The sequence below is a fragment of the uncultured Bacteroides sp. genome (assembly GCF_958445495.1).
GTDB lineage: Bacteria > Bacteroidota > Bacteroidia > Bacteroidales > Bacteroidaceae > Bacteroides.
In genome coordinates this window covers 1-57,671 of sequence record NZ_CAUCSQ010000005.1, presented here as the reverse complement: position 1 = coordinate 57,671, position 57,671 = coordinate 1, and the positions used below count along the sequence as shown (strand labels likewise).

The following is a 57,671-nucleotide window of genomic DNA, read 5'->3' as shown; positions in this document are numbered from 1 at the left end:
GCGCCTTACGCCGTTCTTCGTTCAGGATGCCGAGCTTGAACAATATCCGCGAGGTCTTGAACCGTAACCGGTTGTAGCGGTTTGAGGTCGTAAGGTTGAAAAGGTATTGTTTCATGCCGCCGACGCTGCGGTCGATGGACATATCGTTGTCGTTTAGGATGATGAGCAGGTTGTTGGGGGTGGCGGAAGAGTTGTTCAGCCCTTCGAAGGCGAGCCCGCCGCTCATTGAACCGTCGCCGATGACTGCTATCACGTGCCGGCCGGACTCTCCTTTCCGCGCGGCTGCCACAGCCATGCCCAGAGCGGCGGAAATCGAGTTGGAAGCGTGGCCGCTGGTGAATGTGTCGTATTCGCTTTCTTCCGGCGACGGGAAAGGACGGATTCCTCCCAGTTTCCGGTTGGTGGAAAATGCGTCGCGCCGTCCCGTAAGGATTTTGTGTCCGTATGCCTGGTGTCCCACGTCCCAAACGATGCGGTCATAAGGCGTATTGTAGACATAATGTAAAGCCACGGTCAATTCCACTGTCCCCAAACTCGCGGCAAAATGTCCCGGATTGCAGCAAAGCTCCTTGATAATGTCTTGCCTTAATTCATCGCATACTTCCGGCAGTTGCTCTACGTTCAGTTTTCGCAAATCTTCGGGATAATCGATAGCGTTTAGCAAGTTATATGTCGGTTCATTATTCATGATTCTAGGAAATTTAGCGCAAAAATACGAAAAGAATGCGTATCCGGCTTACTTTTTCTTATAATTTCTTATTTCCGTGGAGGCGGATGGAATGGAATACACATCTTTGTTGTACTTTTGCCTAGTGAAAAAGGGAGGAATAAACCTGTGAAAAAAGGAATCGGTAAAGAGAGGAGTTATATGGAGTTCCGGACGAGGGTTGAATTGCCCGCGGATTTGCCGCCCGTTACCCATGCGGAGCGGATACTGCTGATGGGGTCTTGTTTTGCCGGAAATATGGGAATGCTGCTGGCTGAGAGCAAGTTCAGGGTTGACGTGAATCCTTTCGGTATTCTTTATAATCCTTTTTCCGTCTCGGCGGCTTTGCTTGAGATATGGAAGGGGAAGGTGTACCGGGAAAACGATTTGTTCGCTTACGGGGGGTATTGGCACAGCCCGATGCACCACGGCTCGTTTTCCGCTCCTGAGGCGGAGGAAGCCGTCCGGAATATAAACCGGCGTTTGCAGCGTGCCGGCGAGGAGGTGCACCGGTTGGACTGGCTGATGCTGACTTTCGGAACCGCTTATGTCTATGAGCAGAAAGAGACGGGGAGGGTGGTGGCTAATTGCCACAAGCTGCCGGAGAACAATTTCAACCGCCGCCTGCTGACGGTGGATGAGATTACGGATGAGTATGCTTCGTTGCTGGCGGACATGACGGCGCGTAACCCGAATCTGAAAGTCTTGTTTACGGTGAGCCCTATCCGGCATATCCGCGACGGGATGCATGCCAACCAGTTGAGCAAGGCGACTCTGTTGCTGGCAATCGACCGGTTGAGGCGGTTGTTTCCGGAGCGGGTTTTCTATTTCCCTTCTTACGAGATTCTGCTTGACGAATTGCGTGATTACCGTTTTTATGCGGACGACATGCTGCATCCGTCCCTCCCGGCGGTCCGTTATCTGTGGGAGTGTTTTTCGGAAACTTTCTTTACTCCTGAAACCAAAGGGATTATAGCGGAAACGGAAGATATCCGAAAGGGATTGGAGCATAAGCCTTTCCATCCCGAATCAGAAGCATATCAACGCTTTTTAGGACAAATTGTGTTAAAAATAGAACGACTTATCGGAAAATACCCGTACTTAGATTTCCAAAAAGAAACAGAACTATGTCATATACGATTGAATCCATAGCCGAATGTATCGGCGCCCGCCGTGTGGGAGAATGTGAAGCTACAATCCACTGGCTGCTGACAGACAGCCGCTCGTTGAGTTTTCCGGAAGAGACTCTTTTCTTCGCTCTGGCTACCAGACGGAACAGCGGCGCCCGTTATATTCCCGATTTGTATGACCGGGGAGTGCGTAACTTTGTGGTGAGCGAAGAAGACTTTAACAAGATGGACGCCGGTAAATCCGCCGGGTATGACGATGTCTGTCCGGTTCCGGGAGGCGGATTGCCGGACGTCAATTTCCTCATTGTTCCCAATCCCTTGAAAGCGTTGCAGAAGCTGGCGGAAATCCATCGGGAGAAGTTCCGGATTCCGGTCATCGGCATCACGGGCAGCAACGGGAAGACCATCGTGAAGGAGTGGCTGCACCAACTCTTGAGTCCCGACCGCCGTATCGTCCGTTCGCCCCGCAGCTATAATTCCCAGATTGGCGTACCCCTGTCCGTGTGGCAACTGGATGAGGAGGCGGAATTGGGCATCTTCGAGGCCGGCATTTCCGAAATGGGCGAGATGGGGGCTTTGAAACGGATGATTCAGCCTTCTATCGGTATCCTGACCAATATCGGCGGCGCTCATCAGGAGAACTTCTTCTCGTTGCAGGAAAAGTGCATGGAGAAGCTGACTCTTTTTAAAGATTGCGATGTGGTGATTTATAACGGTGACAATGAGCTTATCAGCAATTGTGTGGCGAAATCCATGCTGACGGCGAGGGAGATTGCCTGGAGCCGTACCGATATTGAACGTCCGCTGTACATAAGCCGGGTGACGAAGAAGGAGGACCATACGGTTATTTCTTATCGTTATCTGGACATGGACAATACTTTCTGCATCCCGTTTATCGACGATGCGTCTGTCGAGAATGCGCTGAACTGCCTGGCGGCGTGCCTCTATTTGATGACTCCCGCCGACCAGATAACGGAACGGATGGCGCGTCTCGAACCGATTGCCATGCGTCTGGAGGTGAAAGAGGGAAAGAACGGCTGCGTGCTGATTAACGACAGTTATAATTCGGATTTGGCGTCGTTGGACATTGCACTCGATTTTCTGGTGCGCCGTTCGGAAAAGAAGGGGTTGAAGCGGACGCTGATTCTGTCGGATATTCTGGAGACGGGGCAGAGCACTGCTACATTGTATCGCCGGGTGGCACAACTTGTACAAAGCCGTGGAATCGACAGGCTGATTGGAGTGGGGGCCGAGATTTCTTCTTGCTCGGCGCGTTTTGACGATTCGCTGGAACGCCATTTCTTTCCTACCACGGAGGCGCTTTTGTCGTCGGGGTTATTGAAATCTCTCCATTCGGAGGTAATCCTGATAAAGGGGGCGCGGGTGTTTAACTTCGACCGGGTGTCCGAAAGATTGGAGTTGAAGGTGCATGAAACGATTCTGGAGGTGAATCTCAGAGCGATGGTGGAGAATCTGAACCGTTACCGTGCCTTGCTTCGCCGTCCGGAGACGAAAATCGTCTGCATGGTGAAGGCGTCCGCTTATGGGGCGGGTTCGTACGAGATTGCCAAGACGCTGCAGGAACATCATGTGGATTATCTGGCGGTAGCGGTTGCCGACGAGGGTTCCGAACTGCGCAAGGCGGGCATTACTTCTTCCATAATTATCGTAGACCCGGAGCTTACGGCTTTCAAGACGATGTTTGACTATAAGCTGGAGCCGGAAGTCTATAATTTCCACCTGCTCGACGCTTTGATTAAAGCGGCGGAGAAGGAAGGAATCACTCATTTCCCGATTCATGTGAAACTGGATACGGGGATGCACCGTCTGGGCTTTAGCGTGGATGAAGTGCCTGCACTGGTTCATCGCCTGAAAAATCAGAATGCGGTAATCGCGCGTTCGGTATTCTCTCATTTCGCGGGAAGCGACTCGCCCCGGTTCGATGCTTTCACCCGCCGGCAGATTGAGTTGTTTGAAAAGGGTTCCCAGGAGTTGCAGGCGGCTTTCTCCCATAAGATATTGCGCCATATCTGCAACACGGCGGGCATCGAGCGTTTTCCCGGAGCTCAGTTCGACATGGTGCGTCTGGGAATCGGGCTTTACGGCGTGAACCCGATAGACAACTCGATTATTCATAATGTGAGTACTCTGAAAACGACGATTCTCCAGATTCGCGACGTGCCCGGAGAAGATACGGTGGGGTATAGCCGGATGGGGCGCCTGACACGTCCTTCGCGCATCGCCGCCATTCCCATCGGATATGCGGACGGGCTGAACCGCCATCTGGGACGGGGGAACGCCTATTGTCTGGTGAACGGGAAAAAAGCTCCTTATGTAGGTAACATCTGTATGGATGTCTGTATGATTGATGTGACGGACATCGACTGCCGCGAGGGCGACCAGGCTGTCATTTTCGGTGACGACCTACCGATTACGGTGCTTTCCGACAAGCTGGACACCATTCCTTATGAGGTGTTGACTAGTGTTTCCGCACGGGTGAAACGGGTGTATTATCAGGATTAGTTTCTAAAAAAACGGGACTAGCTTGCGGAATCTGTGGCGAAAATGTTATCTTTGCCGCAAACTAATAGAAAAACTCTGAAATCGATTGACTTATGACGAACTTATTATTATTGAGTTTCTTGCCTAGCGGCTCTGAATGGATTATTATTGCTTTGGTTATCCTGCTTCTTTTCGGCGGAAAGAAAATTCCCGAACTGATGCGCGGCCTGGGCAAGGGAGTGAAAAGCTTCAAGGATGGAGTGAACGAAGCGAAAGAAGAAATGAACAAAGTCAAAGAGGACATAGACAAACCGGCAGATTCAGCTAAGTAAAGGAAGTACGGATGGCGGAAATGACCTTTTGGGATCATTTGGACGAATTGCGTAAGGTACTTTTTCGGGTGATTGGGGTGTGGTTTGTACTGGCGATAGGCTATTTCATCGCTATGCCCTATCTTTTCGATCATGTGATACTGGCGCCGTGCCACAATGATTTTATATTCTACGATTTATTACGGTACATCGGGCGGAGGTTGGAGCTGACCGATGACTTTTTTACGCAGGAATTTTACGTAAAGCTGGTTAATATAAATCTGGCTGCCCCTTTCTTTATCCATATGTCAACGGCATTCATGCTGTCGGTGGTGACGGCCATACCCTATCTGTTCTTTGAGGTATGGCGTTTCATCAACCCCGCCCTTTATCCGAATGAGCGCAAGGGGGTGAAAAAGGCGTTGACGGTGGGTACTTTCATGTTCTTTATCGGGGTCTTGCTGGGCTATTTCATGGTTTATCCGCTGACGCTCCGTTTCTTGTCTACCTATCAGTTGAGCTCGGAGGTGGAGAATGTTCTTTCCCTCAATTCGTACATCGACAATTTTATGATGTTGATTCTCTGCATGGGTCTGGCTTTTGAACTTCCGCTGGTGACATGGCTGCTTTCTTTGCTGGGGATAGTCAATAAGTCTTTCTTGCGGAAATACCGCCGCCATGCGTTTGTCGTCATTGTGATAGCCGCCGCCGTTATCACGCCGACCGGTGACCCGTTTACCCTGAGCGTGGTCGCTATTCCGCTCTACCTGCTGTATGAGATGAGCATCCTGATGATAAAGGACAAGAAGAAGGAGGAATTGCCGGAAGAGACGGAAGTCTCATCGGATAATTGAGGAGCCCGCAGGCAGGAGGTTTGAGATTTATCATGTACCTTTGCCGTATGGAAAACGAAGGAAGAGAATCGTATGAAATCCTTTTGGCTGCCTGCCGGACAGACGACCGGAATCTGGCAGCCGGATACAAACAGATGAGGGATTTGCTGGAGAGGCTTTGCCGCCTTCACTTGCACAATGAGAGCTTGCAAATGACCGATCTTTCCGCCCGGATTAGTTTTGTGGCGGCCAAGATAGGGCTTTCTGTCAGCGAGCAGAACCGGCTGCACACATTCCGGCTGACTTCAAACGCTATCCTGAACCGTCAGGAGGAGCCGACCCGCGAACATCTCTTGCGGGATGCAAAAACACTGGCTTTTTTGGTCCGAAGGCTTTTCGGGGAGGATGTTCCGCAGGAGTTATACCGTTTGCTTCCGCGTGCGGACGCTACTTATCTGGCCGCTCCTCCCGCCCGCGAGCGTGTGCGGCGGATGCGGGTGTGTTTCCAATATGCGGACGAACAATATTTGTATGTGACGCCTTCGGACGAGGTGTCGGACAAGCCGTATCTTGTCCGTTACCATGTCCCGCAAGTCAATGACGAGTTTGACGGGACGTGCCGGCTGCTTTGGCGGTATGCCCAGGTCAATTTGCTGGATGTCGCGATAGACGGGGACGGGATACTGACTCCTTCTTTTATCGTTCTCGAACCGGACTACCTTGTCGATATCAGTTCTCTTGCGGAGTGTTTCCGCGATTACGGGCATCATCCGGGCAATTATTTCCTCTCCCGGCTCCAGCCCATAGAGAACGCACGTCCCCTGTTGTTGGGAAATATTGCCAACCTTTTCCTGGATGAGTGGATTCACGCCCGGAATGGGGATATTGACTACCGTGCCTGCATGCAGAAGGCTTTCAGGCGTTATCCTATTGAACTGGCCGCTTGTCCGGATTTGCGCGACCGGGAGAAAGAACGGCAGTTTTTTGATGATTGCAAGCTTCATTTTGAACATATCCGCGAGACGGTCAACGATACTTTCCGTGCGCCCGGCTACGGGTTGGACAAGACGGACGCCGTGTTGGAGCCTTCCTACGTTTGTGAGGCGTTGGGGTTGCAGGGACGTCTTGACTATATGCAGCGTGACATGACGTCTTTTATAGAGATGAAGTCGGGCAAGGCGGATGAGTATGCCATTCGCGGCAAGGTGGAGCCGAAGGAGAACAATAAGGTACAGATGTTGCTTTATCAGGCTGTGTTGCAATATTCGATGGGGATGGACCACCGGAAGGTGAAGGCTTATTTGCTTTATACCCGTTATCCGCTTCTTTATCCTTCCCGTCCTTCCTGGGCGATGGTGAGGCGGGCAATCGACCTGCGCAACCGGATTGTCGCCGAAGAATACGGCGTCCAGTTGCGGAATAGCCTGGAATATACGGAGCAGAAGCTGGGACAGATTCATTCCGCTGTTTTGAATGAACGGGGATTGAAAGGGCGTTTCTGGGAAGTTTACCTGCGTCCTTCCATTGATGGTTTCCAGTCGAAGTTGAAAGAACTTTCCGCTTTGGAGAAGAAATATTTTTATGCGTTGTATAATTTTATAACAAAGGAGTTATATACGTCCAAGTCCGGGGACATAGATTACGAGGGACGCACGGGAGCCGCTTCTTTATGGCTTTCCACTTTGGCGGAGAAATGCGAGGCGGGAGAGATTATCTACGGTTTGAGGATTAAGGACAACCGTGCCGCCGACGAGTACAGAGCATGCCTTACTCTGGCATTGCCCGCAAAAGAGAAACGGGACGGGGCGGTTCATCTTCCCAACTTCCGCCAAGGGGATGCGGTTGTCCTTTATGAACGAAATGCGGACACGGACAATGTGACTAACAAGATGGTGTTCAAGGGAAGCATCGAATATCTGACGGACGGTGAGGTGGGCGTCCGACTGCGCGCCACCCAGCAGAATCCGTCTGTCTTGCCTTCCGATAGCCTTTATGCGATAGAGCATGATATGATGGACACGACTTTCCGTTTCATGTATCAGGGGTTGTATGCTTTTCTGTGCGCCACGCAGGAACGGCGCCACCTGTTGCTTTGCCGGCGTCCTCCGGAATTTGACGAATCGATGGATGCTGCCATTGCCCGGACGACGGACGATTTTGCCCGTGTGGCATTGAAGGCGAAGGCGGCGAAGGATTATTTTCTGTTGGTAGGTCCTCCGGGGACCGGCAAGACATCCTGTGCTTTGAAGAAGATGGTGGAGACTTTCCATGCGGAGGAGGGAGTTCAGATACTTTTGCTTTCGTACACCAACCGGGCGGTGGACGAGATTTGCAAGGCGCTGGTTTCAATTCGCCCTTCCGTCGGTTTCATCCGGATAGGGAATGAGCTGTCGTGTGACGAAGCTTACCGGAGCCATCTGATAGAGAATGAGCTGGCTGCCTGTACCCGCCGTACGGAGGTGTACGAGCGTATCCGCAACTGCCGTATCATTGTGGGAACGGTAGCCGCCATTTCAGGCAAGCCGGAGCTGTTCCGCATGAAACATTTTGATGTGGCTATCATTGACGAGGCTACTCAGATATTGGAACCGCAATTGTTAGGTATTCTTTGCGCCCGTGGGGAAGACGGCGGGAATGCGGTTGGCAGGTTTATCCTTATCGGCGACCATAAGCAGCTTCCGGCTGTCGTTCTGCAGAGTGCGGAGCAGTCGGCCGTCCGTGACGAGGCGTTGTCAGCTATCGGTTTGACTAATCTGAGGGATTCTTTGTTCGAACGTCTTTACCGGAGTTGTACCGCCGCTTCTTCCGCTTTTCCGTGTTCCGCCCGTCGTTCGTACGATATGCTTTGTCGTCAGGGGCGCATGCATCCGGAAGTGGCATTGTTCGCCAACCGCGCCTTTTATGGGGGGCGTCTGGTTCCGGTCGGGTTGCCTCACCAGTTGGAAGGGGCCGGTGATGTCTGTCGTCTGGCTTTTTATCCTTCCAGCCCGGAGACGGCGGGAACGTCGGCAAAGGTCAACCATTCGGAGGCCCGCATCGCCGCCCGTATCGCCGCCGGGGTTTACGAGAACCGGCGGGCGGATTTTGACGATGCCCGTACTTTGGGAATCATCACTCCCTACCGAAGCCAGATAGCATTGATAAAGAGAGAGATAGAAGCGTTGGGTATCCCTGCGCTTAACCGGATTCTCATTGATACCGTAGAACGTTTCCAAGGCAGTGAGCGTGATGTGATTATCTATTCTTTTTGTGTGAATTATCCTTACCAACTGAAATTTCTGTCGAATCTGACGGAAGAGGAAGGGGTTCTGATTGACCGCAAACTGAATGTGGCATTGACCCGTGCGAGGAAGCAGATGTTTATAACGGGTGTGCCGGAGCTTTTGAAACGTAACCCGCTTTATGAAAGTTTGTTAAATTTAATAGAAAACCGATAGAATCTTGCATCATTTTTGCAGATGTTAGTTTTTATTCTCTCTTTATGCGATTCATTAACACCTGTATATTGAACAAACGCCTATATTTGCAACACGTTTTTTTCATAGAGATTTAGATTTAAGGTTAGAAGAATTGTGGAAGTCGTGAGACTTCCCTTTTTTTCATCTTAACGTTTACTATTCTCCATTGTTCATGCTATCATTTTTCTATCTAATGTTAAATAATAGGAGAATGATGTAGGATAAGTAATCTAAAAAAGCCTTCTTCGTGAGAAGAGGCTTTTTTGTTATTGAATAATTGGTTAAAAAAGGCTGCCTCAGGATGTGAAGTGCACCCTAAAAGTTAAACAGGAATTTTTAGGGTGCACTTCAAAATGGGGCGGCCTTGTTTGTTTTTAAAGGATGAATCTGCTAATTTCCCCGTCTTGTCTTTTCAAGCGTCACTGTATCCGGGGTAAAAGCGAGGGGATTTATGAATTGTCCTTACTAGAAAAAAGGGAAAAATAAAAAGTGAATGCTCGTGAAAGGATGGGTTTGCTCTTCAACAAGTTTCGGATATGTGGAGTTTTCCGGACTTTTTTACTCATTGAGTTTCAAAAAGGCGGAAATTTGTTGAATATCCGCAAAAAAGGCAACTGAACCGTTGCGGGTTAGTTGCCTTATATTTCTTATTTTATGAATATCCCGGTTTGTTTCCGGAGAGTTGTCAGTCCAGTACAATCGGTTTGTATTTCGGAACCAGCGCTTTCATGATAATCCATCCTATCAGGTAGGCCAGTGCGCAGATGCAGAACATGATAAAGTATCCGGCGGGTTTACCTTCGAATCCCATGAATGTCGTGTGGTTTTCGTCGGCATATACAAACAGAAGCCCGGCTCCGAATTGCATGAGCATTGAACCGACGCCGCCTGCCATGCCGCCGATGCCTGTGATACTTGCAATGGCGCTTTTAGGAAACATGTCACCTACGGTAGAGAAAATGTTTGCCGACCATGACTGGTGGGCTGCACCGCCGATACCGATTAGGATAACGGGAAACCAGGGTGAGAATGTGCCCAGCGGTTGTGCCAGCAATACCAGCAACGGGAAGAAAGCGAAAATCAACATCGCTTTCATGCGGGCGGCATACGGATTCATTCCGGTCTTGTTGATAAAGATTGTGGGGAGCTTGCCTCCGTATATGGATAACATGGTGACGGCGTAGAGAGTGAAAATCAAAGCCATTCCCAAGCCGTCGGAAGTTTTGATGTTGAATTGTGTATTCAGATAGGAAGGAGTCCAGAACAGGAAGAACCACCACACGCCGTCTGTCATGAACTTGCCGGCTGCAAAAGCCCATGTCTGCTTGTAAGTGAAACACTGGAGGAAGGTCATTTTCTTTTCTTCTTTCCCCTCGTCAGTCGCAGGGGCAGCGCCTTCTTCATATTTGTCTTGTTCGATATAGTCCAGCTCGGCTTTATTGACGTGCTTGCTCTTTTCGGGTGCAGTGTACATGAACACCCACATTCCCATCCATACGAATCCCAATGCACCGATTACGATGAATGCCATTTCCCATCCCCAGGCTTTGGCAATCAACGGAATGGAAACGGGAGCGATTAACGCGCCGATGGAAGCGCCGGCATTGAAGATAGAAGTGGCGTAGGCACGGTCTTTTTTAGGGAAATATTCGGCTGTCACCTTGATGGCTGCCGGGAAGTTGCCGGCTTCGCCAAGGGCGAGGATACAGCGTGCGGCAAGGAAACAGTACATGCTGACGGTGGCTAGTATGACTACTATGTCGCCGGTAGCGGCCATCAGTTCGGCTGCACTGTGCAGTCCTACGTATTGTTCGGTTATGATTCCGCAGAGCGCATGCATACAGGCGCCTGCCGACCATACGCCGATGGCCCAGAGATATCCTTTTTTAGTGCCCATCCAGTCGATGAAACGACCGGCGAAGAGCATGCATATCGCATATACGATGGAAAATACGGAAGTAATCGTGCCGTAATGTACTTCGTTCCAGTGGAATTCCGGTTTGATAAATTCATCCCAGGTTAACGATAGTACCTGGCGGTCGAGGTAATTGACTGTAGTTGCGAAAAATAACATCGCACAGATAGTCCATCTGTAGTTTGTCATTTTCTCGCCTGTTTTTTGAAATGCGTTCATGATAATGGATTTAATTAGATTTTGATTCGCTGACAAAGGTCGGCATTTCGACTGGATTTTTTTTGTAAAAATTGGTCGAAATTATGTATTATTCGTTACATTTTGTCGGTTATCCGCCACCCGGCGGCGGGAATATATAAAATCCGGAAAACTTCACCCCTTGCTCCGGCCGGGAGAAGGGTGAAGTTTTTCGGATTTTGTTATGTCTGCAGGAATACGCAACGGTTAGCGCATTTCCGTATATTTGAATTTATCCATGTCTCCATAGTCGAGGTTTTCACCTGCCATTCCCCAGATAAACATGTAGTTGCTTGTTCCGGCAGCAGCGTGGATAGACCATTCGGGAGCCATGATGGCTTGTTCGTTCTGCATCCATACGAGGCGTTCTTCCTGCGGTTCGCCCATAAGGTGGCAGATGGAGTTTCCTTCCGGTACGTTGAAGTAGAAGTAAGCTTCGATACGGCGGCTGTGAGTGTGAGGCGGCATGGTGTTCCATACGCTGCCCGGTTTCAGTTCCGTCAATCCCATTTGTAACTGGCAAGGACCTTCTTCAAGCACGTTGTTCACAATTAACTGATTGATAACGCGGTCATTGCTTTCTTCCATTTTTCCTGCCGGGAAAGAGTTGGCTTTCAAAGAGCCTTTACGCCCGTCGATAGTAATCAGTTGGGTCTTGTATTCTTTGTGGGCAGTAGCCGAGTTGATATAGAATTTGGCGGGTTTGCCTGCATCCTTGCTCTTGAAAGTCACCTTCTGGTTACCTTTGCCTACATACAGGGCGTCTTTGAAGTTCAGCGTATATTCTTTGCCGTCTACTGTCACGATTCCTTCGCCACCTACGTTGATAACGCCCAGCTCACGGCGTTCGAGGAAGTATTTTGCTTTCAGCGGGTCGATTGTTTCCAACACCAGCTCTTTGTTTACAGGCACAGCACCGCCGAAAATAAAACGGTCGTACATGGAGTAAGTAACGTTGATTTCGTCGGGAACCATTACTTTTTCCATCAGGAAGCTACTGCGCAAGCGGTTCGTGTCATACGTTTTCACGTCTTGCGGATTGCAAGCCACCTGCATCTTGTAATTTACCTGGGCGGAAGCGGATACTGCCGCAACCCCCAACATCATTGCAATTGCTAACTTTTTCATCATTTTTCCTTATTTGGTTATATTATGAGTTCTTATTTTGTTTCTGTATTTTTCACGTCGTTCCTGCTCATGCGGATGCGGTTGTAGATTGCCATTCCGAGGGCGAGTGCTACAAGGATGGCGGGACCGATGATTTTCAGGCTATAAGTCAGGTGGAAAATACCCCAGCAGAAGAGGCTGGAAGCGAAGTCGAGGGCTCCTCCTTCAAAACCGGCGGGGATATTTACCGTCGGGTCGCCCGTAGCGGCATAAACGTCTTTGGCTGCCAGCGTGAAGAATCCTGCCAGCTCCGTTACGAAGTACAGGCCGACAATCAAAGCTACCAGGCCGATGATGAATGATTTCACTACATTGCCTTTCGTAATCGGCAGAATCATGGGGAACAGGTAGAACATGCCCGCCAGGGATGCCAACGGCAAAAAGCGGTTGCCCGGAAGGATGACTGCCAGGAAGATGGTGACAGGAATCAGGAGCAGGGATACTACCAGGGTTGTCGGGTGCCCGATAACCAGTGCGGGGCTCATGCCGATGCTCAATCCGGTGCTGTTCTTGTATTTCTTGGCTATCAGTTCGCGGGTAGCGTCGGAAATCGGTTTCAGGCCTTCGATGAAAAGGCTTGTGATACGGGGAATCAGTTCCATTACCGCTCCCATTTTAATGCCCAGTCCGAGGATGCCCGGAATGCTGTCTACCACTTCTTTCCAGCTTGAGCAACCCAAAGCGCCGATACCGCAACCGATGACGATACCCAGGAATAACGGTTCGCCCAGAAGGCCGAATTTCTGTTTCATTCCTTCCGAATCGATATTCAACTTATCGAATCCGGGGATTTTATCGAGCAGTTTGTTGATAATGATGGCGAACGGGACAAAACTTTGGCAGAATGGCTGCGGGATAGAGATTCCGTCCATCTTGTCATAAAACTTTTGGAAAGCGGGCGCAGTCATGTCTGCCATGACAAGTGTGATGATGTAGCAGATGATGGCCGCGAAAAAGCCCCAGAGGATGCTGTCGGAAGCAAAATAGACGATGGCGCCGATAAAGGCGAAATGCCAGTAGTTCCAAAGGTCTATGTTGACGGTGCGGGTCGTCTTGGTAATCAGCATCAGCAGGTTTACTCCCAGGCAGACGGGAATAATGAAAGCACCTACTGAAGTGTTGTAGGCTACTGCTGCCGCAGAAGGCCAACCCATATCGAAAATACCCAGTTCCAATCCGTAGATTTCAACCATTTTGCTCAATGCCGGTCCCAGGCTGCTGGTAAGCAATGCGGTGACAACCGACAAACCTACGAAACCGACACCCACCAATAAACCGCTTTTTAACGCTTTGGGGAGTTTGATACCTATACATACTCCTAAGATTGTGAAAATAACCGGCATCATCACTGCCGCTCCCAGACCGATAATGTACTTAAAGACTTCTTCCATTCTGTTCTATTTAATGATAAATTATTGTGTTTCCTGTGAGGGTATTAGTTTTAAACCGTGCCAAAAGTAAAACCTTTTTTGCTTTCTTCCAAAACGAAACTCTTAATTTATCAGATATTGCATCAAAAATGGACATTTTTGACGTTTGCGTGCACAAAATTAGTCGTTTCCGTGCACGAAAAACAAAAAATGCACCTAGTTGATTAAATATTCCCATCCGTTTCGGAAGAAAACCGCTACTTTCGTAACGTGAAAAAATACGATGTCGAACCCTTAAAAATAATAAACCATGAGACAAAACTTTCCTTCTGAATTCTTTATGTCGCTGATCGGAATGGCGATGGCTGTTTCGGTGTCGGCGCAACAGGTGAGGCGGGATTTGCCCTGGTCTGTGCGGATGACTCAATCGGAAATGATTCGTTGTCCCGAATCCTGGCAGCTCGATTTCCAGCCTAAGTTGAAGTGGGACTATTGCCACGGCCTGGAGCTGGGAGCCATGCTTGACGTTTACGATGCCTACGGAGATCGGAAAATCCGGGATTATGCCGTTGCTTATGCGGATACGATGGTGCATGAGGACGGAAGCATCATCGCCTATAAGCTGGCGGATTACAGTCTTGACCGCATCAATTCGGGCAAGATTCTTTTCCGGATTTACGAGCAGACGAAAAATCCGAAATACAGAAAAGCCCTTGATTTATTGTATAGCCAGTTCAAAGGCCAGCCGCGCAATGAAGACGGCGGTTTCTGGCACAAAAAGATTTATCCTCATCAGATGTGGTTGGACGGTATTTACATGGGGAGTCCTTTTTATGCGGAGTATGCCTTCCGCAACAACCGTCCGCAAGATTATGCGGACGTAATCAACCAGTTCGTTACTTGCGCGCGCCATACTTACGACCCCCGGAACGGGTTGTACCGCCACGCATGCGATATGAGTCGTACGCAGCGCTGGGCGGACCCGGTGACCGGGCAGTCCCGGCATTGCTGGGGACGGGCGATGGGATGGTATGCGATGGCGTTGGTGGATGTACTCGAATTTATTCCGCTGCATGAGGCGGGGAGGGATTCCCTGCTTGCCATTCTGGACAATGTGGCTGTACAGGTGAAAAAACTCCAGGACCCGAAGACCGGCGGATGGTACCAGGTGATGGACAGGAGCGGTGATAAAGGCAATTATGTAGAATCGTCCTGTTCGGCCATGTTTATTTATACTTTGTTCAAGGCAGTACGTATGGGATACATTGATAAGTCTTATCTGGAGGTCGCATTGAAGGGGTATGAAGGTTTCCTGGATAATTTTATCGAGGTGGATGAAAACGGATTGGTGACCGTCACCAAGGCTTGTGCGGTGGCAGGACTGGGTGGCAAGGTCTACCGTTCCGGCGATTACGATTATTATATTAACGAGGCTGTCCGCGATAATGACCCTAAAGCGGTGGGGCCGTTTATAATGGCTAGTCTGGAATACGAACGTTTACAAAAATGATGCTTGTTATGAAAAAGTTGTTTTTTAAAGGTATGTTGTTGTCTTTACTCCTGGGTGTGGGAGGGGCTGCGGCTTATTCACAGCAACAACAGCGTAAGGATACGTTGGTGGTGGCGCGCGACGGGACGGGTGAATACCGCACTATACAGGAGGCGGTGGAGGCAGTCCGCGCTTTTATGGATTATACGGTGACTATTTATATAAAGAAAGGCACTTATAAGGAGAAACTGGTGATTCCCGCCTGGATAAAGAATGTGCATCTGGTAGGAGAAGGAGCGGAAAACACGGTGATTACTTATGACGACCATGCCAATATTGATAAGATGGGTACTTTCCGTACGCATACGGTGAAAGTGGAGGGTAATGATATTACTTTCAAGGACCTTACGGTTGAAAACAATGCTGCTCCTTTGGGACAGGCGGTAGCCCTTCACACCGAAGGAGACAGATTGATGTTCGTCAACTGCCGTTTTCTGGGCAATCAGGATACTGTTTATACGGGTGCTGAAGGGGCTCGGCTGTTGTTTACCCGTTGTTATATAGAGGGTACGACGGATTTTATATTCGGCCCTTCTACGGCGCTTTTCGAGTATTGCGAGTTGCACAGCAAACGTGATTCGTACATCACCGCCGCTTCTACTCCGCAAAATGTCGAGTTCGGTTATGTTTTTAAGAATTGCAGGCTGACTGCCGCTCCGGGAGTGAAAAAGGTGTATCTGGGACGTCCGTGGCGTCCGTATGCTGCAACGGTTTTTATTAATTGCGAATTTGGCAATCATATCCGTCCCGAAGGATGGCATAACTGGAAGAATCCGGAAAATGAGAAGACAGCCCGGTATGCGGAATTCGGGAATACCGGTGAAGGGGCGGATGTGAAAGGGCGTGTGGCATGGGCGAGGCAACTCACTCGGAAAGAAGCATTGGAATATGTGCCGCAAAATATTTTTCAGGAAAGCAGCAATTGGTATCCTTATAAATAAGGGGTGTTGTTAGGGTGTATTGTGGTAATTTAGACAGACTATGTATGAAAACACAAAGGTATAAGATGTTGTGGCTGTTGGCGGTGGCTTTTGTCCTTTTGCCTGCATTCCGTGCAGACAAGCCGGTTGTCACGATTTTCATGATTGGCGATTCGACGATGGCTGACAAAAAGTTGGATGGAGGGAATCCCGAACGTGGTTGGGGAATGGTGCTTCCCGGTTTCTTCTCCGAAGAGGTGCGGATAGAGAATCATGCGGCGAACGGGCGTAGTTCCAAGAGTTTTATAGATGAGGGGCGTTGGGAGAAAGTAATATCCAGGGTGAAAAAAGGGGATTATGTTTTTATCCAGTTCGGGCATAATGATGAAAAAGCGGATTCAGCACGTCATACCGAGCCCGGCAGTACATTTGACGGCAATCTCCGCCGTTATGTGAATGAGACCCGTGCCAAAGGGGGAATTCCGGTTTTATTCAATTCCATTGTCCGTCGTAATTTTGTCCGGCCGGGAGATGTTGCTATCGCTAAGGATATCCGCAGGACGCCGGGAGAGAAAGAACTGCCGCGGGAGGGGACAGTTTTGTTTGATACTCATGGGGCTTATCTGGACTCTCCGCGTAATGTGGCGAAGGAGTTGGGAGTTGCATTTGTTGATATGAACCGGATTACTCATGACTTGGTGCAAGGTTTGGGACCGGAAGAATCCAAAAAACTGTTTATGTTTGTTGAGCCGGGTAAAGTGCCGGCTTTTCCGAAGGGGCGTGAGGACAATACTCATCTGAATGTTTATGGGGCGCGTACAATTGCCCGGCTGGCGGTGGATGCCATTGCCGAAGAAGTTCCCGGATTGGCGGAATATGTCCGCCATTATGATTATGTTGTAGCGAAAGACGGGAGCGGTGATTTCTTTACGGTGCAGGAGGCGATTGATGCGGTTCCCGATTTCCGTAAGAATGTGCGTACTGTCATTCTGGTCCGCAAGGGAATTTATAAGGAAAAGGTTGTGATTCCGGAGTCTAAGATTAATGTTTCCCTGATTGGAGAGGAGGGAGCCGTACTGACGAATGATGATTTCGCCGACAAGAAGAATGTGTTTGGCGAGAATATGGGGACTTCCGGTTCGTCCAGTTGTTACATCTATGCTCCCGATTTTTATGCAGAAAACATCACCTTTGAGAATTCATCAGGTCCCGTAGGACAGGCAGTGGCGTGCTTTGTTTCTGCCGACCGTGCTTTTTTTAAGAACTGCCGTTTCCTTGGCTTCCAGGATACTCTCTACACATACGGAAAGCAGAGCCGCCAATATTACGAAGATTGCTACATCGAAGGAACAGTCGATTTTATTTTCGGTTGGTCTACGGCGGTTTTCAACCGTTGCCATATCCACAGCAAGCGTGACGGTTATGTGACTGCTCCTTCCACCGATAAAGGGAAAAAATACGGTTATGTGTTCTATGACTGCAAGCTGACTGCTGAACCGGAGGCTACGAAAGTCTACCTTTCCCGTCCCTGGCGTCCGTATGCGCAGGCTGTATTTATCCGTTGCGAACTGGGGAAACATATTCTTCCTGTTGGCTGGAATAATTGGGGGAAGAAAGAAAACGAAAAGACAGTCTTCTATGCCGAATACGAGAGCCGGGGCGAAGGGGCGAATCCGGAAGCGCGCGCCGCTTTCTCCCGTCAGTTGGAAAGTCCGGAAGGGTATGAGATGGAAACTGTCCTGGCGGGTGAGGACGGATGGAATCCGGTAAGAGACGGGAACCGGCTGGTGACAGTGAAACGTTGACTTCATGGCGGCCGGGGGAAAGGAATCAGTCCGGCTGATTCTGCGGAATGGCCCGATTCGGTAAAATAGCCGTTGAAGATTAGCCGAAGTATGAGTATTTTTCTATCTTTACGCCAAGAACCGAGTGATATGATAAAGAAAATCTTGATTTCTATATTTTTATTGCTGGCTATTGTATTCACAACACATGCGCAGCAGCACTGTTTTTTCACCCATTATTCGACTGAAGACGGATTGTCGCAGAATACGGTCATGAATATTCTGCAGGACCATAAGGACAATCTCTGGTTTGCCACTTGGGACGGTATCAACCGTTTTGACGGATATACTTTCAAAACTTATAAGGCGCGGCAGGGGAATTATATCAGCCTGACCAATAATCGGGTGGACCGGATGTATGAAGACTGTTACGGGTTTCTCTGGCTGCTGACTTATGACAACCGCGTTCACCGTTTCAATCCGAAAACGGAGGCTTTCGAGCAAGTGCCTGCTGCCGGTGAGGAAGGGAGCACATTCAATGTGCATACTGTTGAGGTCATGTCGAACGGGACGGTATGGTTGTTGACGGAAAACGACGGTGCGATTCGTATCCTCACTTGTCCGGATGAGGATTATCGTTTGACATGTGATATTTATTCTGCCAAGACGGGCTTGTTTCCTTCTTTGCATGTCTTCAAGGTTCATCAGGACAGAGACGGCAATGACTGGTTGCTGACAGATAACGGGTTGGGTATGATTCGTCCCGGAGGGAAAGAACCGGATTCTTATTTTACGGAAACCAGAGGCCGGTTCGGCGGGATGAATCAGGCTTTTTATGCTGTGCAGGAGCGGGATGAGGATATTTGTTTCGCATCGAATCATGGGCGTATCTGGTCTTACCGGAAAGAAAGCGGGGAATTTACGCTTTTCGAACTGCCGACAAAAGGACGGATTACTTCGATTCATCCGGTACGGCAGGATGTATCTGTCGTTACTACTGATTCGGACGGTTTTTTTACCTATGATTTAAAAACAAAGAAATTTGTACATTATTCTTTCCTGACTTGCAAGGAACTGCCTGCCAGACCGATTCTTTCCGCTTACGTAGATCGTTCTTCGGAAGTCTGGTTCGAACAGGAGGAACCGGGCGTTGTGGCTCATTTCAATCCTGAGACCGGAGTGGTGACATGTGAACGGCTTTTTATCGAGTACAGCAATCCGGAGCGTTCACGGCCGGCTTTCCACATCCATGAGGATGTGAACGGGTATCTTTGGGTGCATCCTTATGGAGGAGGTTTTTCCTATTTTGATCCGAAACAGAAAAAGTTGCTCCCTTTTTATAACGGCCTGGGTAGCCGTGATTGGCGTTTTTCCAATAAAATCCACTCGGCTTTTTCCGATAAGCAAGGTAATTTATGGCTTTGTACCCATTCCAAAGGATTGGAGAAAGTTACTTTTCGTAATGTGCCTTTTTCGATGATGACTCCGGTGCCGCATGAGTATGAATCGTTGCATAATGAGGTGCGTGCGTTGTGTGAGGATAAATTGGGCAATCTTTGGGTGGGGTTGAAAGACGGTATGTTACGTGTGTATGGCGCTGACAAGGCTTATAAAGGATATCTGACTGAAACCGGTGTTATTTCCGCTACCGGTGTTCCGATGCGGGGAACAGCTTATTTTGTTATTCAGGATTCGAGGGGAGTTATCTGGATTGCAACCAAAGGAGACGGGCTTGTTCGTGCCGAACCTTGTTCGCCGGATGGGATGTCTTATAAACTGACCCGTTATCTTCATCATGAAGAGGATATGTATAGTTTGAGCGATAACAATGTGTATTGCGTGTATGAGGACCGGCACGGCCGTATCTGGGTTGCTACTTTTGGGGGAGGTATCAATTATATTACGGAAAGTGAGGAAGGAAAGACTTTGTTTATCAATCATCGGAACAATTTGAAGGGCTATCCTATCGATCCTTGTTATAAGGCACGTTTTATCACTTCTGACAGTACCGGCCGCCTATGGGTGGGAACCACTACGGGAGCCGTTGCTTTCGACGAGGACTTCGAGAAACCGGAAGATGTGCGTTTTTATCATTTCTCCCGCGTGCCGAATGATACGCAGAGCTTGAGCAACAATGACGTACACTGGATTATTCCCACCAGGGATAAAGAACTTTATCTGGCTACGTTCGGAGGAGGGCTTAATAAATTGGTGTCCGTCAGCAAAGAGGGGCATGGGACGTTCAAATCTTATTCGGTGAAAGACGGGCTTTCTTCGGATGTCCTGCTTTCCATTCGTGAAGATCATAAGCGGAACTTGTGGATTAGTACGGAGAACGGAATTTGTAAATTCAATCCGTCGGAAGAGCGTTTCGAAAGTTTTGACGAGCGTAGCATAACTTTTCCTGTACGTTTCAGTGAAGCCGCCTCGGTATCGACGTCCGGAGGAAGTCTCTTGTTTGGTGCCAGTGGAGGAATTTTCATGTTCAATCCGGATTCTATCCGTAAGAGCGGTTACATACCGCCTATCGTGTTTTCTAAGTTGACGGTGGCTAATGAGGATGTTGTTCCCGGAGATGGCAAATCTTTGTTGGAGGTGGATATCGATGATACGGGCAAGTTGGTGCTTTCACATGACGAGAATATTTTTTCCGTCCACTTTGCGGCTTTGGATTATACCAATCCGCAAAATGTGCAGTATTCGTATATTCTGGACGGGTTCGAGAAACAATGGACGTTTGCCGACAAACAACGTAGTGTGACATATACGAATTTGCCGAAGGGGGAATATGTGCTTCGTGTCCGTTCTACGAATAGCGACGGGGTGTGGGTGGACAACGAACGTACGCTGGATATCGTCATTCTGCCTTCTTTTTGGGAAACTCCGGTGGCGTATGTGCTTTACGTGCTTTTCATCTTGATTATTATCCTGGTGGCGGTTTATATCCTCTTTACTATTTATCGGTTGAAACATGAAGTATCTGTAGAACAGCAGATTTCAGATATTAAGCTGCGTTTTTTTACTAATATATCCCACGAGTTGCGTACACCGCTCACACTGATAGCCGGACCGGTAGAACAAGTGTTGAAAAATGACAGGTTGCCGGCGGATGCCCGCGAGCAGTTAATGGTGGTTGAAAGGAATACTAACCGCATGCTGCGTTTGGTGAATCAGATTCTGGATTTCCGTAAAATTCAGAATAAGAAAATGAAAATGCAGGTGCAACGTGTGGATATTGTGCCTTTTATCCGTAAGGTGATGGATAATTTCAAGGCTGTTGCCGAAGAACACCGGATTGACTTTTTATTTGAAACGGAAAAAGAACATCTCTGTCTTTGGGTGGATGCGGACAAACTGGAAAAAATCGTGTTTAATTTGCTTTCCAATGCATTCAAGTACACTCCGAACGGCAAAATGATAACGATTTTCATTCGTGAAGATGAAAATACGGTTTCTGTCGGCGTGCAAGACCAAGGTATCGGCATTGCTGAAAATAAGAGAAAATCGTTGTTTGTCCGTTTCGAGAATTTGGTTGACAGGAACTTGTTTAATCAGGCTAGTACAGGTATCGGGCTTTCGTTGGTAAAGGAGTTGGTGGAGATGCATAAGGCTACCATTTCTGTTGATAGCCGTTTGGGTGAAGGGAGTTGTTTTAAGGTGGATTTTTTGAAAGGGAAAGACCATTATGATAAGGAAACGGAATTTATTCTTGAGGATTCCGATGCTCCGGTGAGAATGGGACAGGTGGTGGATATTGCCAATTCATCGCTTCAGTCTGAAAGCCTAATGCCGGAGGATTCCGTTTTGGAGAACATTTCTTCCGGGGAAGGCCGGGAAGAGGGAGATAACTCCAGGGAACTGATGCTGTTGGTGGAAGATAATCTGGAATTACGTGGATTTTTGCGCAGTATCTTTATTCCGATGTATCGGGTCGTGGAAGCGGCGGACGGAGCGGAGGGACTCGATAAGGCGTTGAAATATCTGCCGGATATTGTCATCAGCGATGTGATGATGCCGGAAAAGGACGGTATCGAAATGGTACGTGAGTTGCGGGCGGATATGACGACCAGTCATATACCTGTCATTCTGCTTACTGCCAAGACAACTATTGAAAGTAAGTTGGAGGGATTGGAATATGGTGCGGATGATTATATAACGAAACCGTTTAGCGCCATCTATCTGCAGGCCCGTGTTGAGAATCTGTTGGTGCAGCGTAAGAAATTACAGAATTTTTATCGGGACAGCCTGATGCATATCAATATGACTGCTTCCGGTTCCGCTGCCGTCTCTGTGTTGTCGATACCGGAGGAAACCGGGCAGCCTGAACCGGAACCGAGTGTCCCCGATATGTCGCCTAATGACCGCAAGTTTATGGATAAATTGTTGGAATTGATGGAGCGGAACATGGATAACGGTGAGTTGGTGGTAGATGATTTGGTGCGGGAACTGGCGGTTAGCCGTTCGGTGTTTTTTAAGAAGTTGAAAACACTTACCGGACTTGCTCCGATTGAATTTATTAAGGAAATGCGTATCAAGCGTGCTGCTCAGTTAATTGAAACGGGAGAGTTTAATATGACCCAGATTTCGTATATGGTAGGCATTAATGATCCCCGTTACTTCAGTAAATGCTTTAAGGCTCAGGTTGGCATGACTCCGACGGAATATCGGGATAAAGTAGGAAAATAGCCGGAAAGGAAATGGAAAAGAGTGTATCCGGGGGAGATGGAATGACGGGATATAAAGGTTGTCGTCTGGAGGGCATTGGAGATGTTTTTCCTGTTTCGGATGAGGGAGGATGCGGAGTTTTCCCTGCTTTCCGGAAGAAGGCAGGGAAAATGGGAGGCTATTTTTGGGGGAATAAGTGATTTACCAGGCTATTCATATATATCTCCAGGTTGGTGTATTCGGGGTTTAAATTATATTTGGAACCGTCCGATGGATCATTGGGGTTAAGATTGTGTTCCTTTTCCCATTCGTCCGGCATACCGTCTCCGTCTGTGTCTGCCGGGGCAGGGTCCGACTTGTATTCGGGCCATCCTCCTACATCCGAAGGCTGGTCAATCATTCCGTTCGTACTTCCGTGGGAACCTTCGTAAGTATAAGTGCCTTTACGGGTTTCTTCTACAATGCGCCGGTCTACGGCATCACGGCGATAAGACGCTCCGGCAAATTGAAGAACGTCTTTATAAGCTTTCTTTGCCGGTTGTAATGACGTGTGTTCGGCAATGTCGAATGGCTGTTTGGAAAGTACTTCTTTTTCGGCGGCAAAATCTTTTCTGATAACCAGTCCGTAGGAATTATCCATGTTTACTTTATAAAGGGCTTCTTTTTGCTTGTCTGTCAGTTTCGGGCAGGTGGGAGACATGTAGTTGCCTTTGAAATAGAATATTCCGTGAACACCTGCTGTATTGTTGTTTTTTCCATCGTCGGCATAAGCTGTAAACAAGCGTTTGAAGGAACTTTTGGTTGCGCTGAAAGGTCCCGGTTTATAGTAATTGTTGATAAAGTTGTAAGAGCCTCCTTCGCCGGCGTATGCACCGGCACTGCCGTAATTGTAAATTACGTTGTTGAATAATTCCACCTTTTCATCTTCCGGCCGGCCGGTGTAACGGCTGCCGCAGAGACGCGGGGTGCGGTTGGTGTGGTGGGCAAGCAGGTTGTGGTGGAAGGTTGCGGGTTGTCCTCCCCAGATACCGCCATATCCGTGCGCTCCTTTCTCATGAATGGAGTTTGCCAGGCTTTCGCTGATGATACACCATTGGAGGGTAAAGTAGCGGTTATCGTAAAATGTGGCACATTCGTCCGTACACCAACTCATGGAACAATGGTCTATGATGATGTTCCGGCAGGCTTTAGTTCCGTTCATGGCATCATCGCCTTTTTGCTTGATATCAGCTCCCATGCGTGAACGGATGAAACGGACGATTACATTGTCTGCCTGAACGGAAAATGTATAATTTTTCAGGCAGATACCGTCTCCCGGTGCTGTTTGTCCTGCAATAGTCACATCACCATTGTTTATTTTCAGGGCTTTTTGCAGTTCGATGATTCCGCTGACTGCAAAGACGATGGTACGTGGCCCTTTTTGGTTGACAGCCCAACGGAAAGTTCCTTCGGAACCGTCGTCGGCCAATGACGTGACTGTGTACACTGTACCGCCGGCTCCTCCTACGGTGTATTTTCCTGCTCCGTCGGCACCGGGAAAGGCCGGGATTTTGGAACGGTCGGGAGTGAGATACTCTTTTAAAATTGTCTCATCCGGAATTGCAGGTCGCATGGCTTGGCTCATGAGAGGGAAAGCCAGTACCAGGCTGCAAATTGCTAATAGGTTCTTTTTCATTCTTGACTGGGATTTGGGGTAAATTTACTAAATTTATTCTACAACGCTGCCGCCTGTCGCACCGTTTTTCATGATTTCGTGTACCAGGCTGTTGAGGTACATTTCCAGATTGGTATATTTCCCGTTTTTGTCGACTGTTTTTTCTTTTCCGTCAGCCGATTTCTTGGGATTCAGGCCGTATTCTTCTTCCCGATAGTCGGGAATGCCGTCGCCGTCCGTATCTTTTATGTTTACCTCCGTTACGGATGTCAGTACATCGTAAGGATTGCTTATTCCTAATGCGGCACAGACATCTTTGGGGTCGTTTATATAGCCTTTACTGTTTGGAGAACATCCTTCCAGATGGCTCCATTTGTCTGTGTTTCCTGTACAACTGGCTTCTCTGTGTTGTACGTCATAGATAATCAGTTTGTCAATTTTATCCCGGTAGTTGCAGGCTCCTGCATTTTCCAATACCCGGTTGTAGGCTTCGTCTGCCGTATGCGTTGTTACATATCCCGCTGTTGTGATCGGTGAATTTGACTTGATTCGGGTACGTTGGTTCCAGAGTTCATCGGTCGCACAGTTGTTTTTAGTCATTTGGCTGAATACTCCGTCTGTCCAGTTGTCATTTGTCACGGATGTATTTTCTGCTACTTTGTTGCCGTTGATGTAGAATTTGCCCCATGTCTGAAGCCAGTTGCCGTATTTGTCTTTACCGGAATAATTCGAGGGATAAACGTCCGATTTGGCAATGCGGTATGAACGTCCGGATTTGGCTTGGTCGGTGGCAGGACCCGGTTTGTAGTAATTGTTCACGATATTTACCTGTTGTGCTTCACCTCCGTAACAACCTTCGCCTCCCCAGTTGTAGTAGACATTGTTGCGTATATCTACCCGTTCTCCGTCGTTATTATCCAGTGCCAGCGTTGTGTAGCGTGGGCCGAGGCGGGGGACCCGGCTTTCGCAGTGTGCAATCAGGTTATGGTGGTAAGAGGCGTTGTGTCCACCCCAATTGCCGCCGTATCCGTGTGAAGAGAATTTTCCTTTGTTGGCATTGATTTTTGCATCCGTTACACGTAAAGCTTGAGCAGCCAGACACCATTGTACGGTGGAATTCTGCATGCCGTAAACTGAAAGGCATTCGTCCGTACACCAGCTTGTGGAACAATGGTCGATAATGATGTTTTGTTTGTCACTTCCTCCTAGCGCATCACAGTCTATGTCTGTATTGCCGGGACGGAACCGTATAAAGCGGATGATGACGTTATTGGAATTGATTGTGAAGGGATAATCGGCTATGCATATTCCGCCGGGTGAGGTTTGTCCGGCAATAGTCAGATCGTCTTTCTGTGTTTTAAGTTCTGCTTTCAGATGAATCGTCCCCGATATGTCGAAGACAATTGTTTTAGGACCGTTTTGTTTCATTGCCCAACGCAAGCTTCCGGTCGTATTTCCGCTTGCATCGTCTTCGAGATTGGTTACGTGGTAGACATTTCCGCCACGTCCTCCGGTCGTGTTGCGTCCATGCCCTTCTGCGTATGGAAAAGCCAGGAGTTCTCCATAATCCAATTGTTTTACCGTATTTGAAGAACTTCCGCCGTCTGTTCCCGGATTTTCCGGTTCATCTGTATGGTTGTCAGAGGAACATGCTATTGCACATATCCCCATCATGCCGAATAACATGGCTACATGATATAAATAGAGTTTTTTCATAATCGTTTTGGAATATTTGTATGGAATGAGGTCCGGAAATCCTGTCAGTTTGGATATAATGTCTCCACCAAGCTGTTGAGGTAAACTTCCAGATTGGTATATGATTTACTTAATGTATATTTGGCGCCGTCGGATGCACTTCTCGGATTCAGCCCGTTTGCTGTTTCCCATTCATCCGGTATGCCGTCGCCATCGGTATCTTTCGGGCCGTTCTCTTTTTTATATTCGGGCCATCCGCCTACATCGCTTGCTTTGTCGATTAGCCCGTATTCGCTTCCTTTACTGCCGTCGGCTGTGAAGTCTCCGTTGCGGACATTGGCAATGATGCGTTTGTCCACATTATCATATTTCAGGGAAGCGCCGGCGTAGTTCAATACGGATTCGTATGCGTCTTTGGCCGATTGAGTGAACTCGGATACGTCTTCGGTGATTGTAAATTCTTTGTTTGCCCGGAGCGCTTCTTTTCCTCCGTCAGGCAATTGGGCTTCTTCCGTTTCATTGGGATGTAAACCTTCCCAATTATCATGATTTACGGCAGCAAGTAAAGATTTGTATTCAGGATTCAGGGTGGGGCACGTATCGTCGAAATAGTTACCTTTCAGGTAGAAACTTCCCCATACTCCTTTGGAATTTTTGTTTGTACCGTCGTCGCCGTTCGGTTGAAAAATCCGGTTTACAATGTTTCTTTTGGTATTGGTGGAGGGACCTGGTTTATAATAGTTGTTTATAAAATTATAATTTCCTCCTTCACCTGCATATCCGCCGTTTGTCGGTCCCCAATTATAAAATACGTTGTTGCGTAAATCCACTTTTTCATTTCCCGGTTTTCCCGTGTAGCGGCTTCCGCATAAACGGGGGGTGCGACTGCTGTGGTGTGCCAGCAGATTGTGGTGGAATGTAGCGGGCGAACCTCCCCAAATTCCTCCGTAACCGTGATATCCCTTGCTGTGTACCGAACGGTTCAGACTTTCACTGATGATGCACCATTGCATGGTAAAATCGGTATTGTCATAGAAAGAGGCGCATTCGTCAGTGCTCCAGCTCATGGAACAATGGTCGATAATGATGTTTTTATGCTGTTTTCCCCACAAAGCGTCACCGCTGTCAGCCTCTTTTTCCGTGGTAAAATTGTCGGAACCCATGCGGAAGCGCATGAAACGGATGATTACATTGTCTGCTTGTACGGATACGGGATGTCCTTTCAGGCAAATGCCGTCACCCGGTGCGCTTTGGCCGGCAACCGTTACGTCGCCGTTAGTTATTTTCAGGGGACTTTGCAACTCTATCAGTCCGCTTACTGCAAATACAATCATGCGTTTTCCCGAACGGCTTAACGCATAGCGCAAAGTGCCTTCGGCCATGTTATCTTCCAGGGAAGTAACTGTATAAACTGTTCCGCCCGCACCTCCTGTAGTGTAACGTCCCGCTCCGTAGGCGCCGGGAAAGGCGTCACGCGGTTCGTCAGAGGCATTGTTACCGTTTTCATTTGGGGTTTCTTCGATGTCTTGCCCCGGTATGTCATTGTTGTTGCCGGGGTCTTCGCTGCTGCAGGCAATTGTGAGATTGAACAAGCAGAAACAGAATAATCCCGTTTTGATGAATTTAAACATATAGCTTATTTTAAAAACAGAGTTCTTTGTCTTATACGCTGTATCGGTTGATGGTGTGGGTGACAAAGAACTCATTCTGATTTTATTGGTTTTATTCGCTTATCGTGCCGTATTGGCTTACGGTTTTCACCGTATAGATATTTCCTTCATCCGTATTAGTTAGCGTAACTGCCGTATCTGTCGTTTGTCCTGCGTAGTTGCCATTCATGAAAACGAGATAACCGGCTGCACCTGATACGTCATCCCATGTCAGTTCGTTTCCGTTCATGGTTATGTTGGCTGGTGCTGGAAGGGGAGTTTCTATATATTGTTTCGGATTCCAACCGTCGGTAGCGATAATATTGCCATAGGTATATCGTGCGGCCTCGGTTGGTGTGAGTACGGAGCTTGTGAATGAGACGTTCCCTGAAGTGATTGTTTTGCCTTCTGTTGAGATAACTGTCCCGTTTTTGTCTACTGTGTTGTATTCGGCGAACAGAGTCGGTATCTCACCGCCGTATCCCCAATGTGAATCAATGATATCCATTTCCAGTTTTGTATTTATCCAGACGGCTTTAGCCGTTGTTGACTGTGAACGTCCGAGTGAGAATCTGATGTCTTCCCCGCTGACGGTACAATCTTTTATGACGTAACCGCATTTCTCATTTGTATTGGTACGTGAGGCTGTGATGACACTTCCTCCGTCATTACCTGTATTATAGAACGTACTGTTTTCAATAAGTACGTCTCCGCTTCCCCAGATGTAGTCGGTGTGTCCCTCAATCCATGAATTGTAGACGTATGCACGGTGGGAACCGGTATTGTCCCAGTAACGGGTCCACCAGGTATCTTGATAAGATACGAGCAAACAGTTGTTCAATGTAAATCGGTCTTCGCGGTTGATTAAGGCTTCCGCTTGTCCGTTTTTGCCTAATCCGCCGGTATAACGGTTTGAGAAGGCGCCGTAGAGATTGATAATTGACAGGTTTGCAGCGTAGAAGTCTGTCGCTTCGATTAAGACGACAGTGTTTTGGTCTGTACTGTATCCTGCTTTACGGGCGGGTGAATTTTCGTTGAAAATGGAGTAGGGCCAACTTGTTGTATTGTCGGAATCTTCCACGCGATTCACTGCATACTGGATTTTGACGCCTTCGCGGCTTTCACCGATTAAATGGATGAACGTTTTGTTTTTATTTACTCGTACGCATTCGTTGTAGGTTCCGTTGGCGATAAAAATCTTATAAGGACTGGTACATTCTCCCGGAACAGCGTCAATAGCGGCCTGTACGGTTGTAAAATCTCCGTTCCCCTTCGAATCGACTATGGCGTCAAAGACTTTTCCGCCTCCTGAGATTTCGGATTTGGCGGTAAAACTCAGAAAGAAGTCTTCGTTGTAGGGTCTTCCTTGCATATCGGTCAGTGCCCCGGCAGGAATCTCGAAAGTGCATTCTTTGTTCTCCATATCTGAGAATGTGTAGCGGACTTTCTCATAATTGATAGATACACGCACTGTTCCGCCGTTGAAATAGATTTCCGTATCCGGGGCTTGGCGCATCGCTTTGTTGAACACAAGTTCCACATATCCGTTGGGGCCTACTACATCACCTTCATTGATATTTTGTGAAATCAGGACAGGATTGCTTGTGTCTTCTGCTTCGTCATTGTCTTTGCAGGAAGTGCTGACGAAAAGCAGCAAGAACAAAAGTAAAAGCTCACTTATTGTATAGATTGATTTTGTATTCATCATATTTTTTGCTTTTAGGGAAGTTTCTTCACCAAACTTAAAACCGACTGGCGAAGAAACTTGCATTTTTTATTTAGTTATTTGTTCCAACGCGGGTCGCCGACTCTGTTTTCTTCAGAAACGTCTGTTCCGAAAGTCAGGTCTTCGTTGGCTCCGTTAGGGAATAATTGGTCGGAAGTCAGGGAAAGGACAGTATAGTCTTTTCCCCAGTCGGAAGTATTGAATGTGAAGTCGGAAGCTTTGTACAAACCGTTTACGACGAGGGAGGAAGGTGCCTTTTTATAGAATGGGCTGATTCCTCCTTTAGCAAATAATACGTTGGAGATTATGATTGCTGAATCGTCTGTATCTCTGAATATGGCATCGCTTGCGGACATATCATAGAATGTACAGTCTTTGATTGTTACCGTACTGTTTTGTCCGGATTTGTGGCGTATGAACTGAGAGGCTTTGGCTCCTTTGGCTGTGATGACGGAAGTGTTGGAAACCATTAAATCAATGGAAGTCAAGATCACTTTGTCGGAAAGAAGCAAGCCGTAATGATTGGAGGTTGCCGCTCTTCCCAGCCCTTTAATGATACAGTCGTCAATAGTGACGGCCATCGCATCGGTTGTGCTTGCATTCATCCGGACTATACCGCGGATATCAGTGATTGTACATGATGTGACTTCTATTTCTTTGATACATCCGGAAGAATTATTCTGATAAATCAGGGTGGTATTTCCTTCGTCTGTAATATTCAGGTTATGGAATTCTACTTTTTCGCATATTCCGCTGGCGCCTATTCCTTTTTTAATAGTCATATTAACTTGTTCTTCTTTATTGTCTCCCCAGAAAATCAAGTGGGTTATGCCGGAAGGAATGCTTTCTTCTTCTTGTGCAAATGTTTCTGTTCCGGAAACATTGATTAAGATTTTTCCAGTGAGATTGTCCCAATCGGCAAGTGCTTCTTCCCATGTCATTTCCCTATATCCGGCCGGTTTTCCTTTTTGGGTCGTAAAGGTGATGCGGGAACAGATTGCGCCGTTTACAAAAGCGTATGCCGTGTATTCTGTGCTGGACGCTAGGCCTGTGATATTGACCTGATGGGCGGATATTTCTTCTTGTGACAGTTTGATGCCGGATTCCGGTACTCCTTCGCTGGAAAGGATACATGCGTACTCGTCTACATCTACTGTTGTTTCCCAGGAGAATACGGCAGAATTATCGGTAACATTGCTAATTTCGGATTCTATTTCTAGTCCGGGGATTGTAATTGTCTGTGAACCGCGGAGGGTATTGCCGTTATAAATGCCAATCGTGTACTCGCTGAATGTTTTCAGGTTTTCAATCCATGCTTCACCGGCAGTAATTTCTTCTGCCGATATGTTCCGTAGGATACTTTCTGTGGTGCCGGTTTCCGTTATTTCAAAATGGTCTACCGTCAGTCCGGCTTCCCACGACATACGTACTTTTCCCTGGCCTTCGGGTAAATCTTCGGCAGAGGGAGTGTTTAGAATGGCTTCTTCTTTGACGGATTCGAAGGTTTTCTTATAATTGACCCAAAGGGATTCTTTTTCACCGGAAATTGATTTGATACGTAGGTAATAGGTCGTGTTTACATTAAGATTTTCCATTGTGTATGGAGGTTGCTTGATGCGGTTGGCTGGATCGTTACCATAAACTATATTTCCGTTCTCCTCCGAACCCATCGGTGTTTCATCAGTCATTTCGTTCGGACTGATTTCAATAATGTAATAGTCTGTGTTTTGTGTAGGACTCCATGTCACCACTGCCCTGGCTACTTTACTGTCGGCTTCTACGCTGATTCCGTTTTCATCGGTTCCGAAAGGACGGTTGTAGGAGGAATCAATATCCCAATCACTTTTTTCTGTACACGAAGATACAGCCCAAGAGGAGAGGAGTATGAAAACTCCCATTCCTAGTATGTTTTTTATATTCTTCATTATTTTACGATTTAAAGATTAATCAGAATAACCATACGAATTATGCAATTTGCCGTTTGAAGTGGAGATGGTTGTGGATGCAATCGGCAATAGATAGCGATTTTTCACGCGGTTGTTCAGCCCGCTTGAGATACTCGGTAGATTTACTTTCAGATTTTTCTGTTCTTTGTCGGTTGTTTCCGCACCGAAGAAACTTTTGTTTTCATATTCCCCGCCTAACTTGCTGCCGAATACGAGAGAGGTCATGTCAATATACATCGGATTGTCTGTACGGTATTTGTAGTTTACATACTGTGGATAGGTTCCATTATATACCGCATTGGTATATTCGTCTTTGAATTCATCTATTTTTTCGCTTAACAGATTCCAGCGGATTAAGTCGAATTTGCGTACGCCTTCACCTGCCAGTTCCCATGCGTTTTCATCGACAATGGCTTCAAAGAAATCATTTTGCATCAATGCTTGCCAGGCGGCATCACGTTTGTCCGTATCCGTGAAAGCACGGTCATGTACTTCTTTTAAAGCCGCCGTAGCTGTCAGTGTACAACCTTTACCCGTGGCATTTTTTCCGTAGAGTTCGTTCACTACCTCGGCATACATCAGTAATACTTGCGGATAACGCATTTTCACTACATTGATGCCTGAACATACTTTCTGGTCGCTGGCTAATACGGCCGCATACCATTCTGTGTTTTCCATCATTTTGCGGTAATCCCATTTTCCACAGTAAATCCCGAAAGGTGAGTTTCCTAACATGTATTCTTTAAATTCTTTGGTGTTCTTGTCTGTGGAAAGTTGTGAAATGGCGCAAGTCAGTTCGCGGCGTACATCCCCGTCGTCAAATGATAAATAATAAGGAGCTGTCAACTTCAGTTTGCCGGATGAATTCCCTTTCGGGCCGAACAATGAGCTGGCTCCGTTTATACGATATCCGATTGTGTATCCTAATTCGCCGCTTTTATTCAGACCCATAGGGATTTCAAACAGGTTTTCCTGATAAGTCTGGTCGAGTTGGCTGATGTTCATTAAACGCCAGTATTCTTCTACAGAAGGATTCAACCGATGTTTTCCAGAATTAATCACAGCGGTCAGGTGGGTTTCTGCCAGTTCGTATAATTCTTTGCGTTTGGTATCGCTACACCGCTGAGTCGGGAAGTTGGGGTCGCTGTTATCTCCATTGACGTATCCTTCTTTCGCCTGTTCGCGGATGGCGTATCCGGCGCGTGTCATCGCCATGTTAGCCAATAAGGCATGTGCATAGCCTTTTGTGACATGTTCGGTCGTGTAGCTTTCTTCACCGGCCCAGGGCAGATATTCGATGGCTTCGTCAAGTTCGTCGAGCAGTTCGTCCATGATAATATCACGGTCTGTCTTGCCGATGTAAACGTTGGATAAATCGCTGTTGGAAGATTCTGTCTTGAAAGGTATGTCGCCGAATAAGCGAATCAGGTCGAAATAGACCATTGCACGCAATGTTACGGCTTCGGCACGAAATCTTAACATGCTGGTACGGGTTTCTCCTTCTTGTTGTATCAACTGGCTGTTGTTTATACCGTCTACTACCAGGTTTGCATTTTCAATAACCCCGTACATGGCATCCCATACTTTCGAGAGTTGCGACCATCCTGGGTTGGCATTGTAATTCATGTTGCCGCGTTCGCTGGATGTGTTGCTTGCATCGGAACCTAGCCCGTCAATCAGTTCGCAGTCGGTATTGGTCCCGGCAATAATGGGTAGGAAGTTGGAATAGGTCTGGTCTTGTGTTAGGCTGCCGTAAACTTTGTTGAGTGCCAGCTCTGTATAATAGGCATTGTTGAAGGTCGATTCATTGTCCAGTTCAGACGGTGAAGTCTGGTTCAGAAAATCCGAACAGGAAGACAAGGTTGCCAGTCCCAGTCCGAGGAATAATGTTTTATATATGTATTTCATACAATCGGTCTTTTTATGTTGTTGGTTAGAATGTAACGTTAATACCGCCTACGAATGTGCGGCTCTTGGGATAAGCTGCATAGTCTACACCCGGTGTCATGGCATTTTTCTTACTGCTGGTGTCTACTTCCGGGTCTGCTCCGCTGTAATTGGTCCAGCAAAGTAAGTTGTATCCTGTCAGATAGATTCTTACATTTTGCATGAAGGCTTTCCTTACAATGGATTTAGGAAGAGAATATCCGATAGTTATGTTGTTCAAACGTAGGAATGAGGCTTTTTCTACGGCGTAATCTATCAATTGCATGGTAGTGGCGCTGGCAGGGTTGTACATATTGGCATTGGCGTTTATTTCATTCAAACGCAGACCTGCTGCTGTCATATCGCCGTATGTGTTAAGGACATCGGTGGAACTGGACGATAGGTTCAATCCGGTTTCCGGGTCAATCCATGTGTAGCGGTTGGATAACCTGAAGTCATTATTCAGGTTGTAGCCGGTTCGCGAACCCGAACGGAATGAAGAAGCCAGTTTTGTACCGTTGACAATGACGTTTCCGACGGAGTAGTTGAAAAATACATTGAAATCGAAATTTCCTATGCGACCGTCAAAACCGAAACCTCCTGTGGTTGGGGCAATGGTATTGCCTAAGCGCTGTTTGAGAGGGTTTCCGTCTTTGTCACATTCGAGTTTCAAGCCGCCCGGATAGTATTTGCCGCCTGTGATTGTGGGACTGTTGTCTTGCAATCCGTCTTTCAGGCCCCATTCGCTGCCTGCCCAGACTAATTCACCGGTAGGATTGGTGACGGGGTCATATACCGTATAGTAACCGTTTGTTTTATATCCCCAGACTTCTCCCAGGCGTCCGCCTTTTTCTACACGGAAATCTTCGTATTTTGCCATTGTGCTGCCAGACCAATTACTGCTTTGCCAAGGGGAGTCCGTATTTAGTTTGTCAATGCGGTTGCGGTTGTAAGCGATATTAGCATTGAAATTCAGGGAAAAATTCTTTCTGTCGAATAAAACTGCACTTACGGAGAATTCTACGCCTTTATTGGATGTTTGTCCGAAATTCTTATATTGATAGTTATAACCGGAGAGGGAGGGTATTTCGGTACGCATCAGCAAATCCCTGGTGGTATTCCAATAGAGGTCGATGGAGCCGGAGATGCGATTGTTCCAGAACCCGTAATCGATACCGATGTTGCGGGTTACTGTCGTTTCCCATTTCAGGTCGGGATTGTAAAGGTTTGTGCCGTGTTCGAGCATAGTCGTGCTTTCTCCGCCGAAAAACGGGTTACGTGCATCATTACCGCCCAAGGAGTAAGTTGTTGCAAGCAATCCGGAACTGATACGGTTATTGCCGGCAGTACCGAAACTTAGACGTAATTTCAGGGCTGACAACCATTCTTGGGCATTTCTCATGAAAGTTTCGTCAGAGATACGCCATGCCAGGGCTACCGAAGGAAAAACGCCCCAGCGGTTTCCCGAACCGAATTTGCTGGAACCGTCGGCACGTACCGTAACGGCCAACAGATATCTGTCCATCATGGTGTAGTTGACCCGGCCGAAAAATGATAATATGTTTTCTTTGGCGGCGATAGTGGATTGGTTTGCCAGTGCTTTCCCCGAACCCATATTGGCTCTCATGTCGTCAAAATTCATTGTGACGGGGAAGGCGACAGATACGTTTTCGATTGATTTCTTTTGGCTACTGCTTACTTCATGTCCTATCAACACATTTATTTTATCACGGCCTTTGAACAATCTTTTGTTATCGTATGTCAATGTATTGGCATTACGCCAATTCATCGTTTTCTCTCTAATCAGATAGGCTTGCGGCTGTCCGTTATATCCGTATTTGGAATTCGAAACCGCATCTACTCCCCAGTATTGTTCCGTATCGTCATATTTCCATCCGTATCCGAATTCTGAACGGAATGTCCAGTTTTTAAATGGTTTCCAGTTCAGACCTACATTATAGTTCTGGTTGAATGTATTGCGTGTCTTGTCCGTTGCAAGCAGGCGTTCTAACGGAGATTTCTGTTGTGCCGAACTGTTCTCTTCATCGTCGTCACTATACTTTAATGAGTCAACCGGGCGGAATACAACGGCATTGGCTACGGTTGAATTGGCTGCGTTGGATTCATTGGTATCCGCACCTCCGCTCAAACCGTCTATTGTGGAATAGCTCAGGCGGGCATTGAAATCCAAGGACATCCATTTATTCAGTTCCGATTTGATTTTGGCGTTTATGTTGTCTTTCTTGAAACCGGAATTGAGCATGATACTTTTTTCTTCATTATGGGCGTAGCTGACACTGTAAGTCAGTTGTTTCGTACCACCGCTTACGTTTATGTTGTATTGTTGCTGGTTTCCGGTACGTCCGAACATTTCGTCCTGATAGTCAATGCCGTCAATTGAACGCCAGATGTCCATATCGGCATAATTGCCATAGTCTAAAGAACCGATTTCACGTTGATAGGCTACAAAGTCATAAGGACTCAAGACTTCGGTCAGCTTGGTTACCTGTTTAATACCGAAAGATGCTCCGAAATCTACTTGTGTCTTGCCTTCTTTTCCGCTTTTCGTTGTAACGATGATGACGCCGTTAGCGCCGCGCGCACCGTAAATAGCAGTGGAAGAGGCATCTTTCAGAACATCGATGCTTTGGATTTCCGAAGGGGCTATGTCACTGATGCTTGATACGGGAAAACCGTCTACAATATACAAAGGTGAGTTGTCTTGCGATAAGGAACCGCCGCCGCGTACGCGGATTTTTATGTCTGCATCGGGAGAACCTTCGGTTGTAGTGATGCTTACACCGGCAAGTTTTCCGGTTAGGGCTTCGGTAGCGCTTGATACCGGAACGGTTGCCAGGTCTTTTGAACTTACTGATGCGACAGAGCCGGTTAAGTCTCTTTTATTAACTGTACCGTAGCCAATTACTACAACTTCGTCCAGTGCTTTTGAATCATCAGCCATTTGTACATTGATTGTCTTTTTACCCTGAATGGCTACTTCCTTGGTTTTCATACCGATGTATGAAATTACCAATGTTTTTTTTCCATCTACTTTAATAGAAAAATTACCATCTAAATCTGTAATCGTACCATTGGCCGTATTACCTTTTTCTACAACAGAAGCGCCGATGACGGGCTCTCCGTTGGTGTCTTTCACGTTACCTTTTACGGTAATCGTTTGCGCAGATACGCTGAACGATATTGCTGAACATAGTATTAGCAATAAGGAGCGCATGTTTTTCACTTTGTTAGACATTCTTTGCATGTTTATTAATTAATGGTTGTTGTCTAATTAATTCATTTTCCCTTTTCAAAAGGGGTTTCACCGCCACAAAAGTATGCGAATGCAGATACAGTAATGTGTAATATTTGTTTTTCACCTCGTATTTTTTGTTTTTTAGCTACCTGGAGACGGATTGGTATTGTTGGAAGGTATTCGTAAGGGGTGGAGAGATATAGATGTGTAAACAAAGGGGATTCATCGTTTTTTATCCGGCATTCATCGGATTTTAATCCGTAAATAGACCGGAAAACCTGTGGAAGCGTAAGGAAATAGCGTATCTTTGAATCGTCAATCAATTAATTATAAAGACGATGGAAGAAGAACAGAAAATTTCATGTGCTACGGGTTTTTCCGGTAAAATTCTGATAGCATTACTTTTTATCCTTTCAGGGATATTGTTGTTTGCCCGTAATATGGGGTGGGTTACCTATGAAGTATTCAATATTATAGTATCTTGGCATTCTCTCCTTATTATATTGGGTATATATTTGATAGTGCGTCGTCATTTCATTAGCGGAATTGCCTTTTTATTGACAGGTGTCTATTTATTGACAGGAGAGTTATCGTGGTTGCCGGAGAATTCCCAGGCAATGGTGTGGCCTTTCGCTTTGGTAATAGCTGGCATTTTATTTCTCTTTAAACCTGGTAAGAAGAAGAATGTGCGATGGACTCGCCGACATGCGATGGGGCATAGGGGCGGATGGATGAAAATGCACCGGAGCAAGTACGGAATGAACTTTGAAAATGAACAACAGCAGTCTGAATCCGTAGACGGCTTTTTGCGTTCGGAAAATATATGGGGAGCTGCTCGTCATGTTGTACTTGACGAACTGTTTAAAGGGGCTGTAATCCATACCTCTTTCGGAGGGACCACTATTGATTTGCGTCATACTCATATCGCACCCGGAGAAACGTATATTGATTTGGATTGCAATTGGGGAGGCGTTGAGATTTATGTTCCTTCTGATTGGAAAGTCATATTTAAATGTAATGCTTTCTTTGGAGGGTGTAATGACAAACGTTGGCAAAACGGCGGTGTTAATAAGGAAAATGTGCTGGTGATTCGGGGAACACTTTCTTTCGGAGGATTGGAGGTTAAAGATTAGCGTATGAAAGCACATCCGATTATAGATTATCCTTTCCGTTGGATTCCGATACTGGTGTTGGCTTTGATTTTAGTTGTGATTCAGACTGCTCTGGTATGCGGATACACCGGAATTGACTACCTGCCCGCTTTGGTAGACGGGATTACGACGATAGGTTGGCTGGCGGCTATTGCTTATCTGGCTTGGTTTGTTGTCGGTTTGGTCTCCCTGTTTCAGACGGACGTGATTATGATAATTGCCGGGAGCCTGCTCTGGCTGGCGGGAAGTTTTATGGTTTACGATATGATGGTGAGGATTGTGGGGATAACTTATGTCTCTTTCGTCCAGACTATTCCTTTCAGACTACTGTTCGGAATGCCGGTTTTGATAGCGGTTACTCTCTGGTATCGTTTGATTGTGGTTAAGGAGGAGGTACGGAACCGAGAGCTGGAGAAAGAACTGATTATACGCCAATCCAACGGGCAACAAATGAAAACGGAAATTGAACCGATAGACCGGATAACCGTGAAAGATGGTTCCCGGATTCATTTGGTAAAAGCAGACGAGCTGGTTTACATACAGGCATGCGGGGACTATGTGATGTTAATTACTCCTTCCGGAGAATACTTGAAAGAACAGACGATGAAATATTTTGAAACCCACTTGTCTCCCGATACATTTGTTCGTGTACACCGGTCGACGATTGTGAATGTAACACAGATATCCCGGGTTGAGCTTTTCGGGAAGGAAACCTATCAGCTACTATTAAAGAACGGCATTAAACTTAGAGTCAGTCTTTCCGGTTACCGATTGTTGAAAGAGCGGTTGGGAATATAAGATCTGTTTTTTTAATGTAAAAATTAGATTTTACTTGTTGTGGGCAAGAAATGGATGTAAAGTATAAAGTAGGGATTTTTTCCCTACTTTTTTATTATCTGGCAGCGACGTTTTCTTAATATCAACTTTGCGTTTCAAAGCTTTCCGATAGTAATCTGTATTATTCAACGGGTAAGGGAATGGACAGGTTTTATTATAACATATAGGTTCCTGCGTATGTATTATGCGGCAAAGGTTCTTTCGGTCCCGAGGATAAGTGAGAAAACTCCCGTTTTTAGGAATATCTATATTTCGGATGTGTTTTGCAAAGGAGCGGGAAAGGTTACTTATATAAACGGGTTTCCGGAAATGCCGATTGAGAATTAATGATTGTTGTTAGAAACTGGAGTATGATTTGACATAAATGAAAAATAGCAGTTTGATTAATGAGAACATCGTAATAGGCATTTAAATGTAAAGATTATAAATTTAGTACTTTTATTATTATGCTCTTATTATTCCGGCATTCTTCCTTAATACCGCATGTAAATCATTGTGAGATGTATTCGGACAGTTATTTTAAAACGGAAAGGAATATGAATAAGTGTTTTTACTTTCTATAAATCAGGAAGCTATGGCGTAGTGATGTTTAAAATGAGAAAAATATGTAATCGAAGAGAGTTAGGATAGGGTAATTGGGATAGAATGAGATTATAACTGATAAAAGGTTATAATCCTTTTTTAGGATAACAAAACAGTATATATGTATAATGTGTTTCTATTTTTAATTCTCGTTTACAAGAAGATAAGTTAAAAGTATATAATGCAGGAGAGATGAATAAAGAAAAAAATCTTATAGTTTTTGTCGTTTAGTTATTATTCCTTAGTATCAAATAAAATCGTAAGATATTAATTTACTGATAGATTACAACTTATTCAACGATGTGTATAATTTGTCCACATACAATTTGTGCAGTTATTAAGGAAAATTTTTATATCTAAATATTTGTATTGTCTCTACTTTTGTGTTTCAAATAATTATAAAAATCTTTTATGTATGAAAAATAATCAGATTTTGGTTACTCCCCTTTCAGGTTGAGAGATATTACTTGTCTTTTTACTATTAACATGCACACTTTATTAACCATTAAAATTGAAAACGTATGAAAAAAAAGAGAGTCAGTTCTATGAAGATTCCTTGTAGGATATGGCTGTTAACTGTCACATTGTCCATAGGACAGGCTGCTTTTCCATTAGGGGTAGAATCCAATCTGCTTTCTATTTCTATGAATGAAGAACCGGTACAACAGCAAAAGGTCATTGAAGTTTCGGGTACGGTTACAGACAGTTCGGGGGCTGTTATTGGGGCAACTGTTGCTGTGAAAGGCACGAGTACGGGAGTGATTACTGATATAAACGGTAATTTTACATTGAAAGTTCCGGTAGGAGCTATTATTACAGTTTCTTATATTGGATATCAAAATAAAGAAATCCCTTATAAAGGAGAGAGAAATCTGAAGATTCAGTTGAGTGAAAATGTCCAGGAACTTCAGGAAGTACAGGTAATTGCGTACGGTTCTCAGAAAAAAGTCACTATAACAGGTGCTCTTTCCTCTATTAATAATGAAGAATTGTTGAAATCTCCGGTTGCCAGTATGGCGAATGCATTGACCGGTAAGGTTACCGGTCTTGCCAGTGTGCAGTCCAGCGGTCAACCTGGTGCTGACGATGCTACATTATATGTGCGTGGTGTCGGTTCGTTAAGTGCTGATTTATCGCAACCTTTGATGTTGGTTGATGGTGTGGAACGTTCTTTCTTCCAGTTGGATCCGAATGAAGTGGAAAGTATTACAGTTTTAAAAGATGCTTCTGCTACGGCTGTGTTTGGGGTGCGTGGCGCCAATGGTGTCATTCTAGTTACTACCAAGCGTGGAACACAAGGAAAGGCAAAAGTAAATTTCTCTACTACCTTTGCATGGCAGATGCCCTCGCGTGTACCGGAATTTGCAAACAGTTATGAATATGCTGCAGCTTATAATAACGCCCAATTACACGATGGCGTATCTAAGGACCAGTTGGCATTTTCTTCGGATATTGTCGAGAAATTCCGTACGAATAGTGACCCGTTGGTATATCCAAGTACCAGTTGGACAGATATGTTGATAAAGAGTTCAGCTTTGCAAACACAGCATAATTTTAATATATCAGGAGGTTCCGAGAGAGTAAGGTATTTTGCTTCATTAGGTGTATTTACCCAAAACGGTTTATTCAATACTTTTGAAGAAAATGGTAACGACAAAGGCTTTAAGTATAATCGTTACAACTATCGAATCAATATGGATATTGATGTTACCAAGACAACCTCTATGCAAGTGAATTTGGGAGGTTACCTGAATGATAAGCAAGAACCTAATTATAACAACGGTACCTATACGGATCTTAAATATTTGTTCCGTGATATTTATACGGCTGTTCCGTTTGCAGGTGCAGGAATTGTAGATGGGAAATGGGTCGTTTCCGACCAGGATCTTTTTTCGGTAGGTAATTATGCGGACGGTTTGAACGTATATTATGGTAAAGGATACAATAATCGTACACAAAATACTTTGAATTTTGACTTCAAATTGGAACAAAAGCTCGATTTCCTGACCCGGGGGTTGCAAGTCCATGTAAAAGGTGCTTATAACAGTGGAGTTACTATAACCAAACGTCGTGAAGGCCGTGCCAATAAATATGAAGCTATTTATAATACGGACGGTGAATTAATTTATAAAAAGACACAGGATTATCAGAAACTTGGATATACCGAGAGTACAGGACAAACAAGAAACTGGTATTTGGAGGCTGCCGTTAATTATAAACGTGATTTCGGCAACCATCATATTTCAGCACTGGCTATGTATAATCAGTCTATGACGTATTACCCTTTTGAAGGTAACAGTCCCAGTGAATTCATAGGTATTCCGAGAAGTTATGTCGGTTTGGTAGGCCGTGCCACTTATGATTACAAAACCAGATATTTACTGGATGCAAGTGTTGGTTATAATGGTTCCGAGAATTTTGCGGAAGGTCAACGCTTCGGCTTATTTCCTGCCGGTTCTATCGGATGGATTGTTTCGGAAGAAAAGTTCTTCCGGCCGATAAAAAAAATCATTACTTATTTAAAATTTCGCGGTTCTTACGGTATCGTAGGTAATGACCGCGTGAGTGATTATTCCCGTTTCCTATATCTGCCTGATAAATATTTGATTAGTTCGGGCAGTTATAGCTTTGGAACCAATACGTCAACCCTTATTGCAGGAGCAACGGAATCTAAGAAAGGTAACCCTAAAGTAACATGGGAAACATCGGAGAAACAAAACTATGGTATTGACGCCAAATTTTTCAAAGACCGTTTGAGCGTCAATTTCGATTACTTTATCGAACATCGTAAGAACATCCTGAAATCTCGTACGGTATCTCCCGGGTACCTGGCTGTCAGTCTTCCAATCGCCAATATCGGTAAAGTAGATAATAAAGGATATGAAATTAATGTGAAATGGGATGACCGAATCAGCAAAGTACGTTATTATATCGGAGCCAACCTATCGTATGCCAAAAATAAAATCGTATTCATCGATGAAATCCACTATCCTTATGAATGGATGCAGACAGAGGGCAAGCCGGTAGGACAACAATTCGGTTATGTGTTTGATGGATATTTTACAGAAGAAGAGGCGGCTAATTATGAAAATCTTAAAGGTAAAGAGGGCGGTATTGCCAATCAAGGTTCAGGTTATATTCCTCTTGCCGGTGATGTGAAATACAAGGATTTGAATGGTGACGGGCAAATTGATGAAAAAGATGTCCGTGATATCGGTTACCCGAAATATCCCCTGTACACGGCAGGTGTGAATATGGGATTCTCATGGAAAGGGTTTGATTTCAGTATGACGTGGGCCGGAGCTTTTAAAACTTCACGTTTGTTGAGTTCGATGTACCGTGTTCCTTTTGGGGAGAGTAATAACTCGGCCGTTATGAAATATATGATTGAAGATGCCTGGACTCCGGAAAAGGGAAATTCGGCCAAAGCGCCGGCACTTTCATTCAAAAGTAAGTCCCATAACTATCAGGATTCAGATCTTTGGTTGAGAGATGCTTCCTATGTCCGTCTGAAAAATATTGAAGTAGGATATTCATTCCCAAGCCCTTTGCTGAAGAAAGCGCATATAGGTTCACTTCGTATTTTCATGTCCGGATATAATCTGTTGACTTTTGATAGTTTCAAGGTATCCGATCCGGAAAGTGACCCGAGTGGAACAGCCTATCCGTTGATTAAAGTGGTGAATGTGGGGTTGAAAGTCGGTTTCTAATTAAATTAATTAATATAAATCATGAAATCATTAAGAAAACTATTATATACTGTCCTTTTGATGGGAACTCTGTTTACAACTGTTTCTTGTGAGGATTTAGCATTCGGAGACAAATTCCTGCAGAAACCGCCGAGTTCGGATGTAACGATTGATACCATATTTTCTTCGGCGGAATATGCCCGTCGTATTTTATGGAAGAGTTATCAGTCACTTCCTTATGGAATAGAGACTTCCGGTTACTGGACACAAATGTGGCTTGGGACTTTGGAAGGCCTGACGGATTTGAACTATGATAATGTAGGATATTCGGGCGTAATGAAAGTATATTATAGTGGCAACTATAATGCTTCGATAGAAGATACCCCCAGAGGTACATATATGGCGACAAAAATTCGTTTTAATAATAATGAAAGCGGGATGTGGGGAGCCATCCGCCATGCCTGGTTATTTTGTGAAAATGTAGACCGTGTGCCGGATATGGATGCTGCGGAGAAGTCTCGCCTGAAAGCAGAAGCTAAAATGATTGTTGCTGTTTACTATTCCCATATGCTGCGGCATTATGGCGGTTTGCCGATTGTAGACCATGCCATTGACCCGGAAGACACCAATCTTCCAGGACGCTCCACTTTGCAGGCGACGGTCGATTTCATTGTCGGATTGTTGGATGAAGCCATTAACTGTCCGGATTTCCCTTGGAGAATCTCTGACGCGGATTTGGACAATTGGGACGGACGCATGTGTAAAGCCGGTGCTATGGCATTGAAAGCGCGAGTTCTTTTATTTGTAGCCAGCCCGCTGTTCAACAATACGGAACCTTATTATAATGGGGAAGCTTCCCGGCAATTAATGACTTGGTTCGGAAATTATGACAAAGAACGTTGGAAGCTTGTTATTGATGCCTGCGAACAGTTTTTTACCGCTCTCAGTTCCAATAGATATTATAAACTGGTTGAAGCCGGTGATAATGGAACGACTACTGAGCGGCAGGCATTTACGAGCGGATATTTTGACCGTGGAACCACAGAGACATTGATTTCCGTAAGAAGAGGCATATTAAGTCCGTCCAAAAACTCAATAATGAGTAATTCTATCCGTTGGGGAGGTTATTGTCCTACAAAAGAATATTTTGATATGTTTCAGATGGCGGACGGTACAGATTTTGACTGGAACAACCCGGAACACGCAAAAAATCCTTTCCTAAACCGTGACCCGCGTTTGTATGAAACATTTATTCTTGACGGCGATGACTTCAATGGACGTAAAGCCGGACTGACAGAACCAGACGGTGATGATTATCCGCAAGGCCAAGACTGGAAAGCGGGACAAATGCATGAGTTGAGCCTGGCAACGGGATTGGCGTGCCGCAAATGGGGGTTAGACCGTAATTCCTCTTGGCAGAATCGCCCCATCCAATGGCCGTTCTTACGCTTACCGGAAATTTATCTCAGTTATGCGGAAGCATTGAATGAATATTACGGCGCTCCGAATGCACAGGCGTATGATGCCGTTGATAAAGTACGTGCCCGTGTAAACCTGCCCGGACTTAAAAAAGGTTTGGGACAGACAGAGTTTCGTGAAGCTTTGTTGCGTGAGCGTGCGTGTGAATTCGGCTATGAAGAAGTTCGTTTTTTTGACTTGATTCGTTGGAAACTTTACGATGTCTTTGAAAAGAAACTGCATGGCTTGCATGTGTACAAACATAAAGACACAGGCGAGTATAAGCTTGTTCCGTTTGAGCTGACCAAATACACCCGTGTGTGGTGGAATGGCGGTTTTGAGCCCAGATGGTGTCTGAGTGCATTCCCTTCTAAAGAAATCAATAAAGGATATGGTCTTGTACAAAATCCGGGTTGGGAATAATTAAACAATGATATTAACAGAAAATAGAAATAACAATATACTCATGAGAAAAAGTATCAAGTTATTAGTAGCGTGTATGTTGTATTCGCCTGCAGTTATTATGGCGCAAGGGCAGGACAACCAGTTTGCACGCAAAAGTAAGGTGGCTATAGAGTATGGACGCGGCATTTCTTTCGACTTGAAGGAATCGACTACGGCAACTGCGGTAGTAAGTGAGGAAGAACTTTCGCATAAAAAAAGTATTAACAACTCTAATATGCTTTATGGTCTGATTCCCGGATTGCAGGTATTACAAAATGCGGGTAACGCTTGGGACGATGCTGCGACATTGAGAGTACGCGGATACGGAACCAGTAGTTCTACCGCTCCATTGGTGTTGGTTGACGGATTCGAACGTTCATTAGATCAGATAAGTGCTGACGAGATAGAATCCGTGACCGTCCTTAAAGACGCAGTCTCTACAACCCTCTATGGAATAAGAGGAGCCAATGGTGTCATATTGTTGAAAACGAAACGCGGAAAGATGGGTAAACCTGAGATTAATTTCTCTTACCAGTTCAATGTGGCTACGCCGCAACGTCTACCGGAATTGGTTGACGGATACACTTATGCCAAAGCGTTGAATGAAGGATTGACTAATGACGGGCTATCGGCGCGTTATTCGGCTAAAGAGTTGGACGCTTTCAAAACCCGGAGTAATCCGGATGTATATCCAGACGTAGACTGGTGGAATGAAGCATTACGTGACCATAGTTACGGAAACAATGTGACCTTTTCGGCAAGAGGTGGAGGAGAGTTTGTACGTTATTTTACTCAATTGAATTATCTGAACGATAATGGCATATTGAAACCCACAAGCGACAATGAAGGTTATTCCACTCAGTTCAAATATTCAAAACTGAACATTCGTACCAATTTGGATGTCACCGTCAGTCCTACGACTACCGTACAACTGAACCTGTTCGGAAACTTCTCCGAACATAATCGTCCCGGAGAAACTACATCGAATATTTTCAGTGCGTTGTACCAAGTACCTTCGGGAGCGTTTCCTGTTAAAACTTCCCGTGGTATATGGGGAGGAACTACCGTGTATTCCAATAATCCGGTGGCAAGTATTTCCGGCAGAGGATATGCGCGTTCCCAAACCCGCAACATGTATGCGGATATGAAACTGAATCAGGATTTAAGTGTCCTGGTGAAAGGATTGTCAGTAGGATTTCAGGTAGGATTGGATAACAGTGTTTCCTATTGGGACAACAATACCATGAATTTCGGATATGAACAAGCGACAAAGGATTGGGAAACCGGAGAGATTGCTTATAATACTTTACGCAATGAAGGTTCTCTTTCATTCAGCAAGAGTGTCGGTTCCTCGGTCAATCATTTCAATTTCGGAACCTATGCTAACTATGCCGGAAATTGGAATAAACACAGTTTGACTGCAACCTTGCAATACAATATGGATAAAACGAATGCTAAGGGACAGAATAATTCAAAAGCATTTATAGATGTAGTGGCGCAGGCACATTATGTATATGACCGCCGTTATGTGTTGGATGCATCTTTGTCTGGTTCTGCAGCCAGCATCTTGGAACCGGGGCATAGATGGGGACTCTTTCCGTCCGTGGGAGCCGCATGGGTTATATCGGAGGAGGAGGCTTTGAAAAGTGACTGGCTGGATTTGTTGAAGTTTCGTGCTTCCTACGGTATTGTAGGACGTGCGGATTACGGTACAGACCTTTACCTAGATGTATATGGAACAGGAGGAAGCTATTACTTCGGAAAAAATCCGGCGAGTATCAGTGGTATGAAAATTACCCAATTGGGTATCGTTGACATGACTTATGAGAAATCTCATAAATTAAATGCAGGATTTGATTTTATGGCTTTCAGGAAATTATCTGTTACCGTTGACGGCTTTTACGATCACCGGACAGATATCCTCGTTAGCGGAAATAATGCTGTATCTTCCATATTCGGTTTGGTTACCCCTCAAATTAATAATGGAGTTGTGAATAGTTATGGAGTGGAAACGAGTGTGCGTTGGGCGGATAAAATCGGAGATTTCAACTATCAGATTGGTGGTATGCTGACTTTCAACCGTAACAAAATCATGAATCAGAATGAAGAATACCGTCCTCATGACTATTTGAAACGTACAGGCAAACGTTTGGGACAGTTCTTCGGTTATGAAGTGGAAGGTATTTACCAGAATCAGGAAGAGATAGACAACCGAAACGTTAAACAGAACTTATCCGATGTACGTCCGGGCGATTTGAAGTATAAGGACCAGAACAATGACGGAGTAATTGATGCTTATGACCAGATCGCTTTGGGATACAGCGCTATGCCGGAAATTTATTATTCCTTCGACCTGAATCTGGAATACAAAGGATTCGGTATCTATGCCCTGTTTCAGGGAACAGGAAATCAGAGTTGCCTATTGAACACTTCGAGCGTGTATTGGCCTTTGATTAACAATAGTACTGTGTCTACTGAATATTACAACAATCGCTGGACACCGGAAACTCCGAATGCCAAATATCCGCGTTTGACCTCGGAAGGTTCCGCTAATAACTATACGACCAATTCCTTGTGGGTGTCCGATGCGTCTTATCTGAAACTACGCACGTTGGAACTCTATTATAACTTTTCACAGGAGATGATGAAAAAAAGCAAATTCATCAAAAGCGCCAAAGTCTTCGTACGTGGACACGATCTCTTCTGTATAGATAAGATTAAAGTATTAGACCCTGAAAATATCGGAACAAACCATCCGACCATGACTCAGTGTACTTTTGGTGTTAACTTATCATTCTAAAAAGTAAATGAACATGAAGCATTTTAAAATCAAACATATCGCCTTACTGCTTTCGGTAGTATCCTCTCCCTTATATACGAGTTGTGATTTTATGGATTGCAGTGAAACGGATTATTACTCGAAACAACAAATTTTGGATAACATGGACCGTGTGAAACAATTGGCTACACAAGTGTACAGCTATCTGCCACACGATTTCTGCAATACATCGGGAGCTATGCAAGACGCAGCTACGGATGATGCTATACATATCTACGAATCATCTGCCATCCAACGGTTTATCAATGGTACATGGTCGGCCAATTATACAGTCAATGACGTATTCGGGACTTACTATAACGCCATCCATGACGCTAATTTCTATTTGGAAAACTGTGTAGGACTGACATTTGACGAATGGAAATATTCCGACGGTTTTGCCGACGATTATAAAAGTTATCTGAATTATGAGCATGAAGTTCGTTTCCTGAGAGCATTCTATTATTTTGAACTGGTAAAACGTTATCAGAACATACCTCTGATAACCCAAACTCTGACCCAAGAAGAAGCCAACGAAGCAGAACCTTCGGATGCGGCCACTATCCTCAACTTTATCATCAGCGAATGTACGGATTTGGCTAACGGCAAACTGCCTGTCAATTATAACAATATGCCTGGCGGGGAGGGTAACTTGCAACGAGCTACCAAAGGCATGGCACTTGCCTTGAAATCTCGTGCATCTCTGTATCTTGCCAGTCCTTTATATTCCGCTGATGATACTCAGAAATGGAAAGATGCTGCTCAAGCAGCGTATGAGCTTATCAGCCAAGCAAGTGATTTGGGATATAGCTTGGATGCAAAATATTCTAATCTATATGGTGCGACCAACAACCAGAGCAAAGAAGTTATCATGTGTCGTCCTACAGGTGCAAATACAAGTTTTGAGTCAGCTAACTTTCCGATGGGGGTAACTAAAGGCTCTACTACCACCTGTCCAACGGAAAATCTAGTAAGCGCCTATGAAATGGCAGATGGTACGGCCTTTGATTGGAGTAATGAGTCAATGGCTAAAGAACCCTATGCAAATCGTGACCCCCGCCTGGGAATGACTGTTGTATATAATGGTATGGAATGGCCCAAAACGGCTCCAGTAGAGATATTCGAAGGCGGCAAGAACGGCCAACCCATTAAAAATACAACCACTACCGGATATTACCTTAAAAAATATGTAAATAACAGCGTCACTTTTGAGCCGGGTGAGACTACTACCAGTCAGCAACATAATTGGATTTTATTCCGTTACGCAGAAATCCTGTTGAACTATGCGGAAGCAATGGTAAACGCTTACGGTGATCCCGACTACACCGGTTCTTATAATCTGAGCGCGCGTGATGCCGTCAACCGGGTACGTGACCGCGGAGATGTAAAAATGCCGCCTTATCCTGCCGGCATGACTAAAAATAACTTCTTGAAACGGTTAAAAAATGAACGTCGTGTGGAATTCGCTTTCGAAGGACAACGTTTTTGGGATTTGCGTCGCTGGAAAGAACTGGATGACATGCAGAACATTTATAAAGTGAAAGTAGTCAAGCAAGCTGACGGAACCGTTCAATATACGAAAATGTTACTTGCCACTTATCATATACAGGATAAAATGTATTTCTATCCGATTGCGAATACCGAACTTTTCAAAAACCACAAACTGGTACAGAATGCAGGTTGGTAACCTCGGTATAGGATAACGATTATACATACCGGTGAGGGTATCTCGGTCCGATTCAAAGGATAAAAGGTACCCTCATTAATATTAGATATGAGTTTCTTATACTGGCAGAAATTTAAAATGAATCATGAAATATAGATACAGTATGCTTTTCATCGTATTATGGGGGCTTTTTATCGCATGTTCGAATGATACTCCTACGGTCGGTTCTGAAGAAGGAAAAAATGAGCAGGAAGAATCCCTTCCTGCTAAAGGTATTTTGTTTGCAGATTTTGAGACGTATGATACGACTCCTTATTTTTTCCGGTATGGCAATTCGGGTAACAGTAAGATATACGATTATTATCCGCGTTGGGCCTATTCTCATGCGGTAGTGGACAATCCGGTTAAAGATAAAGAGAATACATCTTCTAAAGTATTGGAATACATATCAATGGAAGCACGGAACTATGGGGTGAAATTTCGTTTTTCCAAGGTGGTAGGTATGGATGAATTAAGAGGTATCCGTTTTCGTATTTACCAACCTGCCAATGTGATAGGTAAAGAAACATGGAAAGGGACCTCCAAGGCTGTTTCTCAACAATTAGGAGTAAAATTGATAGGGAGATTTAATTCTGTGAATGATTATGAACAGGAGGAAGGAATTTTACTGACCCGTTCGTTCGTTGATTTCAAAGAAGAAGGAGTCTGGAAAACATATACTTTTACTTTTAGTCGAAGTGAATACAGTGCTGCTGCAACACTGTTGAAGAATGGTGTGGCGGGTATGGTTATCCTACCCACATATAGTTCGGAGGTTACTTTAACCGAAAAAGACAAGTATAAATGTTATATAGATGATATTGAACTTTTATAATGGCGGAAGGAGAATAAAAAGATGAGAAATAAATGGTTCCTGTTGTGTATATTATTATGGAATATATCTTATGTGCAAGCCCAGACCTCTAAGGTGGAACTGATGTTCCCAAATGCTGTGCTTACACGTGAAAGTTATGATAAGGTGAAAGCGGCATTAGAGAAAACCGGTAATACAGCTTTTCCGAAGAACTGGTATATCAGGCATGTGGAAACTCCCGCTAAAGAGATTATAAAGAGCGGCCGGAAAACCACTCCTGTCAAATCCATTGGCGAGAATCCGGATAACGTGGATATCAGCAATGAAATGGAAGCTATTCACCAGTTATGCCTGGCATATACTTTCACTTTGGACAAGGCGTATTTGGATAAAGCGGTCGAATATCTAAAAGCGTGGGCTGAGATTAATGTCGCTTTGTCGAAAAGGAATATTCATGAAGAATCCTATAATATTGCCGTAGAAGGTTATTCGTTAATTCGTAAAATAATTGACCGGTCAGACCGGGAACTGATTGACGCCTGGGTACGTAAGAGGGTGGATGTCTTTATTAAAGATAATGATTTAAGAGCTAATAATTGGGGTACTTGCCTGTTGTATCAGTTCTATTTGTTCGGCACGGTATTGGAAGATGAGGCGATAATTGATAAATTCCGTTCTTCCTATGACAGTTGGGTAAAAGGTAATCTATTCCCCAACGGCACGACAACGGATTTGCTGGGTCGCGACGCTTTTGCATATCATGCTTACGATTTGTTGTTTTTCGCCCGTCTTTGCCATTTAAAAGCGATGTACGAAGGTTACGAGAGTGCTGAGGCATTTTATACGAAAGATGTGCAATGGGGAGCTTCTATCCGGAATAGCGTAGTCTTCTGGAAACCGTTTCTGCTGGATACGGAGAAATACACCCACCTCGAATTTGTAGGGACAGAATATGAACCGGATAGGAAACGGCCGGATTACAACAAAACTTACAGCCCGTCAGGAACCTTGTATGTAATTGATGAATTGTACGAGATAGATAAGAATCTTAAAGAAGTATTGGAGCATTATAATCGTAATCCGGATGTTTCCTTAAAACTAGGGTTAAGTTCTTTACGCTGGCATTGATAGTTAAAGACTTGTCTCAATCTGCATAAAGTAAATTTTAAATTGAAAAAACTTGAAAGTTGAATATTTTAGATACTTGCCGAGACTCAAACCCGAAATAAAGATTGTAATTTCCATAGAAATTTACAATCTTTATATTGTCTCCGGCATAAATGAAAACATGCCTTGATTATAAAATAGCAAATACGGAATTATGCATTAATTCGCTAGTAAAAACATTGCCTATGTCCATTTTTTTTGCGAATATTGCAAATAGTTGGCATATTCAAGAAATATATCGGCTAATTACCAGGTAACAACACCAAATGAAAAATAATATGACGTTACGGTACTTATTCCTTTTATTCATATCCCTTTTATTTGTTTCACCGTTATATGCTGAATATTTTAAACATATAGGTTTGTCCGAAGGTCTCGTGCAACCTTCAGTGATGGCTATTTATCAAGACAGGTTAGGCCGGATGTGGTTTGGGACAAGGGAGGGGATAAGCCGGTATGACGGGAACCGCGTAAGAGTATTCAAGGGATGGATAAAATCTGCGGGTGAGGAATCTCCAGTCTGGCTGGGAAATGAAGTTTCGTTTATCGTCGGTGACAGCCGGGACAATATATATTTCCTGATTGACAAGAATCTGGTTAAATATGACATACAGGCAGAGAAATTCGCCCGGCTCACTGACGGAGGCATTGTCACTGCGCTTGCTTCGTCTGAAGGACAGGTATGGTATATGAAATATGATTCTTTATTCTGCTTGGGGACAGGGGAAACTCCTGTTTTTGTGTTGAAAACGAATATCACTTCCCGTATTTGCTGCCTTACCATGATGGAACATGAAATCGGTATCGGTACGTATGATGGAGTTTATTTGGTTGACCGCCGTTCATACCGTCAGAAGCGGCTGTTAAAAGGAGTGGAGATTTATCGCATATTCGAAAGCTCTCAAAAAGAACTATGGATAGGAACCCGCATGCAGGGTCTATACCGTATGAACGGCAAACGGCAATTATTGAAAATACCTTATTCCCCGGGTTCTCCGGAAGGTATCAGCAGTGAGCAGATTCGTGATTTTGTGGAAGATAACGAAGGGAATATCTGGTTCGGTACTTTTGACGGGCTCCATCGGTATGATATCCACAGCGGACAGTATTCCCTTATCCAGATTCCACAGTATGTAGGCGGGCTGAATCATCCTTCCATCTTCGCTCTCTACAAAGACATTGCCGGCACTATATGGGTGGGTAGTTATTACGGAGGAGTCAATTATTTCAATCCCCAACATGATACTTTTGTTCACTATGACTATGGGAAAAACATAAACTCGTATTATTCTTATATCGGGGAAATCGTTCTTGACAAGTATGAGCATCTGTGGCTTAGTACGGATGGCGGTGGCATCACTTGTGTAGACAGGAAATGGAATACCCTCCGGACGTTTATAGCCGGCGGGAGCAATTCTATTCCCCATAATAATGTGAAAAGCATTTGTTATGACGAAAAGAGGAATTGCCTGTATATAGGCACTTATCTGGGAGGATTGTCACGTTATGATTTGAATACGGGCCGTTTCCACAATTATTGGAAAGGAGAAAAAAACTCTTCCGATATGCCGGATAAAATTGTTTTCCATGTGAAAATGTGGAGAGGACAAGTCTATATTTCCGCACATAACGGCTTTTTCCGGTTAGATGCTCAAACGCAGGAATTCCACAAAATCAATATTCCTTTTGCATTTTACGAACATTTTGACATCGACGCGGAAGGTAATCTGTATATGGTGGGATGGAAAAATGTCTTGTCTACTCATATAGAACATCCCGATTCCATCGTTTACATACCGTTGACAGAAGGAAACTGCAAAGCGGCTCCCACCCGTGTGCTTGCTACTGCCGAAGGGGTTTATGTCGGTACGTTGGGAATGGGACTTTTTTTCTATAACCGGCAGACGCGCGATATGGCTCATTATACTTCCCGAAACAGTCAATTGCCAGGTGATTTCTGTTATAATCTTAGTCAAACCCGGAGTGGGAAAATACTGATTACCGGTGATAAGGGGGTTACCTGTTTTATCCCTTCCGAAGGTACTTTCACGACAATTGATTTGATGAACAATTTCCCTTCTGCCCATATAATCAACGGATGCGGAATTCTGGTATCTGGCGGAGGGGATATTTATGTCGGCGATACGAAAGGAGTGACGGTGTTTTCAGAAAACGAGTTTAATAAAACCGACGCTACCAATGATAATTCCAGTTTTTATTTCTCAGAGCTTTGGGTTGATAACAGGATGGTTGTCCCGGGAGACGGGACACGCATACTGTCCCGGTCGCTTCCATATATGCAGGAACTCAGGCTTACCCATGCCCAAAACAACCTGATTATTCATTTTGCTTTGTCTGATTACGGGCAACAACTGTCGGAAAAATGGTTTCAGTATAAATTGGAAGGCCTTGACAAAAACTGGATTAAGACTAAACAGACGGAATTGTATTATACCAATCTGGACCCGGGAAAATATACGTTGCATGTGGCTTCAATGAATGAAAAGAACGGGCAGAGTTTGAGGGAAATAACGATATCGCTGGTCATTGCCTCTCCGTGGTATGATACATGGTGGGCATGGACAATGTATGTAATGGTTTTTATGGCATGTGTTTTCTACTATGTGTACAGTAAGATAGCAAAACGTACATTGGCGTTTTCATTGGAAAAGGAACGTTTTGAGAAACAGCAAATAGAGCGGCTTAATCATGAAAAACTAGTGTTCTTTACCAATGTCAGCCATGAGTTCCGGACTCCTCTTACTTTGATTATTAGCCATATTGATATATTGCTGCAGAATTATTCTTTGACTCCTTCCGTTTATAACCAAATAACGAAAATAAGGAAGAATGCGCAGAAAATGAGTAAGTTGATTTCCGAGTTGCTGGAATTCAGAAAACTGCAGCAGAACTATGGGAACATTCAGATAAAACAGCAGGATATGGTGGCGTTTCTAAAAGAAATCTACCTTTCTTTTACCGATTATGCACAGCAAAGAAATATAAATTATGAGTTTAAATTGCCGGAGTTCCCGGTATTGTGCTGGTTTGAACCGCAATTGATGGAGAAAGTATTTTTCAATCTTTTGTCCAATGCCTTTAAATATACTTCCAATAAAGGAAACATAACGTTGTGGGGAGAGATAACGAACACTGATATAAAAATAAATATTACGGATACGGGTATCGGCATTGCCGAACAGGATAAAGATAAGATATTCGCGCGTTTTTTTCAAAGCGGTAACCAGGAAAAGAAAGGAAGCTTGTTTGGCGGAACCGGCATCGGATTGGCATTGACCAAAACGATTGTGGAAAAGCATCATGGAGAGATAACGGTCAGAAGTACGGTTGGTGAGGGAAGTACGTTTACAGTGAGATTGCCCCGTCGGAAGGAGGTGTTTCTGAATGATAAAAACATACAATTTCATGTCCAGGAGTCAGAGAGTGATCTTATCCCCGACTCGATGCCAGTGTTTGTCGATGACGAGAGTCCGTTTATGGAGTTTGTAGAAACCGAAAATACGGAGGGCAAGGTTTATACGGTGCTTTTGGTGGAAGATAATGATGAACTGCTTCAAATTTTGAAAGAACTTTTTGAACCTTTTTACAAGATTGTCTGTGCCCATGACGGAAAAGAAGGGTTAAGCAAAGTGTATGAATATTCCCCAGATTTGGTTATCAGCGATGTCATGATGCCCGAAATGACCGGAATGGAAATGTGTCTGCAAATCAAGAATAATATAGACCTTTGCCATATACCCGTGATATTGTTGACTGCACTTGATTCTACCGAGCAGAACATCGAAGGGCTCAACCGGGGGGCCGACGATTATATTACGAAACCCTTTCATGCCCGTTTGTTACTGGCACGTGCCAATAATTTGATACGCAGTCGTTTGTTAATGCAGCATCAATTTGATAAAAAGCCGATGTCCGAAATAGACCTGACTAGTATTAATCCTTTGGATAAAGACCTGCTGAAACGTGCTTCACAAGTGATTGAGCAGCATATTGACGATACGGAGTTTGATATTCCCGCTCTTTGTAAAGAAGTCGGTGTCGGCAAATCGTTGCTTTATACTAAATTTAAAGCCTTGACCGGCATGACCCCCAATAATTTTTTGCTGAATTACCGTCTGAAATATGCGGCCACCTTATTAAGGCAATATCCGGATCTTCCCATTGCAGAGGTCAGTGACCGTAGCGGGTTCAGCGTACCCGTATATTTCAGCCGGTGTTTTAAAAGCCAGTTCGGATGTACTCCTCAGAGTTACCGGAAAGAAAAGAAACAGTCCGGCTGAATCAATGTCATTTTCCCCCGAAACAATTCCGACGGGTACGGAAGACATGGAAAATAAATGCGGCTATTAAGGACGATTTAGTCAGATAAAATAAAAATAAATGGTGCTATTTCGCCATACGTTAATATAATTGATTGAATAACGATGCAGAAATTACTTATAGTTATATTCTCGTTGTTTTATACCATGCGGTTATTCGGTATTCCGGCATACCGGAAACAGGAAGGTGACGGAAGTATCTTTCGATGCCGGCAATCGTATCGTAACCGATTTATTGCAGTCTGGGAAAAAATTATTCATTTACAATAAAAAATCTATAACATGAATTTGAAAAACTCTATTCTTGCGGGATGTACAGTTCTTGCGGTTGCCGCGTCTTGTACCCAAAGGGCGGTTGAGAAGCAAACATGGGTTGAAGAAGCGATTGAAAATGCGCGTGCCCAGATTGGATTGGAAATCGATACCATCGAAAGTAGCGGCAGATTTTTGAATCCGGTGACATTAAATGATAAAGGTGATGTCTATTATTGCGGATATGCGGATTGGCGGAGCGGCTTTTTTCCGGGTAGCGTATGGTATCTGTACGAATTGACAGGTGACACCACCCTGCTCCCGCTTGCCCGGAAATATACCGAAGCTATCAGCGAAGCGCAAAATCTTACCTGGCACCACGATATCGGCTTTATCATCAATTGCAGTTTCGGCAATGGGCTGCGCCTGACCGGTAATCCTGAGTATAAGGAGATAATAATACAGGCGGCAAAATCTCTTTGCACCCGTTTCCGCAAGGCCCCTCAAGTAATTCAGAGTTGGGATGTAAAAGGAAATAGCTGGCAGTCGAAACGCGGTTGGGAATGCCCTGTCATTATAGATAATATGATGAATCTTGAACTGTTGTTTAAAGCCGCCAGATTTTCGGGCGATTCCGCTTTCTATAAAGTAGCCGTGATGCATGCGGACCGTACTTTGAAAGAGCAGTTCCGTCCCGACGGAAGCTGTTATCATGTCGTTGACTACAGTCTTGAAGATGGGACTGTGCGCCATCGCCAGACCGCGCAGGGATATGCTGACGAGTCTGTTTGGTCTAGAGGACAAGCGTGGGCTATTTATGGATATACTGTATGTTATAGAGAAACATTGAACCGCACTTATCTTGAGCAGGCGGTCAAGACTTTCGAATTCATGAAGAATCTTGAAAATATGCCGGCGGATTTTATTCCGTATTGGGATATGGATGCGCCTGACGTTCCTACTGCGCCGCGGGATGTCTCTTCGGCTGCTGTCATGGCATCCGCTTTATATGAAATGAGTACTTATGATTTGCCGGCTGCTGATTCTTACCGCGCCTATGCCGATAAGATAATGGAATCGCTTTCGTCAAAGGATTATACGGCCGAATTGGGAGAGAACGGATGTTTTCTTTTAATGCATAGTGTAGGAAGCATTCCCCATAACAGTGAAGTGGATGTTCCGTTGAATTATGCGGATTATTATTATTTGGAGGCTTTGAAACGTAAAGTTGATATTGAGAAAGAATCTATTTAAAGAGAATGACGATGAAAGTAAGAATTATTTTATTGACTCTTGTTTCTTTCTGCTTTTTGAGTGTAAGCGCTATCGGTAAGAAAAAGAATCAACCGGTAGACGACAGGAAACAATGGACTGACTTGTGTTATAAGATAGCACAACCTATTTTGGAGAATATGAGCAGAGGAGAGTTGCAAAAGAATATGCAACTGGAGTTGAGCCCCACATGGGATGGAAGAGACAAGCGGGTAGCTTACATGGAGGCGTTCGGACGGCTGATGGCGGGGATTTCTCCTTGGCTGGAACTGCCTGACGATGATACGGCGGAGGGAAAACAACGCAAACAATTGCGTGAGTGGGCCTTGAAGTCTTACCGGAATGCAGTTGACCCTCAAAGTCCAGATTATTTGTTATGGGAAGGACACCAGCAACTTTTGGTAGATGCCGCCTATCTTGCGGAAAGTTTTATCCGCGCTCCCAAGGCGACTTGGGGACAGTTGGATACCATAACGAGAGAACGTTATATTGAATGTTTTAAGAAAGTCCGTGCCATTCGTCCCGCATATAACAACTGGCTACTGTTTCGCGACATGGTAGAGGCTTTTTTGCTCTCTGTCGGTGAAAAGCCCGACGGTTATGCCCTGACCGTAGGTCTTAATAAGATAAATGAATGGTATCTCAGTGACGGGTGGTATTCAGACGGAGCAGAATTCTCGCTGGATTATTATAAGAGGAGTTCTATAAATTAAAATATTGTAGTACAGTTGTTTATATGGTTC

At 45.2% G+C, this 57,671-nt stretch carries 31 protein-coding genes and 1 pseudogene (1 of these 32 running past the window's edge); 21 read left to right on the top strand and 11 right to left on the bottom strand.

What is annotated here, in order from left to right:
* Positions 1 to 688, bottom strand: partial view of a 1-deoxy-D-xylulose-5-phosphate synthase gene (gene dxs, locus Q5076_RS03065; RefSeq protein WP_303010761.1) — the start only. Its footprint begins 1,256 nt before the window's first position; only the first 688 of its 1,944 coding nucleotides appear in the window; it begins with the start codon at positions 686 to 688; its stop codon lies beyond the left edge, outside the window.
* 180 nt (positions 689 to 868) lie between these two features.
* On the opposite strand from dxs, the gene Q5076_RS03060 reads away from it, so the two are divergent.
* The 5 genes from Q5076_RS03060 (at position 869) to Q5076_RS03040 (ending at position 8,919) form a co-directional block, all read left to right on the top strand.
* A complete protein-coding gene (locus tag Q5076_RS03060; protein ID WP_303010818.1) occupies positions 869 to 1,858 on the top strand; it encodes a GSCFA domain-containing protein in 990 nt (329 codons plus the stop codon).
* Complete coding sequence (locus Q5076_RS03055; protein WP_303010760.1) at positions 1,834 to 4,359, top strand: bifunctional UDP-N-acetylmuramoyl-tripeptide:D-alanyl-D-alanine ligase/alanine racemase; 2,526 nt, start codon at positions 1,834 to 1,836, stop codon at positions 4,357 to 4,359. The genes Q5076_RS03060 and Q5076_RS03055 overlap by 25 nt, the downstream gene beginning before the upstream one ends.
* Before the next feature lie 92 nt (positions 4,360 to 4,451).
* The gene (locus tag Q5076_RS03050) at positions 4,452 to 4,670 is read left to right on the top strand and encodes a twin-arginine translocase TatA/TatE family subunit (protein WP_303010759.1); all 219 of its coding nucleotides are present in this window, start codon (positions 4,452 to 4,454) and stop codon (positions 4,668 to 4,670) included.
* Between the two features lie 11 nt (positions 4,671 to 4,681).
* A complete protein-coding gene (gene tatC / locus Q5076_RS03045) occupies positions 4,682 to 5,503 on the top strand; it encodes a twin-arginine translocase subunit TatC (protein ID WP_303010758.1) in 822 nt (273 codons plus the stop codon).
* 47 nt (positions 5,504 to 5,550) lie between these two features.
* Positions 5,551 to 8,919, top strand: coding sequence for an AAA domain-containing protein (locus Q5076_RS03040; protein WP_303010757.1), 3,369 nt, complete (start codon positions 5,551 to 5,553; stop codon positions 8,917 to 8,919).
* A gap of 706 nt (positions 8,920 to 9,625) precedes the next feature.
* Here the strand turns inward: Q5076_RS03040 and Q5076_RS03035 are convergent.
* The 3 genes from Q5076_RS03035 to Q5076_RS03025 form a co-directional block, all read right to left on the bottom strand.
* On the bottom strand, positions 9,626 to 11,074 hold the full coding sequence (locus Q5076_RS03035) for an MFS transporter (RefSeq protein ID WP_303010756.1): 1,449 nt from the start codon (positions 11,072 to 11,074) through the stop codon (positions 9,626 to 9,628).
* 225 nt (positions 11,075 to 11,299) lie between these two features.
* Entirely contained in the window at positions 11,300 to 12,220 is a 921-nt protein-coding gene (gene kduI, locus Q5076_RS03030; protein WP_303010755.1) for a 5-dehydro-4-deoxy-D-glucuronate isomerase, read from the bottom strand.
* Positions 12,221 to 12,252: 32 nt separating this feature from the next.
* The gene (locus tag Q5076_RS03025) at positions 12,253 to 13,650 is read right to left on the bottom strand and encodes a PTS galactitol transporter subunit IIC (protein ID WP_303010754.1); all 1,398 of its coding nucleotides are present in this window, start codon (positions 13,648 to 13,650) and stop codon (positions 12,253 to 12,255) included.
* Between the two features lie 289 nt (positions 13,651 to 13,939).
* Here Q5076_RS03025 and Q5076_RS03020 point away from each other — a divergent pair, with 289 nt between their 5' ends.
* The 5 genes from Q5076_RS03020 to Q5076_RS03000 all read left to right on the top strand — a co-directional run bounded on the left by Q5076_RS03020 (position 13,940) and on the right by Q5076_RS03000 (position 22,747).
* Positions 13,940 to 15,139 carry a glycoside hydrolase family 88 protein gene (locus Q5076_RS03020; RefSeq protein WP_303010753.1) on the top strand — a complete coding sequence of 400 codons (1,200 nt, stop codon included), beginning with the start codon at positions 13,940 to 13,942 and terminating at the stop codon, positions 15,137 to 15,139.
* 8 nt (positions 15,140 to 15,147) lie between these two features.
* A complete protein-coding gene (locus tag Q5076_RS03015; RefSeq protein ID WP_303010752.1) occupies positions 15,148 to 16,119 on the top strand; it encodes a pectinesterase family protein in 972 nt (323 codons plus the stop codon).
* Between the two features lie 44 nt (positions 16,120 to 16,163).
* On the top strand, positions 16,164 to 17,903 hold the full coding sequence (locus Q5076_RS03010; RefSeq protein WP_303010751.1) for a pectinesterase family protein: 1,740 nt from the start codon (positions 16,164 to 16,166) through the stop codon (positions 17,901 to 17,903).
* 129 nt (positions 17,904 to 18,032) lie between these two features.
* Entirely contained in the window at positions 18,033 to 22,568 is a 4,536-nt protein-coding gene (locus Q5076_RS03005; RefSeq protein WP_303010750.1) for a two-component regulator propeller domain-containing protein, read from the top strand.
* 11 nt (positions 22,569 to 22,579) lie between these two features.
* Complete coding sequence (locus Q5076_RS03000; protein WP_303010749.1) at positions 22,580 to 22,747, top strand: hypothetical protein; 168 nt, start codon at positions 22,580 to 22,582, stop codon at positions 22,745 to 22,747.
* Here Q5076_RS03000 and Q5076_RS02995 read toward each other — a convergent pair.
* The 7 genes from Q5076_RS02995 to Q5076_RS02965 all read right to left on the bottom strand — a co-directional run bounded on the left by Q5076_RS02995 (position 22,726) and on the right by Q5076_RS02965 (position 36,399).
* Positions 22,726 to 24,222: a pectate lyase gene (locus Q5076_RS02995; protein ID WP_303010748.1), complete on the bottom strand. Its 1,497-nt coding sequence runs from the start codon at positions 24,220 to 24,222 to the stop codon at positions 22,726 to 22,728. The two genes, Q5076_RS03000 and Q5076_RS02995, sit on opposite strands and share 22 nt — an antisense overlap.
* A 33-nt stretch (positions 24,223 to 24,255) precedes the next feature.
* Positions 24,256 to 25,920, bottom strand: a complete 1,665-nt coding sequence (locus tag Q5076_RS02990) for a polysaccharide lyase family 1 protein (protein ID WP_303010817.1) — start codon at positions 25,918 to 25,920, stop codon at positions 24,256 to 24,258.
* Positions 25,921 to 25,961: 41 nt separating this feature from the next.
* A complete protein-coding gene (locus Q5076_RS02985; RefSeq protein WP_303010747.1) occupies positions 25,962 to 27,527 on the bottom strand; it encodes a polysaccharide lyase family 1 protein in 1,566 nt (521 codons plus the stop codon).
* A gap of 91 nt (positions 27,528 to 27,618) precedes the next feature.
* Positions 27,619 to 29,253: a pectinesterase family protein gene (locus Q5076_RS02980; RefSeq protein WP_303010746.1), complete on the bottom strand. Its 1,635-nt coding sequence runs from the start codon at positions 29,251 to 29,253 to the stop codon at positions 27,619 to 27,621.
* 74 nt (positions 29,254 to 29,327) lie between these two features.
* A complete protein-coding gene (locus Q5076_RS02975) occupies positions 29,328 to 31,196 on the bottom strand; it encodes a DUF5123 domain-containing protein (RefSeq protein WP_303010745.1) in 1,869 nt (622 codons plus the stop codon).
* An 18-nt stretch (positions 31,197 to 31,214) separates the two neighbouring features.
* On the bottom strand, positions 31,215 to 33,125 hold the full coding sequence (locus Q5076_RS02970; RefSeq protein ID WP_303010744.1) for a RagB/SusD family nutrient uptake outer membrane protein: 1,911 nt from the start codon (positions 33,123 to 33,125) through the stop codon (positions 31,215 to 31,217).
* Positions 33,126 to 33,150: 25 nt separating this feature from the next.
* Positions 33,151 to 36,399, bottom strand: coding sequence for a TonB-dependent receptor (locus tag Q5076_RS02965; protein WP_303010743.1), 3,249 nt, complete (start codon positions 36,397 to 36,399; stop codon positions 33,151 to 33,153).
* Between the two features lie 338 nt (positions 36,400 to 36,737).
* On the opposite strand from Q5076_RS02965, the gene Q5076_RS02960 reads away from it, so the two are divergent.
* The 11 genes and pseudogenes from Q5076_RS02960 to Q5076_RS02910 all read left to right on the top strand — a co-directional run.
* Entirely contained in the window at positions 36,738 to 37,532 is a 795-nt protein-coding gene (locus Q5076_RS02960; protein WP_303010742.1) for a LiaF domain-containing protein, read from the top strand.
* Positions 37,533 to 37,535: 3 nt separating this feature from the next.
* Entirely contained in the window at positions 37,536 to 38,348 is an 813-nt protein-coding gene (locus Q5076_RS02955) for a LytTR family DNA-binding domain-containing protein (RefSeq protein ID WP_303010741.1), read from the top strand.
* A gap of 1,142 nt (positions 38,349 to 39,490) precedes the next feature.
* A complete protein-coding gene (locus Q5076_RS02950) occupies positions 39,491 to 42,679 on the top strand; it encodes a TonB-dependent receptor (protein WP_303010740.1) in 3,189 nt (1,062 codons plus the stop codon).
* A gap of 21 nt (positions 42,680 to 42,700) precedes the next feature.
* On the top strand, positions 42,701 to 44,539 hold the full coding sequence (locus Q5076_RS02945; RefSeq protein ID WP_303010739.1) for a RagB/SusD family nutrient uptake outer membrane protein: 1,839 nt from the start codon (positions 42,701 to 42,703) through the stop codon (positions 44,537 to 44,539).
* A gap of 43 nt (positions 44,540 to 44,582) precedes the next feature.
* Positions 44,583 to 47,360: a SusC/RagA family TonB-linked outer membrane protein gene (locus tag Q5076_RS02940; protein ID WP_303010738.1), complete on the top strand. Its 2,778-nt coding sequence runs from the start codon at positions 44,583 to 44,585 to the stop codon at positions 47,358 to 47,360.
* A gap of 13 nt (positions 47,361 to 47,373) precedes the next feature.
* On the top strand, positions 47,374 to 49,065 hold the full coding sequence (locus Q5076_RS02935) for a RagB/SusD family nutrient uptake outer membrane protein (protein ID WP_303010737.1): 1,692 nt from the start codon (positions 47,374 to 47,376) through the stop codon (positions 49,063 to 49,065).
* 124 nt (positions 49,066 to 49,189) lie between these two features.
* On the top strand, positions 49,190 to 49,918 hold the full coding sequence (locus Q5076_RS02930; RefSeq protein ID WP_303010736.1) for a hypothetical protein: 729 nt from the start codon (positions 49,190 to 49,192) through the stop codon (positions 49,916 to 49,918).
* Between the two features lie 21 nt (positions 49,919 to 49,939).
* Positions 49,940 to 51,025, top strand: a complete 1,086-nt coding sequence (locus Q5076_RS02925) for an alginate lyase family protein (RefSeq protein ID WP_303010735.1) — start codon at positions 49,940 to 49,942, stop codon at positions 51,023 to 51,025.
* 401 nt (positions 51,026 to 51,426) lie between these two features.
* On the top strand, positions 51,427 to 55,365 hold the full coding sequence (locus Q5076_RS02920; RefSeq protein WP_303010734.1) for a hybrid sensor histidine kinase/response regulator transcription factor: 3,939 nt from the start codon (positions 51,427 to 51,429) through the stop codon (positions 55,363 to 55,365).
* Between the two features lie 321 nt (positions 55,366 to 55,686).
* Positions 55,687 to 56,910, top strand: coding sequence for a glycoside hydrolase family 88 protein (locus tag Q5076_RS02915; RefSeq protein ID WP_303010733.1), 1,224 nt, complete (start codon positions 55,687 to 55,689; stop codon positions 56,908 to 56,910).
* A gap of 11 nt (positions 56,911 to 56,921) precedes the next feature.
* Positions 56,922 to 57,620 (top strand): annotated as a pseudogene (locus Q5076_RS02910) (DUF2264 domain-containing protein); the annotation flags it as partial.
* Between the last annotated feature and the right edge of the window lie 51 nt (positions 57,621 to 57,671).

Bases quoted from the DNA above. Each gene is read 5' to 3' on its own strand.
- Q5076_RS03060 (WP_303010818.1), top strand. From the start codon at position 869: ATGGAGTTCCGGACGAGGGTTGAATTGCCCGCGGATTTGCCGCCCGTT.
- Q5076_RS03055 (WP_303010760.1), top strand. From the start codon at position 1,834: ATGTCATATACGATTGAATCCATAGCCGAATGTATCGGCGCCCGCCGT.
- Q5076_RS03050 (WP_303010759.1), top strand. From the start codon at position 4,452: ATGACGAACTTATTATTATTGAGTTTCTTGCCTAGCGGCTCTGAATGG.
- tatC (WP_303010758.1), top strand. From the start codon at position 4,682: ATGGCGGAAATGACCTTTTGGGATCATTTGGACGAATTGCGTAAGGTA.
- Q5076_RS03040 (WP_303010757.1), top strand. From the start codon at position 5,551: ATGGAAAACGAAGGAAGAGAATCGTATGAAATCCTTTTGGCTGCCTGC.
- Q5076_RS03035 (WP_303010756.1), bottom strand. From the start codon at position 11,074: ATGAACGCATTTCAAAAAACAGGCGAGAAAATGACAAACTACAGATGG.
- kduI (WP_303010755.1), bottom strand. From the start codon at position 12,220: ATGAAAAAGTTAGCAATTGCAATGATGTTGGGGGTTGCGGCAGTATCC.
- Q5076_RS03025 (WP_303010754.1), bottom strand. From the start codon at position 13,650: ATGGAAGAAGTCTTTAAGTACATTATCGGTCTGGGAGCGGCAGTGATG.
- Q5076_RS03020 (WP_303010753.1), top strand. From the start codon at position 13,940: ATGAGACAAAACTTTCCTTCTGAATTCTTTATGTCGCTGATCGGAATG.
- Q5076_RS03015 (WP_303010752.1), top strand. From the start codon at position 15,148: ATGAAAAAGTTGTTTTTTAAAGGTATGTTGTTGTCTTTACTCCTGGGT.
- Q5076_RS03010 (WP_303010751.1), top strand. From the start codon at position 16,164: ATGAAAACACAAAGGTATAAGATGTTGTGGCTGTTGGCGGTGGCTTTT.
- Q5076_RS03005 (WP_303010750.1), top strand. From the start codon at position 18,033: ATGATAAAGAAAATCTTGATTTCTATATTTTTATTGCTGGCTATTGTA.
- Q5076_RS03000 (WP_303010749.1), top strand. From the start codon at position 22,580: ATGGAAAAGAGTGTATCCGGGGGAGATGGAATGACGGGATATAAAGGT.
- Q5076_RS02995 (WP_303010748.1), bottom strand. From the start codon at position 24,222: ATGAAAAAGAACCTATTAGCAATTTGCAGCCTGGTACTGGCTTTCCCT.
- Q5076_RS02985 (WP_303010747.1), bottom strand. From the start codon at position 27,527: ATGTTTAAATTCATCAAAACGGGATTATTCTGTTTCTGCTTGTTCAAT.
- Q5076_RS02980 (WP_303010746.1), bottom strand. From the start codon at position 29,253: ATGATGAATACAAAATCAATCTATACAATAAGTGAGCTTTTACTTTTG.
- Q5076_RS02975 (WP_303010745.1), bottom strand. From the start codon at position 31,196: ATGAAGAATATAAAAAACATACTAGGAATGGGAGTTTTCATACTCCTC.
- Q5076_RS02970 (WP_303010744.1), bottom strand. From the start codon at position 33,125: ATGAAATACATATATAAAACATTATTCCTCGGACTGGGACTGGCAACC.
- Q5076_RS02965 (WP_303010743.1), bottom strand. From the start codon at position 36,399: ATGTCTAACAAAGTGAAAAACATGCGCTCCTTATTGCTAATACTATGT.
- Q5076_RS02960 (WP_303010742.1), top strand. From the start codon at position 36,738: ATGGAAGAAGAACAGAAAATTTCATGTGCTACGGGTTTTTCCGGTAAA.
- Q5076_RS02955 (WP_303010741.1), top strand. From the start codon at position 37,536: ATGAAAGCACATCCGATTATAGATTATCCTTTCCGTTGGATTCCGATA.
- Q5076_RS02950 (WP_303010740.1), top strand. From the start codon at position 39,491: ATGAAAAAAAAGAGAGTCAGTTCTATGAAGATTCCTTGTAGGATATGG.
- Q5076_RS02945 (WP_303010739.1), top strand. From the start codon at position 42,701: ATGAAATCATTAAGAAAACTATTATATACTGTCCTTTTGATGGGAACT.
- Q5076_RS02940 (WP_303010738.1), top strand. From the start codon at position 44,583: ATGAGAAAAAGTATCAAGTTATTAGTAGCGTGTATGTTGTATTCGCCT.
- Q5076_RS02935 (WP_303010737.1), top strand. From the start codon at position 47,374: ATGAAGCATTTTAAAATCAAACATATCGCCTTACTGCTTTCGGTAGTA.
- Q5076_RS02930 (WP_303010736.1), top strand. From the start codon at position 49,190: ATGAAATATAGATACAGTATGCTTTTCATCGTATTATGGGGGCTTTTT.
- Q5076_RS02925 (WP_303010735.1), top strand. From the start codon at position 49,940: ATGAGAAATAAATGGTTCCTGTTGTGTATATTATTATGGAATATATCT.
- Q5076_RS02915 (WP_303010733.1), top strand. From the start codon at position 55,687: ATGAATTTGAAAAACTCTATTCTTGCGGGATGTACAGTTCTTGCGGTT.